This window comes from Streptomyces sp. APSN-46.1, assembly GCF_022815725.1.
GTDB lineage: Bacteria > Actinomycetota > Actinomycetes > Streptomycetales > Streptomycetaceae > Streptomyces.
Window position 1 is genome coordinate 114616 of the sequence record NZ_JALGRF010000014.1, and the last position, 57671, is coordinate 172286.

The 57671-nt window shown below is 73.0% G+C and carries 47 protein-coding genes (2 of these 47 only partly in view); 29 read left to right on the top strand and 18 right to left on the bottom strand.

What is annotated here, in order from left to right:
- The 4 genes from hisG to MTF65_RS27340 all read left to right on the top strand — a co-directional run.
- Positions 1-21: the 3' end of an ATP phosphoribosyltransferase gene (hisG, locus tag MTF65_RS27325; RefSeq protein ID WP_243631637.1), read on the top strand. It extends 828 nt beyond the left edge of the window; 21 of the gene's 849 nt are visible here — the last part of the coding sequence; its start codon lies off the left edge, out of view; the stop codon is at positions 19-21.
- Positions 22-104: 83 nt separating this feature from the next.
- Positions 105-569, top strand: coding sequence for a PH domain-containing protein (locus MTF65_RS27330; RefSeq protein WP_243631638.1), 465 nt, complete (start codon positions 105-107; stop codon positions 567-569).
- Between the two features lie 201 nt (positions 570-770).
- Entirely contained in the window at positions 771-2174 is a 1404-nt protein-coding gene (locus tag MTF65_RS27335; protein ID WP_243631639.1) for a hemolysin family protein, read from the top strand.
- Positions 2171-3214 carry a hemolysin family protein gene (locus MTF65_RS27340; protein ID WP_243631640.1) on the top strand — a complete coding sequence of 348 codons (1044 nt, stop codon included), beginning with the start codon at positions 2171-2173 and terminating at the stop codon, positions 3212-3214. The genes MTF65_RS27335 and MTF65_RS27340 overlap by 4 nt, the downstream gene beginning before the upstream one ends.
- Positions 3215-3424: 210 nt before the next feature.
- Here MTF65_RS27340 and MTF65_RS27345 read toward each other — a convergent pair whose 3' ends face one another.
- Together MTF65_RS27345 and MTF65_RS27350 are read right to left on the bottom strand one after the other, a co-directional pair.
- Positions 3425-5374, bottom strand: coding sequence for an AAA family ATPase (locus MTF65_RS27345; RefSeq protein WP_243631641.1), 1950 nt, complete (start codon positions 5372-5374; stop codon positions 3425-3427).
- A gap of 375 nt (positions 5375-5749) precedes the next feature.
- The gene (locus tag MTF65_RS27350) at positions 5750-6418 is read right to left on the bottom strand and encodes a uridine kinase (RefSeq protein WP_243631642.1); all 669 of its coding nucleotides are present in this window, start codon (positions 6416-6418) and stop codon (positions 5750-5752) included.
- A 149-nt stretch (positions 6419-6567) separates the two neighbouring features.
- On the opposite strand from MTF65_RS27350, the gene MTF65_RS27355 reads away from it, so the two are divergent.
- From MTF65_RS27355 to MTF65_RS27380, 6 genes are all read left to right on the top strand, one after another.
- Positions 6568-8001 (top strand): peptidase C39 family protein, encoded by a 1434-nt coding sequence (locus MTF65_RS27355; protein ID WP_243631643.1) that lies wholly within the window; start codon positions 6568-6570, stop codon positions 7999-8001.
- 94 nt (positions 8002-8095) lie between these two features.
- The gene (locus MTF65_RS27360) at positions 8096-8521 is read left to right on the top strand and encodes an SPW repeat protein (protein ID WP_243631644.1); all 426 of its coding nucleotides are present in this window, start codon (positions 8096-8098) and stop codon (positions 8519-8521) included.
- 153 nt (positions 8522-8674) lie between these two features.
- Complete coding sequence (locus tag MTF65_RS27365; RefSeq protein ID WP_243631645.1) at positions 8675-9403, top strand: TetR/AcrR family transcriptional regulator; 729 nt, start codon at positions 8675-8677, stop codon at positions 9401-9403.
- Positions 9404-9559: 156 nt separating this feature from the next.
- Positions 9560-10732 (top strand): acyl-CoA dehydrogenase family protein, encoded by a 1173-nt coding sequence (locus MTF65_RS27370; RefSeq protein ID WP_243631646.1) that lies wholly within the window; start codon positions 9560-9562, stop codon positions 10730-10732.
- Between the two features lie 289 nt (positions 10733-11021).
- Positions 11022-12626, top strand: a complete 1605-nt coding sequence (locus tag MTF65_RS27375) for an FAD-dependent oxidoreductase (protein ID WP_243631647.1) — start codon at positions 11022-11024, stop codon at positions 12624-12626.
- Positions 12627-12776: 150 nt separating this feature from the next.
- Positions 12777-15275, top strand: a complete 2499-nt coding sequence (locus MTF65_RS27380) for a DUF6185 family protein (RefSeq protein WP_243631648.1) — start codon at positions 12777-12779, stop codon at positions 15273-15275.
- Between the two features lie 10 nt (positions 15276-15285).
- Here MTF65_RS27380 and MTF65_RS27385 read toward each other — a convergent pair whose 3' ends face one another.
- On the bottom strand, positions 15286-15513 hold the full coding sequence (locus MTF65_RS27385; RefSeq protein WP_243631649.1) for a hypothetical protein: 228 nt from the start codon (positions 15511-15513) through the stop codon (positions 15286-15288).
- Positions 15514-15674: 161 nt separating this feature from the next.
- On the opposite strand from MTF65_RS27385, the gene MTF65_RS27390 reads away from it, so the two are divergent.
- The gene (locus MTF65_RS27390) at positions 15675-16808 is read left to right on the top strand and encodes a hypothetical protein (protein ID WP_243631650.1); all 1134 of its coding nucleotides are present in this window, start codon (positions 15675-15677) and stop codon (positions 16806-16808) included.
- A gap of 38 nt (positions 16809-16846) precedes the next feature.
- Complete coding sequence (locus MTF65_RS27395) at positions 16847-17983, top strand: phosphotransferase family protein (RefSeq protein ID WP_243631651.1); 1137 nt, start codon at positions 16847-16849, stop codon at positions 17981-17983.
- Between the two features lie 6 nt (positions 17984-17989).
- On the opposite strand, the gene MTF65_RS27400 is transcribed toward MTF65_RS27395, so the two are convergent.
- Positions 17990-18436 (bottom strand): hypothetical protein, encoded by a 447-nt coding sequence (locus tag MTF65_RS27400; protein ID WP_243631652.1) that lies wholly within the window; start codon positions 18434-18436, stop codon positions 17990-17992.
- Positions 18437-18654: 218 nt separating this feature from the next.
- On the opposite strand from MTF65_RS27400, the gene MTF65_RS27405 reads away from it, so the two are divergent.
- From MTF65_RS27405 to fxsA, 4 genes are all read left to right on the top strand, one after another.
- Entirely contained in the window at positions 18655-19095 is a 441-nt protein-coding gene (locus tag MTF65_RS27405; protein ID WP_030240692.1) for an Lrp/AsnC family transcriptional regulator, read from the top strand.
- Between the two features lie 137 nt (positions 19096-19232).
- Positions 19233-20861 carry an amidohydrolase gene (locus MTF65_RS27410; protein ID WP_243631653.1) on the top strand — a complete coding sequence of 543 codons (1629 nt, stop codon included), beginning with the start codon at positions 19233-19235 and terminating at the stop codon, positions 20859-20861.
- A 299-nt stretch (positions 20862-21160) separates the two neighbouring features.
- Positions 21161-21952 (top strand): polyprenol monophosphomannose synthase, encoded by a 792-nt coding sequence (locus MTF65_RS27415; protein WP_243631654.1) that lies wholly within the window; start codon positions 21161-21163, stop codon positions 21950-21952.
- A 72-nt stretch (positions 21953-22024) separates the two neighbouring features.
- A complete protein-coding gene (gene fxsA / locus MTF65_RS27420; protein ID WP_243631655.1) occupies positions 22025-22603 on the top strand; it encodes an FxsA family membrane protein in 579 nt (192 codons plus the stop codon).
- Between the two features lie 79 nt (positions 22604-22682).
- On the opposite strand, the gene MTF65_RS27425 is transcribed toward fxsA, so the two are convergent.
- The 3 genes from MTF65_RS27425 to MTF65_RS27435 form a co-directional block, all read right to left on the bottom strand.
- The gene (locus tag MTF65_RS27425; RefSeq protein WP_031146696.1) at positions 22683-23057 is read right to left on the bottom strand and encodes an RNA polymerase-binding protein RbpA; all 375 of its coding nucleotides are present in this window, start codon (positions 23055-23057) and stop codon (positions 22683-22685) included.
- 323 nt (positions 23058-23380) lie between these two features.
- Positions 23381-24754, bottom strand: coding sequence for an MFS transporter (locus MTF65_RS27430; RefSeq protein ID WP_243631656.1), 1374 nt, complete (start codon positions 24752-24754; stop codon positions 23381-23383).
- 66 nt (positions 24755-24820) lie between these two features.
- On the bottom strand, positions 24821-25591 hold the full coding sequence (locus tag MTF65_RS27435) for a glycerophosphodiester phosphodiesterase (RefSeq protein ID WP_243631657.1): 771 nt from the start codon (positions 25589-25591) through the stop codon (positions 24821-24823).
- A gap of 219 nt (positions 25592-25810) precedes the next feature.
- Between MTF65_RS27435 and MTF65_RS27440 the strand changes: the two genes are divergently transcribed.
- Positions 25811-27313, top strand: coding sequence for a PLP-dependent aminotransferase family protein (locus MTF65_RS27440; protein WP_243631658.1), 1503 nt, complete (start codon positions 25811-25813; stop codon positions 27311-27313).
- A 224-nt stretch (positions 27314-27537) separates the two neighbouring features.
- Here MTF65_RS27440 and MTF65_RS27445 read toward each other — a convergent pair whose 3' ends face one another.
- The gene (locus MTF65_RS27445) at positions 27538-29106 is read right to left on the bottom strand and encodes a hypothetical protein (protein WP_243631659.1); all 1569 of its coding nucleotides are present in this window, start codon (positions 29104-29106) and stop codon (positions 27538-27540) included.
- A 69-nt stretch (positions 29107-29175) separates the two neighbouring features.
- A complete protein-coding gene (locus MTF65_RS27450; RefSeq protein WP_030031218.1) occupies positions 29176-29370 on the bottom strand; it encodes a hypothetical protein in 195 nt (64 codons plus the stop codon).
- 303 nt (positions 29371-29673) lie between these two features.
- Here MTF65_RS27450 and MTF65_RS27455 point away from each other — a divergent pair, with 303 nt between their 5' ends.
- Positions 29674-30096, top strand: a complete 423-nt coding sequence (locus tag MTF65_RS27455; RefSeq protein WP_243631660.1) for an ankyrin repeat domain-containing protein — start codon at positions 29674-29676, stop codon at positions 30094-30096.
- A gap of 318 nt (positions 30097-30414) precedes the next feature.
- Positions 30415-31812: a HEAT repeat domain-containing protein gene (locus tag MTF65_RS27460; protein WP_243631661.1), complete on the top strand. Its 1398-nt coding sequence runs from the start codon at positions 30415-30417 to the stop codon at positions 31810-31812.
- 631 nt (positions 31813-32443) lie between these two features.
- Here MTF65_RS27460 and MTF65_RS27465 read toward each other — a convergent pair.
- The 3 genes from MTF65_RS27465 to MTF65_RS27475 all read right to left on the bottom strand — a co-directional run bounded on the left by MTF65_RS27465 (position 32444) and on the right by MTF65_RS27475 (position 34898).
- Positions 32444-33394, bottom strand: coding sequence for a biotin-dependent carboxyltransferase family protein (locus MTF65_RS27465; protein WP_243631662.1), 951 nt, complete (start codon positions 33392-33394; stop codon positions 32444-32446).
- A 77-nt stretch (positions 33395-33471) separates the two neighbouring features.
- Entirely contained in the window at positions 33472-34083 is a 612-nt protein-coding gene (locus MTF65_RS27470; protein WP_243631663.1) for an allophanate hydrolase subunit 1, read from the bottom strand.
- On the bottom strand, positions 34080-34898 hold the full coding sequence (locus MTF65_RS27475) for a LamB/YcsF family protein (RefSeq protein WP_243631684.1): 819 nt from the start codon (positions 34896-34898) through the stop codon (positions 34080-34082). Before MTF65_RS27475 ends, MTF65_RS27470 begins: the two co-directional genes overlap by 4 nt.
- A 158-nt stretch (positions 34899-35056) precedes the next feature.
- Between MTF65_RS27475 and MTF65_RS27480 the strand changes: the two genes are divergently transcribed.
- From MTF65_RS27480 to MTF65_RS27490, 3 genes are all read left to right on the top strand, one after another.
- Positions 35057-36562, top strand: a complete 1506-nt coding sequence (locus MTF65_RS27480) for a hypothetical protein (RefSeq protein ID WP_243631664.1) — start codon at positions 35057-35059, stop codon at positions 36560-36562.
- 793 nt (positions 36563-37355) lie between these two features.
- Positions 37356-38258 carry a hypothetical protein gene (locus MTF65_RS27485; RefSeq protein WP_243631665.1) on the top strand — a complete coding sequence of 301 codons (903 nt, stop codon included), beginning with the start codon at positions 37356-37358 and terminating at the stop codon, positions 38256-38258.
- A gap of 60 nt (positions 38259-38318) precedes the next feature.
- On the top strand, positions 38319-43169 hold the full coding sequence (locus tag MTF65_RS27490) for a hypothetical protein (protein WP_243631666.1): 4851 nt from the start codon (positions 38319-38321) through the stop codon (positions 43167-43169).
- Positions 43170-43283: 114 nt separating this feature from the next.
- On the opposite strand, the gene MTF65_RS27495 is transcribed toward MTF65_RS27490, so the two are convergent.
- On the bottom strand, positions 43284-43751 hold the full coding sequence (locus MTF65_RS27495) for a hypothetical protein (protein WP_374207309.1): 468 nt from the start codon (positions 43749-43751) through the stop codon (positions 43284-43286).
- A gap of 351 nt (positions 43752-44102) precedes the next feature.
- Between MTF65_RS27495 and MTF65_RS27500 the strand changes: the two genes are divergently transcribed.
- From MTF65_RS27500 to MTF65_RS27515, 4 genes are read left to right on the top strand one after another with little or no spacing between them, the layout of a single operon-like run.
- The gene (locus MTF65_RS27500; protein ID WP_243631667.1) at positions 44103-47045 is read left to right on the top strand and encodes a nitrate- and nitrite sensing domain-containing protein; all 2943 of its coding nucleotides are present in this window, start codon (positions 44103-44105) and stop codon (positions 47043-47045) included.
- A complete protein-coding gene (locus tag MTF65_RS27505) occupies positions 47042-47479 on the top strand; it encodes a roadblock/LC7 domain-containing protein (protein ID WP_243631668.1) in 438 nt (145 codons plus the stop codon). The genes MTF65_RS27500 and MTF65_RS27505 overlap by 4 nt, the downstream gene beginning before the upstream one ends.
- A 10-nt stretch (positions 47480-47489) precedes the next feature.
- Positions 47490-47927 (top strand): DUF742 domain-containing protein, encoded by a 438-nt coding sequence (locus MTF65_RS27510; protein ID WP_243631669.1) that lies wholly within the window; start codon positions 47490-47492, stop codon positions 47925-47927.
- Positions 47908-48534, top strand: a complete 627-nt coding sequence (locus MTF65_RS27515; RefSeq protein WP_243631670.1) for an ATP/GTP-binding protein — start codon at positions 47908-47910, stop codon at positions 48532-48534. Before MTF65_RS27510 ends, MTF65_RS27515 begins: the two co-directional genes overlap by 20 nt.
- 231 nt (positions 48535-48765) lie before the next feature.
- Here MTF65_RS27515 and MTF65_RS27520 read toward each other — a convergent pair whose 3' ends face one another.
- The 4 genes from MTF65_RS27520 to MTF65_RS27535 all read right to left on the bottom strand — a co-directional run bounded on the left by MTF65_RS27520 (position 48766) and on the right by MTF65_RS27535 (position 51538).
- A complete protein-coding gene (locus tag MTF65_RS27520) occupies positions 48766-49956 on the bottom strand; it encodes a lipid-transfer protein (protein WP_243631671.1) in 1191 nt (396 codons plus the stop codon).
- Positions 49953-50429 carry a Zn-ribbon domain-containing OB-fold protein gene (locus MTF65_RS27525; RefSeq protein ID WP_243631672.1) on the bottom strand — a complete coding sequence of 159 codons (477 nt, stop codon included), beginning with the start codon at positions 50427-50429 and terminating at the stop codon, positions 49953-49955. The genes MTF65_RS27520 and MTF65_RS27525 overlap by 4 nt, the downstream gene beginning before the upstream one ends.
- Positions 50430-50513: 84 nt before the next feature.
- Positions 50514-50852 (bottom strand): Mpo1-like protein, encoded by a 339-nt coding sequence (locus tag MTF65_RS27530; protein WP_374207310.1) that lies wholly within the window; start codon positions 50850-50852, stop codon positions 50514-50516.
- A 14-nt stretch (positions 50853-50866) separates the two neighbouring features.
- Positions 50867-51538, bottom strand: coding sequence for a M15 family metallopeptidase (locus tag MTF65_RS27535; protein ID WP_243631673.1), 672 nt, complete (start codon positions 51536-51538; stop codon positions 50867-50869).
- Between the two features lie 29 nt (positions 51539-51567).
- Here MTF65_RS27535 and MTF65_RS27540 point away from each other — a divergent pair, with 29 nt between their 5' ends.
- Positions 51568-52080: an NUDIX domain-containing protein gene (locus tag MTF65_RS27540; RefSeq protein ID WP_243631674.1), complete on the top strand. Its 513-nt coding sequence runs from the start codon at positions 51568-51570 to the stop codon at positions 52078-52080.
- 210 nt (positions 52081-52290) lie between these two features.
- Here MTF65_RS27540 and MTF65_RS27545 read toward each other — a convergent pair whose 3' ends face one another.
- Positions 52291-54642, bottom strand: a complete 2352-nt coding sequence (locus MTF65_RS27545) for a glycoside hydrolase family 31 protein (protein WP_243631675.1) — start codon at positions 54640-54642, stop codon at positions 52291-52293.
- Between the two features lie 211 nt (positions 54643-54853).
- Here MTF65_RS27545 and MTF65_RS27550 point away from each other — a divergent pair, with 211 nt between their 5' ends.
- Both MTF65_RS27550 and MTF65_RS27555 read left to right on the top strand, forming a co-directional pair.
- Positions 54854-56854, top strand: a complete 2001-nt coding sequence (locus MTF65_RS27550) for an acetoacetate--CoA ligase (protein ID WP_243631676.1) — start codon at positions 54854-54856, stop codon at positions 56852-56854.
- 64 nt (positions 56855-56918) lie between these two features.
- Positions 56919-57671 carry the 5' portion of a hypothetical protein gene (locus MTF65_RS27555; RefSeq protein WP_243631677.1) on the top strand. The gene runs 198 nt beyond the window's last position, so only the first 753 of its 951 coding nucleotides appear in the window; its start codon is at positions 56919-56921; the stop codon falls past the right edge of the window.

Sequence of the window (57671 nt, forward strand, 5' to 3'; positions counted from 1 at the left end):
ATCCACGCCTGCCGCCTCTGAGCGGTCTCGGGGACCGCTTGGGCCCCGCCCTGTCGGGGCAGCACGCCCCCTGACCCGTACGCCACCTCCAGAAGGCACGCACCATGGCCGAGTCCGCCGCCCAGCCCGCACCGCCCGCCCTGCCGGTCACCTTCCGGCCGACCCGCACCCGGGCGGTCCTGCTGGGCGTCGGCTCCGCCATGTTCGCCACCATCACGGCGATCGCCCTGCTCCTGGAGAACCTCAGCCCGGGCGAGCGGATCAGCTTCATCTTCACCGCCGTCCTGCTGACCTCCGTACTCGTCCTGCTCAGCCGCCCCAAGGTGGTCGCGGACGAGACCGGGATCACCGTCGTCAACCTGACGACCACCCGCCGCCTGGAGTGGGCGCAGATCCTGCGGGTCAATCTCCGCCCCGGCGACCCGTGGGTCTTCCTCGACCTCAGCGACGGCACCAGCCTGCCCGTCCTCGGCATCCAGCCGGGAGTGGCCAAGGCCCAGGCGATCGGCGACGCCCGCGCCCTGCGCGCCCTCGCCGAATCCCGGGGAACCGGGTCGAACGACCACTGAGCCCGCCCCACCCTCGTCGCTGCGTCCCATTGCGGCCGCGATCTCAATGACTACCCTGGTGGCGGGACGCAGCCGTGCGCCCTCCCACCGGCCCCGGGCCCCGTGGCCCCGTGGGTACCTGCTACTTGAGGAGTGACTCCTTCCAGCAATGGACGGATCGTCCGGTTATACCCGCGCCGCCCTCCCCACGGAGGCGGCGGCATGATCATCCCGCTACTCCTGCTCCTGGCGGCCTTCGCCCTGATCCTGGCCAACGGTTTCTTCGTGGCAGCCGAATTCGGCCTCGTCACCGTCGAGAGACCCGAGGCCGAACGCGCCGCAGCCGACGGTGACCGCCGTGCCCGTACGGTGGTCAAGGCCCTGCGGGAGCTGTCCTTCCAGCTCTCCGGCACCCAGCTCGGCATCACCATCACCTCCCTCGTGGTCGGCATGCTCGCCGAACCGGCCCTCGCCGGACTGCTGTCCGTGCCGCTCGCCGCGACCGGTCTCCCCCGGGGAGCCGTCTCCGGCGCGGCCGTCGTCATCGGCATGCTGCTCGCCTCCGCCCTCCAGATGGTCGTCGGGGAACTCGTCCCGAAGAACTGGGCTGTCTCCCGGCCGCTCCAGGTCGCCCGCTTCGTGGCCGGCCCGCAGAACGCCTTCTCCCGCGCCTTCCGCCCGGTCATCGCCGGCCTCAACGCCGTCGCCAACCGGCTCGTACGGGCGCTCGGCGTGGAGCCGACCGACGAGATGGCCTCCGCACGCACCCCCGGCGAACTGGTCTCCCTGGTCCGCCATTCGGCCCAGGCCGGCGCCCTGGAACAGGACACCGCCGACCTCTTCGTCCGGACCCTCTCGCTGGGCGAGCTCACGGCCCAGCACGTCATGACCCCCCGGGTGAAGGTCAGCGCCCTCCAGCACACGGCCACCGCGGCCGACGTGCTCAACCTGACCCGGGCCACCGGCCTGTCCCGCTTCCCCGTCTACCGCGACCGCATCGACGAGGTCACCGGCGTCGTCCACCTCAAGGACGCCCTCGCCGTGCCCGAGTCCGAGCGCGGCCGCACCACCGTGGCGCGGATCTGCGTCGCCCCGCTGCTGGTGCCCGGCTCCCTGCCGGTGCAGCCGCTGCTGGAGCGGCTGCGCAGCGAACAGCCGATGGCCGTGGTCGTCGACGAATACGGCGGCACCGCCGGCGTGGTCACCCTGGAGGACATCGTGGAGGAACTCGTCGGCGAGGTCCGCGACGAGCACGACCTCGCGGAGGACGACAGCCCCGAGCTGGCCGCCGTACCCGCCGAGGACGGCCGTCCCTCCTGGGAGGCCGACGGCAGCTGCCGCGTCCAGACCCTGCGCCGGATAGGCCTTGAGGTGCCCGAAGGCCCCTACGAGACGGTCGCCGGCCTCGTCGCCGACCTGCTCGGCCGGATCCCCGCCCCCGGGGACCGCGCCGAACTGCCCGGCTGGAAGCTGTCCGTCCGCCAGGTCGGCCGCTACCGCGCCGAACGGGTCCGGCTGGTCCGTACGGCGGCCGCCGACGCGGTGCCCGGCGACACGGTGCCCGCCGACGTCCTGCGCGCCGCCGCCGTGCCCGCGCCCGCCCAGCTGGAAGCGGTGGGCCGGTGAACGCCCTCCAGCTCCTCTTCGCCCTGCTCCTGGTCCTGGCCAACGGTTTCTTCGTCGGCGCCGAGTTCGCCCTCGTCTCCGTCCGCCGCAGCCAGATCGAGCCCCTCGCGGCCGGCTCCACGCGGGCCCGCCAGGTGCTGTACGGCCTGGAGAACCTGCCCCGGATGATGGCCGCCGCCCAGTTCGGCATCACCGTCTGCTCACTCACCCTGGGAGCCGTCGCCGAACCCACCGTGGCCCAGCTGCTGGAACCCGTCTTCCACGCCGTCCACGTGCCCGAGGGCCTGATCCACCCCCTCGGCTACGCCTTCGCGCTCGCCGCCGTGGTCTTCCTGCACCTGGTCATCGGCGAGATGGTCCCGAAGAACCTCGCCATGGCCGCCCCCGAGAAGACCGCCCTGTGGTTCAGCCCCGGCCTGGTCGCCTTCGCCCGTGTCTGCGGGCCGATCACGACCGCGCTCGGCGCCTGCGCCACCCTGGTGCTCCGCCTCTTCAAGGTCGAGCCCAAGGACGAGGTCGAGGCCGTCTACACCAGCGCCCAGCTCGGCCGGCTGCTCAAGGACTCCCGGCAGGCCGGGCTCCTGGAGCCGGTCGAGCAGGAGCGCCTGGAGGACGCCCTGGAACTGGGCAGCCGCCCGGTCACCGACGTCCTCCTCGCCCGGGACCGGCTGGTCACGGTCGGCCCCTCGGCCACCCCGCGCCAGATCGAGCAGCTCACCGTCCGCACCGGGTACTCCCGCTTCCCCGTCCGCTCCGACGGCGGCGCCTTCATGGGCTACCTGCACGTGAAGGACGTCCTGGACCTGGAGGACCGGGAGCGGGCCGTGCCCCAGCGGGTCTGGCGCCGCATGACCACCCTGTGCGCGACGCTCCCGCTGGACGACGCGCTGAGCGTCATGCGCCGGGACGCCACCCACCTGGCCCAGGTCGCCGACCCGGCTGGCCGGATCCTCGGCCTGGTGGCCATGGAGGACGTCCTGGAAATGCTGGTGGGCGAGGTCCGCGACCCCGCGCACCGCGTAACGGTGGGCCGCGTGTAGCCTGTCTGCGACGCCGCTGCCGGGGCTCCGCCCCGGACCCCGCGCCTCAAACGCCGGCGAGGCTGGATTGCCCTGCGGGCAATCCAGCCCGCCGAGCCCAGAGTTGCGCTTCGCGCACTTCGAAGCCTACGTCGGCCAAATCCAGCCCCGCCGGCGTTTGAGGCGCGGGTCCGGGCAGAGCCCGGGAGCCCCGCGCAGCGGGCCGGCAGGCTACGGCGGCGCCCCCGCGTCCGGCCGGTCCTGCGGCCCACGGCCCGACAGGACCTCCCCGTACGCCTGCATCAGGTCCGCCAGCCGCAGCGTCGCCAGGTCGTCCCGCGACGGATCCCCCGCGAACCCGGCCAGCCTGAGATCCCGGTACGCGCAGCTCTTCTCGTACAGCGTCCGCAGGAACCGGCCGTTGCCGAGCTCGTCGATCCAGCCCTGCTCGACGACGTGCCCGCTGATGCTGCGCAGCTCGTCCAGGGCCTCCTCGTCCCAGCGGTCCCCGTTCGCGTCCGCGAGCACGCCGCCGATCGCGGTCAGCTCCAGCGGCCGGTAGCTCGGGAAGTCCACCCGGGTGGTGAAGCGCGAGGACAGCCCCGGATTGGCGGCCAGCAGCCGGTCCATCCCGGCCGGGTAGCCCGCCAGGATCACCACCAGGTGGTCCCGGTTGTCCTCCGCCCGCTTCAGCAGCACCTGCAGGGCCTCGTCGCCGTACGCGTCGCCCTTGCTGTAGCCGGAGTTGGAGAGGCTGTACGCCTCGTCCACGAACAGCACCCCGCCGATCGCCGAATCGATCAGCTCATTGGCCTTCACGGCGGTCTGCCCGAGGAACTCCCCGACCAAGTCCGCGCGTTGGGCCTCCACCAGATGGTCCCCGCCGAGCAGCCCGAGCGCGTAGAAGACCCGCCCCAGGATCCGCGCCACCGTGGTCTTGCCCGTGCCGGAGGGCCCGGAGAACACGAAGTGGCGTTTCGGCGGCTGCACCGGCAGCCCCTGTCCGGCGCGCAGCCGGGCCATGTGCAGCTGCGCGGACAGCGCCTTCACCTGACGCTTGACGGGCTCCAGGCCCACCATCCGCTCCAGCTCCGCGAGCGCCTCGGCGAGGGCGTCCGGATCGGCCGGGCCCGCCGGCAGCCCCGGCGGGAAGGCCTGCGGCGGTACGGACGCCTTCCGCCGTACGCCCTCCAGCCGGTCCGCGCCGGTCGGCGGCGCGAAGCGCTGGTCGAGCGGGTCCGGACCCGACAGGGGGTCGCCGTCCAGCTGGCCGTCCGCCGCGACGTCCTGGGCGGGACCGCCGCCCCCGCCGCCGCCCAGCGCCACCGCCGCGAAGTCCCCGGCGAGCGGGGACAGGCCATGACCGGCGAGCCCCTCGGCGGAGTGCCCGCCGAAACCCGCGTAGCCCTCGAAGTCGTCGCTGTCGGCGATCGCCGTCAGCCGCGCCGCCGTGTCCATGAACGCCGGATCCACCCGGTGCACGGCCCGGTACAGCGGAAGCGCCGCCGCACTGCGCCCGGTGCCCTCATGGGCCCGGGCCAGCCAGTACCGCAGTTCCTTGCGCTGCGGCTGCTCGCTGCGGCAGCGCATCAGCGCCGTCGACAGCAGCGGCTCCGCCTGCCCGTACATCTCCAGCCGGACCCGGGCCATCCCGCCGAACAGGCCCGCCTCGATGCCGAGCAGCGGATCGTCCACCAGCGTTTCGGTGTGCCGGACCAGCTGCTCCCAGTCCTTGACCAGGTAGGCCCGGCAGGCGTGCAGGAACCGCACCTGCGGATCGGCGTCCACGGGCGGCAGGGCGGCCAGCGCCTGGTCCAGCTCCGGCACGTGGCGGCCGTCCAGCCAGTGCGAGGCGTGGGCCAGCAGCAGGTCCCGCCGGCTCTCCAACACCGGCTGCACCCACCAGCCGAGCCAGTACCAGGAGTTCAGCGTGCGCCGGTGGCGGGCCCGCTGTTCCCCGAACCGGTCCCGGTGGGCGTACATGCGCAATAAGGCGTTGGTGGTGTCCACCCGGAGCGCGTGCAGGCCCAGCCATGCGTCGGCCATCGCGGGATCGAGCCGTACGGCCGCCCGGAACTCCTCCTCGGCCTGCGGATAGGCGCCCATGGTGCAGGCGTCGACCCCGCGCAGCCAGGCGAGTTCGGCCGGGGCGTGTGTGCTGCCCGGAGTGCCGAAGTTCATCACGTCCCCCACAAGCCTGCCCCCGTGGTGCGCGGCAACCCCCGCGTCGCGCCCGCGAGTTGTTTCCTGCGCCGATGAAATCAGGGCTGCATCGTACCTGCGGTTACGCACCTTACGTAGGGTGCGGTGGTCGCGGTCGATCGGCCCGCCGAGGGCGGACGGTGACGCTGGGTGAAGATCCGGGGGGACCGACGCGTGTGGCAGTGGTGCCGAGGCGGGGTGAGGACAGAAGGAAGCCCCCGATCACGGGGGAACAATCGGGGGCTTCGCATCCGCTGCGGCCCTTGCGGACCGTGCATTGAGAACGTAAGGCTGTTGCGGGCCCCGGGTCAAGCGGGTCGGAGCAGGCCCGCGCGAGCGAACGGCCGAGCCGGTTCAGGCCTGGGGGAGCCCGTCACCCTCGGTGACGGAAGCGGAGGTTCCAGCCGTCGCACCCGCCCCGGAAGACCACTCGTATCCCGTACCGCTCTGGCGTACCAGCGTGTCGGCGAAGGGGCGCGAAGGGTCGTCCGAGAAGTGCGCGCGCTCCGCGCGCTCCCATCCGTCCCAGAAGTCGGAAAGTTCCCGCCCGTCCCGGTTTCGCCCACGCCCCCAGGACTTCGCGCGCGGCGTCTCCATCCACAGCAGCCGCGCCAGATACGGGCGCAGCGCCCGCCGCCCGGCTCCGACTCCCTCGACGAGCAGCACCGGCGCCGGCTCCAGCAGCCGCTCCGGACCGAAGCGGCGCTCCACCCAGTCGTACGGGGCCCAGCGCGCGGGCCGCCCGGCGGCGAGCGGCTCCAGCACCTGCGCGCGCAGCCGCTCCTGCCAGCCGAACAGCTCCTCATGGGTGGCCACGTCGTCGAGGTGCAGCACCGGCACCCCCGTCAGCAGGACGTCCCCGAGCGCCTCGGCCAGCCGTTCCGCGAACGTGCTCTTGCCGGAACCGGCGTGCCCGTCGATGCCGATCAGCCGGACGGGGCCGAGCGAGGGGGGCAGGGCGGCGATCTCGCGCGCCAGCCGCTCCAGAGACCGGCGAGGCTCAAGGGACTGCTGTGACTCCACCCGGCCAGCCTAGGGGGTGCCCGGTGGATCAGGGCCGGATAGGCGGCAGCGTCACCCCGACGCGGGCCCGTGGCTTCGGCGTCCGGCCGCCGGGAACTGAAAGGGTGGAGCAGCCGATCCACCGCACCGACCCCAGGGGGGCCAAGCCGATGACCGCAGCCACACCACGCCGGGCCCTGCTGGCCGTCGCACTCGCGGCCGCCACCGCGGCCACCGTTCCCGGCGGCAGGGCCTCGGCGGCCGGTGTCCCCGCCGCCACCGCCGCCCCCGACGCCGTGCCCGCAGTGCCCGCTGTGTCCGCCGAGCCCGCACCGGTACCGCCCGCCGCCGCCTCCGGTGCGACGGTGGACAACCGGTTCTGGTTCGCGCACCACCACTGGCAGGCCGGAACCCACGACGGCACCACCGCCTCCGGCGGCCCGCGCCCCGGCCTCGCGATCGGGACCCCGGCCGGCCGCACCGAGTACCAGGACCCGCACACCGGAAAGAAGAGCACCTGGGAGTACGCCGCCTGGACCTCGCCGGTGCACCGCTCCGCCGTGCCCGGCACCGAGGCCATCGCCTCCTGGAACGCCCGCACCCCGGCCGGCACCTGGATCCGGATCGAGCTGCGCGGCACCTACACCGACGGCACCGCCAGCCCCTGGTACGTGATGGGCCGCTGGGCCGCCGGAGACGAGGACATCCGCCGCACCTCCGTGAACGGCCAGTCCGACGGCAGGACCACCGTCTGGACCGACACGCTGGCCGTGGACAACCCCGCGAGCGGCCTCCGGATCAAGGACTGGCAGCTGCGCCTGACGCTCTACCGCAGGCCCGGCACCAACGGCGGTGCCAACGACGGCCCGGTGGTCTGGCTGGCCGGAGCCATGCTCTCCGACGTCCCGGACCGGTTCACCGTCCCCGCCTCCACGCCGTCCGGCCGCGCGGTGGAGCTCAACGTCCCGCGCTACTCGCAGGAGACCCACAAGGGCCAGTACCCCCAGTACGACAACGGCGGCGAGGCCTGGTGCAGCCCCACCTCCTCCCAGATGATCATCGAGTACTGGGGCGGGAAGCCCGACGGGAAGGCCCTGGCCTGGGTCGACCCCGCGTACCGGGACCCGCAGGTCTGCCACGCGGCCCGCTCCACTTACGACGCCGCCTACAAGGGCTGCGGCAACTGGCCCTTCAACGCCGCCTACGCCGCCACCTACCCCGGCCTGGCGGGCGTCGTCACCCGGCTCGGCTCACTCCGCGACCTGGAGACCCTGGTCCAGGCCGGCATCCCGGCCATCACCTCCCAGTCCTTCCGCCGCGAGGAGCTCACCGGCGCGGGCTACGGCACGGCCGGGCACCTGATGACCGTCATCGGCTTCACCGAGGCGGGCGACGTGATCGCCAACGACCCCAACTCGGCCGACAACCCCGCCGTACGCCGCGTCTACAAGCGCGCGGAGTGGGAGACCGTCTGGCTGCGCACCAAGCGCCTGGGCACCTCCGGCAAGGTCGTCTCGGGCAGCGGGGGCATCTGCTACCTCTACGCCCCGGCCCGCCCGAGCCTCACCCAGATCGGCGCGCTGAAGGCGGTCGGCGTGCTGTGAGGAGTGGGCCGAACCGGCGTTGACCGCACGGCATGCCGGATGGAATATGGGGCATAAGGGGCATATAAAGGTTCCTATGTGGAGGCGGCCCACCATGACCACTCACAGCATCGAGACCCACCCCGACCTCGCCGAAATGAGGTCGAGGTTCGAGCGGGTCACCATCACCCCCGCCGCGCAGGCCGTAGAGGCATTGGCTCTGATCACGGGCCTGTACCTGGCGGCCTCTCCGTGGATCGCGGGGTTCAGCGGCCTCAGCTCGCTGGCCATCAACAACCTGATCGCCGGCCTGGCGTACTGCGTGTGCATGAGCGGACTCGGCTCCGCGTACGAACGCACCCACGCGATGGCCTGGACGGCGGTCGGCCTCGGAGCCTGGACGATCGTGGCTCCGTGGGTCATCGCCGGCAACGTCGACACGACCCGTACGGTGGTCAGCAACGTCATCACCGGCGGTGTCGCCCTGCTGCTCGCCCTGGCCATGGCGGCCATGGCGGGCCGCGAAAGCCGCTCTCGCTGACACCGAGCGCGCCGGGCCCCGACCGCGAGACGGCCGGGGCCCGGCGGCGTGACGCGCGACGCGAGTGAGCATCGTCATCTACCGCGAAAGAGCTCGGTCCGCAGGTCTGCCATACTTCCGCCATCCTGTGGCAGTTCGAGGCTAGGGCCGAATTTGAATCATAGTCAACAGCGCGGTACGACCGGGCGTTCGCAGGTTCGCAGGGCCGAACTCATAGCGATCGGGCGGAAGCTGTTCGCCGACACCTCGTACGACGCGCTCTCCATGGACGACATCGCCAAGCAGGCCGGCGTCGCCAAGGGGCTGATCTACTACTACTTCAAGAGCAAGCGCGGCTACTACCTCGCCATCGTCGAGGACTCGGTCGCCGATCTCGTCGCCCGCGCCGGCGGGGACGCGGAGCTCCCCAACGCCGAGCGGGTCCGCCGCACCATCGATGGGTATCTCCAGTACGCCGAGCATCACCAGGCCGCGTACCGCACCATCGTCACCGGCGGCGTCGGCTGCGACGCCGAGGTCCTCGCCATCCGGGACGCCGTCCGCGAGGAGCTCCTCGCCACCATCGCCGAAGGCGCGTACGGGCGGCGCGTGATCCCGCCGGTCGCCCGGCTCGCGCTCGTGGGCTGGCTCTCCGCGGTCGAGGGCGTGACCCTGGAATGGATCGGAGCCCTCGCCGCCGCCGACGACGCGGAAGAAGCGGAAGAAGAGGAAGGGGCGGAGCGGCAGCCCGACCGGGGCCTGCTGGGGGCGCTGCTGGTACGCCAGCTGCGGACGACGCTGACGGTCATCGGGGAATTCGTACCGGAGTGTCCGCCTCCGCCCCTTGTCGCCCTTGTCGAAGAGCCATTCGATCAGCTCGGTGATCTTGCCCCGGTGACGTGAGGCCCCTGATCGGGCATACTCAAGCCGCCGCAGCCGCTGGTCAGCCCCTTTCGTGATCCGAAAGGGCAGCATCGGCTGTGACAGTACCGAGACCCGGCGTCGCGTCCCACACCTGACGCGCCGCCGCCGTGCCCGATCAGGGAGGAGAGCGCCGCCATGACCGACCGCGCCCCGCAGCCGGTGGACCGTCAGCTGCCCACCGAGGAGTCCCGGGACCTCCTCGCCCTCGTACGTGAGATCGCCCAGCGGGAAATCCGCCCCCGGGCCGCCGAGGAGGAGGACGCAGGACGCTTCCCCCGGGAGATCTTCACGCTGCTCTCGGAGGCCGGTCTGCTCGGCCTCCCGTACGCCGGGGAATTCGGCGGCGGTGAGCAGCCGTACGAGGTCTACCTCCAGGTCCTGGAGGAACTCGCGGCGGCCCGTCTGACCGTCGGGCTCGGCGTCAGCGTGCACTCGCTGTCCTGCCACGGCCTGGCCGGCTACGGCAGCAAGGAGCAGCAGGCCGCCCACCTGCCCGCGATGCTCGGCGGCGGCCTGCTCGGCGCGTACTGCCTGTCCGAGCCGGCCTCCGGCTCCGACGCGGCCTCGCTGACCACCAAGGCGGTGCGCGAGGGTGACGAATGGGTCATCACCGGCACCAAGGCCTGGATCACCCACGGCGGCGTCGCCGACTTCTACACCGTCCTGGCCCGCACCGGCGCGCAGGGTCCCAAGGGCATCACGGCCTTCCTGGTCCCCGGCGACGCGGAGGGGCTGTCGGCGGCCGTCCCCGAGAAGAAGATGGGCATGAAGGGCTCGCCCACCGCCCAGCTGCACTTCGACGGCGTCCGCGTCCCGGACTCGCGCCGCATCGGAGAGGAGGGCCAGGGCTTCACCATCGCCCTGGCCGCGCTGGACGCGGGCCGCCTCGGCATCGCGGCCTGCGCCGTCGGTGTCGCCCAGGCGGCACTGGACGAGGCGGTGACCTACGCGCTGGACCGCAAGCAGTTCGGCCACCCCATCGCGGACTTCCAGGGCCTGCGCTTCATGCTGGCCGACATGGCCACCAAGATCGAGGCGGGCCGCGCGCTGTACCTCGCGGCGGCGCGGCTGCGGGACGCGGGCAAGCCGTTCTCCCGGCAGGCGGCGATGGCGAAGCTGTTCTGCACCGACGCGGCGATGGCCGTCACCACGGACGCCGTCCAGATCCTCGGCGGCTACGGCTACACCGCGGACTTCCCGGTGGAGCGGCTGATGCGGGAGGCGAAGGTGCTCCAGATCGTGGAGGGCACCAACCAGATCCAGCGCATGGTCATCGCCCGCCACCTGGCCGGCCCGGAGACGCGCTGACCGAACCGGTCGCTCCGGAGATGAGCCCGGCCCCGACCGACTACGTCAACGCGGCGTGGACCGGGCTCACTCGGTCGGCTTCCGGATGCGCTCGGAAGGGTGACGTGCTGATGGGTCATCGGCATATGCCTCGCCCCTCGATAACTCTCTGTGATATCCCATCACCGTACGTAACTGGTGGGCGTCTGTGGAGGACAGATCGATGGAGCAGCCGGACGAGGGCACGTCACGCAGGAAGTTCCTGGGCATGGCAGGAGGTGCCGCCGCTTCGGCGTCACTGTTCCAAGTCATGACCGGAGCCGCACCGGCCTGGGCCGACACCGGGGGCCTGCCGAGGCCGAAGTCCGGGAGGCGGGGGCGCGTCGGCAAGAGCGTGGCCATTCTCGGTGCCGGCCCCGCGGGTCTGACGGCCGCGCTCAAGTTCACGCAGGCCGGGTATCAGGTGACCGTCCTGGAGGCATTGGACCGCGTGGGCGGCCGTACGCTCACCGCGCGCCCCGGCGACAAGGTCACCGAGGTCTGGCAGGACGGCTCGGTCCGCACCCAGACCTGCCGGTTCGATCAGGGCCTCTACCTGAATCTCGGCGCCGGCCGCATCCCCCATCACCACCAGCGGGTACTGAACCTGTGCCGCAAGCTCAGGGTTCCGCTGGAGCCGTACATCCACACGACCACGGCCAACCTCTACCAGACCGGCAGGGCATGGCAGGGAGCACCCCGTCCCAACCGGCACATCGCCAACGACACCCGCGGCTACGTCGCCGAGATCGCCGCGGCGGCGGTGCAGAAGGGAACCCAGGCCGGCGACGGGCTGAATCCCGTGCAGCGCGAGCAGTTCCTCCGGCTCCTGGTCGAATTCGGCAAGCTCGACCCGGCCACCCGCACGTACTTCGGTTCCACGCGGTCCGGTCTGGCCAAGCCGATCGACGTCCGGCAGATGGAGGAGCCGATCAATCCGCTGCTGCTCAAGGACCTGCTGACGAGTGAGTTCTGGAGAAACCGCTTCTACCAGGACAGCGATCTGCACTGGCAGAGCACAATGTTCCAGCCCGTCGGCGGTATGGACACGATCTGGCGCCTGGCCGCGGCGGCACTGCCGGCCGGCACGATCAAGTTCAACGCGCCGGTCTCCAGCGTCCAACTGGACGGCGAGGGCGTGCTGGTCGGCTGGACCGACCGGGGCGGCTCCAGCCATGTCGACCGGTACGACTACTGCTTGAGCAACATCCCGGCATCGGTGCTGCGCGAGAAGGTCGCCCTGCGGAACTTTCCCGGCGACTTCGTCACAGCCGTCAAGAACACTCCGTTCGCACCTTCGTGCAAGGTCGGCTGGCAGGCCAATCAGCGGTTCTGGGAATCGGAGCGGTACCAGATCTACGGTGGCATCAGCTGGGTCGACCACGAGATCAACCAGATCTGGTACCCGTCCAACGACTACCTCGCACCGGCCAACAAGGGCACCTTGACCGGCGCCTACGCCTCCTACGCCGACGGGACCACCCTCGGCGACCGCCCCCACGGGGAGCGGCTGAGCGTGGCCCGCGCGGCGGCCGCGAAGCTGCACTTCGAGTTCGCCAGCAACACCATCGTGCCGGACGAGTTGGGCATGTCGATCGCCTGGAACAAGATTCCCTATCAGCTCGGAGCCTGGGCCGACTGGCGGCCGGACAACCCCGACCACAAGAAGTGGTACTCGACGCTTCTCTACCCGCAGGGCCAGGGCAACTTCTTCGTCATCGGTGATCAGATCTCCGCCGTGCCCGGCTGGCAGGAGGGCGCCCTGATGTCCGCCGAGTGGGCATACGGCTGGATCGTCGAGGGCCGCCGAGCCGCCCCCGCGCCCGTTCACCAGGTGCCGAACTCGAAGGAGCTGACCACCGGCAGCGCGTTCTGACCCGCCGCCGGACACCCCCTGGGGCGGTCAGGCCGCTGCTCGTAGTGGTCTGCCGCCCCAGCCGGGCCGCTCGGCTGTCAGGGTGGACCTGAGCAGGCTCTGCCGTGCTGCCTTGAGCAGCGGGGGATCGATAAGGAGGATGCTGGGGCGGTGATCCGTCTCAGACGCTCCACGCTGCTCTTGCTGCACGCGCTTCTGTCGGCTCTCTTCGCCGCGCTGACGGGGATGGGCATCGCGCACGCGGCCGAGGCCCCTCAGGCCGACCCCTGCCGGCCCGATCAGCTCAGCGGAGCAAAGGTCACCGCATCGGCGAAATTCGACCACCGCGGCCGGGATTCCAGCAAGCTCACCAGCACGATGGAAATCAAGATTCCAGCTACGTGGGGGCGTGCCTCCGACCTGCTCCTGGACACGCACTCACGCCACTACCGCTTCGCGCTGCGCTGCCTGCTGGGAAAGGTCTCCGTAGACACATTCTATGACGATGAGTGGCGCTTGAAGCCGCTGACGGTGAACGCCGACGGAAAATGGATCACCGTTCACTACGAGGCTGTCGACTGGGTGCAGGTGCTCGGCACGTATCTCGTCGGGCCCTGGCAGCTGGAGGCGGGAAAGAGCGAGTGGAAAATCCAGTTGACGCCTCCCCGGAATCTGGCCGGCGCGACGTGGGATGACGTGCATGTCCGACTCGGCGGCCCTGGGGCTTTGTCAGCCGCCCCTCCGCCGACTTTCGGCGAAGAGGGCACCGTACTGAGATGGCAGCACAGGAAGCCCAGTGGTGTTTTCAAGATCGATTTCCGCCCGCCTGCACCGCAGCATTGGGCTGCCATTACCGTATCGCGCGGACAGTTCTGGGAAAATCTGGGTTCCTATAGTGCGTCGGGCGTGTTCTGGTACATCGCCACGAGCACCCTTCTGTTCATTTCTGTCAGGCGGATTCGGGGAGGTCTGGGGGAGAATCTGGGACCGAAGGAGGAAGAGTCGCTCAAGGTGATGAAATCGTGGGCGATCTTGCAGGTCATTCTCGGTCTGGTCGTCTACATGGGCGATAACGTCTATGATTTCCTGAATCACCGACTGTCGTGGAAGCGTGATTATACGCCAGCGGTCCTTCTGTTTTCCCTGATGCTCCTCGGGATCGTTCTCTGTTTCTTTGGAAAGGTAGGGAAACGTCTGCTCATCATCGTGTGCACGCTGACCTTCTGCCTGGCAGCCTCTTATTTCGTGGTCGAACTTTCCGAATCACCCCTGCTGCCCAACAGTGACACGCAAATTTCCTCTCCCGGTGCCTTGATTGCCGTACTCGCCTACTTTGTGGTCATTTTCGTGTGCTGCCTCGGAGTCGTTTCGGCTGGACAGCGGGTCCTGCTCATGGGGGACAGGGTCTTACCGCAATGGGTGACGGTGTCCGTGTCCTTCGTGGTATCGGCATCAACTCTCCTCTGGTCCTACCTCGCCTTTGAGCGCGACTGGGAGCGCACGAGCTGGCTCGCAGGCCCTGAGTGGCCGGAATACGGGATGCAATGGGCAGCCTCTTACGACGACTGGTGGTGGTCGTGGTTCGCCGTCAATACGCTTGAGGCAGTGTTGACCGGCGCCTCATTCTTGACCTCGATGGCCCTCGTGGGGGTGCTCCGCGTCTGCCGGGTCGAACGGCGCGAGGATGACTCATTTACCCCCAACCAGGCGGAGAAGTTCCTGCTCGTGGTCCTCTTCGCTGTTGCCGTCGTGCCCGGCTACGGCTGGTATTTCGGGTTCTCGGGTTACATTCTCACTTTGGTTCTCGGCCTTGTTGCGGCCTGGAGTGTCCTGGCCTTCGGGTACTCCAAGTCCGTACTGGAGCAGCCGTCTGCGGACAATGATCCACTCGGGAAGGTCATCTCGCGGACCGATCGATCGGACGTGCTGCGCCTGGCGCGCCACTTTCGAGAGCTCCAGTCCCAGCTCCAGCACCTCAGTGCGGGAAGCTCTTCCGATCGCACCCTGGCGCAGGAGTCAATCGAGCGTGAAATCGATCGGATGGACCGGTGCCTGCCGGCAGGGGTCCGGCCTGTTGATCTGCCGTTCGCGTGCGGCCCTATGGCCACATGGTGGGGCAACGCTTGCAGGAGCGCACTCATCGCCTGTTTCATCGGTCTCCCAGCCACCGCACTGATGTATTGGACTGAAACAGTTCACGGTGAATCATGGGTCTTTATCACATATAATGCCTCCGGCTTCCTCTCGATTATCCTTGATATTCTCTTCTGGCATGTCACCTGGGTGGCTGGAGGGTTCTTCCTGGGAGCGCTGTGGCGTGATCTACCCGGTCGTCACGGGCCAACCAAGGCGTTCTGCGTCGCGATCGCGTTCGCCATCCCGGTCGCGGTCCATCGGGTCATCGTTGAGACCATCGGACAGGGTGCGCAAGGCACGACCAGTGCCATTGCTGCCTTCGTTTCGGTGATGACATTCACCGGCTTCGTCATGGATGTACAGACATTCCAGAGCGAACGCCGTTATTGGCCGACCAACGCCAGCCTCGTCATGTACGTCTACCAGATGCGCCTCGCCTCGGTGGCGTTCTTCCTGGCGCAGCTCCTTGCGCTCGCCACGATCTGGAGAACGATTCGCGAGGGAGGCCCGACGGCACCTCCCCCGTCCCGATAGCTCGGCCCGGTCACCCCTCGAAGAGCGGGCCCGTCGGCCAGATGGGGGCCGTCGTGACCCGGGACCACTCCGGGTCGCGGCGTCCCGGCAGGGTGCGCCCGTCGGTGGCCCAGCGGGCCAGCAGCGCGCGGTAGATCGGCGGGTCGGGCTGCCGCTGCTGAACCGATTCTTCGTAACCGTGCGGCGTCGGGCGCCGGCGCCGTCCCGTTCTTGGCGCGGGGGTGTCGAGTGCGGTCATACCGCACCAACGCGCCGCGCGACCCGCGGGTAACCCCACCCGCCCTCCGGGGATCCGTTCGAGATGTCCCCGTCCCGGCACGACTGTGGTCGCGGCCAGCGTATCTGACGTACCGTCATATCTGCCCAGCCGTCCGCCACCGCGCCCCCAGGAGGTTTGCCATGCCCGCGGACCGCCCCATAGCCCTCGACGAGTACCCCATCCACCAGGCCCCCCTGTCGATGAAGCACGTCGTCAGCGGCGACCGGAACGCCTACGACCGCTGCATCTTCCACGTCTTCGACCACGCCGGCCGGGCCGTCCTCATCCTCGGCCTCGGCGTCTACCCCAACGCCGGGGTCATCGACGCCTACGCCACCCTCCGGATCGGTGACGAACTCCTCGCCGTCCGCGCCTCCGACGCCCTCGCGGACGACCGCATGAACCTGTCCGTCGGCCCGCTCCGCGTCATCGTCGACACCCCGCTGAGGCGGATCACCCTCCAGTGCGACGCCGACCCCGCCGACCCCGACGGGCTCTCGTACGACCTCACCTGGACCGCCGAGTTCCCGGCCGTCTGGGAGCCCCACCACGTCCAGCGCCGCGGCGACCGCCTCATGCTCGAAGGCCGCCGCTTCGTCCAGGCCGGCAACGTCACCGGCACCATCCGGGCCAAGGGCGAGGAGCACACCCTCACCCCGCACGAGTGGACCGGCACCCGCGACCGCAGCTGGGGCGTGCGCCCCATCCCCGGCGAGGACGGCGGGCGGGCCGCCGAGGAGTACCGGCCCGAGGGATTCCACTGGCTCTGGATCCCCGTCCGCTTCGAGGACCGCTTCCTCATGGTCATCGCCCAGGAGGACGCCGACGGCCACCGCACCCTCAACGAGGCCGTCCAGGTCTTCCCCGAGGGCAGCGGCCGAGGCGACGTCCAGCTCGGCTGGCCCCACACCGAGATCCGCTACCTCCCCGGCACCCGCCACCCCGAGAGCGCCGTCGTCCACCTCGCCGACCCGTCCCGCAAGCCCCTCGAACTCGGCGTGGAGATCCTGGCCTCCTCCCCGCTCGCCGTCGGCGCCGGCTACCCGCCCGCCGCCGACTGGCAACACGGCACCTGGCAGGGCCGCGGCTGGACCGACCGCCGTGTCTACGACCTCTCCGACGCGGCCGCCCACCCCATGGCCGCCTTCGGAGTCACCGACCACTCGGCCCGCTTCACCCTCGACGGCCGCATCGGCCACGGCATCTTCGAGCACGGCAGCTTCGGCCGCCACGACCCCAGTGGCTTCGCCGACTACAGCTCCGTCGCCCGATGACTCCCGCCGCGACACCGCCGCAGGAAAGGGGAAACCACATGGCGGCATCGGCACCACGTCCGCGCACCTCCACCCGCGACCCCGAGGAACTCGGCCGCCGCCTCACGGCCTGGCTCGACACCAGGCTCCCCGGCGCCAAGGCCACCCGCCCCACGGTCCCCGGCTCCAACGGCATGTCCAGCGAGACCCTGCTCTTCGACATCGAGCACCCCGACGCCCCGGTCCGCGCCTGCGCCCTGCGCCTCGCCGCCGACCCGGCCGCCTACACCGTGTTCCCCACCTACGACATGCCCCGCCAGCACCGCGTGATGAGCCTGGTCGCCGAGCACACCGACCTGCCCGTCCCACGCGTGCTGTGGCTGGAAGAAGACCCCCGCCCGCTCGGCGCGCCGTTCTTCGTCATGGCCCGCGCCGAGGGCAGGGTCCCGCCCGATGTCATGCCCTACACCTACGAGGGCAACTGGCTGCACGCCGCGACCGACACCGAACGCGCCGCACTGCAAGAGGCGAGCATCTCCCTGCTCGCCCGCCTGCACGACCAGTTCCCTGCCAAGGAAGCCGAGTTCCTCCTCCCGGACGGCCAGGACGGCCAGAAGGGAAGGGGCGGCCAGGGCGGCCAGGGCAGCCCGCTGCGCCGCCACGTCGACGCCCAACGCGCCTACTACGCCTGGGTGGTCGCCGGACTCGCCCCGTCCCCCCTGCTGGAGCGGGCGTTCGACCGGCTGGAGGAACTCTGGCCGGCCGACGAGGGACCGGCCGTCCTCAACTGGGGCGACGCCCGGATCGGCAACGTCGTCTACGAGGCCGACGGCTTCGCCCCGGTCGCCGTCCTCGACTGGGAGATGGCGGCCCTCGCCCCGCGCGAGGTGGACCTCGGCTGGACCGTCTACCTGCACCGCTTCTTCCAGGACCTGACGGTGAGTTTCGGCCAGCCCGGCCTGCCGGACTTCCTGCGCCGCGAGGACCTGGAACGCCGCTACGCCGAGCTCACCGGGCACACCCCGCGGGACATGGAGTTCCACACCCTGTACGCCGCCCTGCGGCACGGGATCGTGATGCTGCGCATCGCCTACCGGCAAGCGCACTTCGGCGAGGTCGAGATCCCGGCCGACCCGGACGGGCTGATCCTGCACCACGCCACTCTCGCCGCCATGGTGCAGGGCACGTACTGGTAAACCGGATCAGGCGGCCTGCGCGTGCTGCCGCATCTGCGGCGGCAGCGCCGGCTCCGGCACGCGCACGGGACGGGAACCCGGACCGCCGACGTGCGAGAAGGGCTGCGTCCGCCAGTCCAGCCCCTGCGGCAGGGCCAGGAGTACGACGGGTTCCAGCTCCTGGGGACCTTCGGCCTGGAGGGTTCCCACGGTCGGCAGCGCGTCCGAGACCGGCCGGCCCGTACCCGCGCACACCGTGAGCCCGAACGGGTTCCACGGGGTCAGGCACAGCGCGTGCTGCGGGAGGTTCTCCTCGTCGGCGACGAGCGCGATCGACTGGCCGCAGTCGGGGCAGACCGCGTGGTGGATCTCGAAGCCGTCGGCGTCTTCGAGATAGTCCGCGTCGTCGGAGTCGCCTTCGAGGAGTTCGAGGGGCTCCGGTTCGGTGCGACCGGCGCGCTTGGTGTTCAGCATGGATGTACTCCCCCTTGGGTGGGCCGGGCGGGCTGGTTCTTCGGCCACGGCCAAAGCAAGCACTTCCCGCCGCGCGGCACGAGTAACCAACAACGGACCGGCCCGCGCCCTCATATGCCTGTGGCCTTGGTCACATGCCCGGCGCAGGTGCCGTTTCATCCGTGGACACCGCTGGGCGTGGAGCCGTGTTGGCCGTAGGTTGTGCGGCTATGAGCGCAATGGAGGAGCTGGACCGCCAGATCGTTGATCTGCTCGTGCGGGACGGGCGGATGAGCTACACGGATCTGGGCAAGGCCACGGGACTGTCCACGTCGGCGGTCCATCAGCGGGTACGCCGCCTGGAGCAGCGCGGAGTGATCCGGGGATACGCGGCCGTGGTCGACCCCGAGGCCGTCGGGCTGCCCCTGACCGCCTTCATCTCCGTCAAGCCGTTCGACCCGAGCGCCCCGGACGACATCGCCGAGCGCCTCGCCGGCGTCCCGGAGATCGAGGCCTGCCACAGCGTCGCCGGCGACGAGAACTACATCCTCAAGGTCCGCGTGGCCACCCCGCTGGAACTCGAAGACCTCCTGGGCCGGCTGCGCGCCCTCGCCCACGTCTCCACCCGTACCACGGTGGTCCTCTCCACCCCGTACGAAGCCCGCCCGCCCCGCGTTTGAGTCCTTCACGCCCCGCTCGCGCCGCTCGCCCCGCTCGCGCGGTCCGCGCCGGCGGGCGGGGTGGGGGAGCCGCCCGCCGGGCTCCCGGACCGCACCCGCGTCCGGCCGCGCCCGGCGGAGGAGCGAAACTTGTCCGCATGACCGAGCACGCGATCCCCGCCCCCAGCGACCCCACCCGCACCGTCCTCCTGCGCGGCGGCGAAGTGCACAGCCCCGCCGACCCCTTCGCCACCGCGATGGTCGTCGAGCGCGGCCACATCGCCTGGGTCGGCTCCGAAGGCGCCGCCGACGCCTTCGCACAGGGCGTCGACGAGGTCGTCGACCTCGAAGGAGCGCTCGTCACCCCCGCCTTCACCGACGCCCACGTCCACACCACCTCCGCCGGCCTGGCCCTGACCGGGCTCGACCTCTCCGGGGCCCGCTCCCTCGCCGAAGCCCTCGACCGGGTGCGCGCGTACGCCGACAGCCGCCCCGCCGACCGGGTGCTCCTCGGGCACGGCTGGGACGCCGCCCGCTGGCCCGAGCGGCGCGCCCCGCACCGCGAGGAACTCGACCGGGCCACCGGGGGCCGCCCGCTCTACCTGAGCCGCATCGACGTGCACTCCGCCGTCGTGACCACCGCCCTGCTGGACCTCGTCCCCGAGGTCTCCGATGTCTCCGCGCGCGGCGACGAACCGCTGACCCGCGACGACCACCACGCCGTACGGGCCGCCGCGCTCGCCGCCCTCACCCCGGCCCAGCGCGCCGAGGCCCAGCGGGCCGCCCTGGACCGGGCCGCTTCCCTCGGCATCGGCTCCGTGCACGAGTGCGGCGGCCCCGGCATCTCCTCCGCCGAGGACTTCACCGCCCTCCTCGACCTGGCCGCGCGGCGCCCCGGGCCGCGCGTCTTCGGCTACTGGGCCGACCGGGACCTCGACCAGGCCAAGGCCCTCGGCGCGATCGGCGCCGCCGGCGACCTCTTCGTGGACGGCGCCCTCGGCTCGCACACCGCCTGCCTGCACGCCCCGTACGCCGACGCCGGCCACACCGGCACCGGATACCTCGACGCCCACGCCGTCGCGGAACACATCGCCGCCTGCACCGAGGCGGGACTCCAGGCCGGCTTCCACGCCATCGGCGACGCCGCGATCACCGCCGTCGTCGAAGGGGCCCGCGCGGCCGCCGCGACGGTGGGACTGGACCGCGTCCGCGCCGCCCGCCACCGAGTCGAGCACGCCGAGATGATGACCCCGGCCACCATCGCCGCCTTCGCGGAACTCGGCCTGACCGCCTCCGTGCAGCCCGCCTTCGACGCGGCCTGGGGCGGCGAGGACGGCATGTACGCGGACCGGCTCGGAGCCGAGCGCGCCCGTACCCTCAACCCCTTCGCCGCCCTCCTCAAGGCCGGCGTGCCCCTCGCGTTCGGCTCCGACGCGCCCGTGACCCCGCTCGACCCGTGGGGCACCGTACGCGCGGCCGCCTTCCACCGGACCCCCGAGCACCGGATCTCCGTACGGGCCGCCTTCACCGCCCACACCCGGGGCGGCTGGCGTGCCCTGGGCCGGGACGACGCCGGGGTCCTCGTCCCCGGCGCCCCGGCCGACTACGCCGTCTGGCAGACCGGGGAACTGGTGGTCCAGGCCCCCGACGACCGGGTCGCCCGCTGGTCCACGGACCCCCGCTCCGGCACGCCCGGACTGCCCGACCTGAGCCCCGGCCGGGAGCTGCCGGTGTGCCTCGCCACCGTCGTCGGTGGCCGGGAGGCATTCGTACGGCCACAGGGGTGATCCGGCGGGCCTCGGTTCGGTACGGGCGGCCGGACCCGGATAGGTTCGGCCGGGCCCACCATCAGGACGTCCGTTCCGGAGGATCCGATAGCTCAGCGCACCCGCGCCTCGGGGGCGAGGGAAGGTTTCGCCGGGCGGCGGTGGCCCCGGATCGGAGCCCGGCGGTCCAGTAGACAACGGTCCCGGGGGCCCGCAGCCAGCGGGAACCGGACCGGCCCGAAGGACCCCGGGCTCCGATCGCTGTTCTAAAATCATCCTGCTGTGACTGGACGACGTACGAGAACACACAAGGGGACCCAGTGAGCGACGGCGGACAGCGGAGCTACGGACCACTCGGCACAGCCTTGGTGATCATCCCGACCTACAACGAGGCGGAGAACATCGGGCTGATCGTCGGGCGCGTCCGCGCGGCGGTCCCCGCCGCCCACGTCCTGGTCGCCGACGACAACAGCCCGGACGGCACCGGCAAGCTCGCCGACGAACTGGCTGCCGCCGACGACCACGTCCACGTCCTGCACCGCAAGGGCAAGGAAGGCCTCGGCGCCGCCTACCTCGCGGGCTTCTCGTGGGCCCTGGAGCGCGACTACGGCGTCATCGTGGAGATGGACGCCGACGGCTCCCACCAGCCGGAGGAACTGCCCAGGCTGCTCACCGCCCTCGCCGGAGCCGACCTCGTCCTCGGCTCCCGCTGGGTGCCGGGCGGCCGGGTCGTCAACTGGCCCAAGAGCCGCGAGGTCCTCTCGCGCGGCGGCTCCACCTACTCCCGGCTGCTGCTGGACGTGCCGATCCGCGATGTGACCGGCGGCTACCGCGCCTTCCGCCGCGAGACCCTGGAGGGCCTGGGCCTGGAGGACGTGGCCTCCGCCGGCTACTGCTTCCAGGTGGACCTGGCCCGCAGGGCGGTACGGAAGGGCTTCCACGTGGTGGAGGTGCCCATCACCTTCGTCGAGCGTGAGTTCGGCGACAGCAAGATGAGCAAGGATATCGTCGTCGAGGCCCTGTGGCGGGTCACCCAGTGGGGCCTCAAGGCGCGCACGGCTAAGCTGACGGACCTCGCCACCGGCAAGACCGACCACAAGCCCGCCCCTTAGAGGATCCCTTAAGGGGTGTCCCGTACCTCCGGCTGAGGCCGTTTTTACGGCGGCCCAGGCACACTGGACCCTATGACGACCGGTATTTCCGCGGCGCCCCGGCGGCGCTCGCTCGCCCGCAGGTTCCTCCCCCTGGCGGTGGCCGCCTGGGCGATCCTGGAGCTCTGGCTGCTCAGCCTGGTCGCCGACGCGGCCGGCGGGCTGACCGTCGCCGCGCTGCTCGCGGGCGGGATGGCGCTGGGCGTGGTCGTCATCAAGCGGGCGGGGCGCCGTGCCTTCAAGAACCTGACGGACACCTTTCAGCAGGCTCAGCAGGGCGTGCGGCCCACCCCGCAGCAGCAGGGCTCCGGCAACGGCCTCACCATGCTGGCCGGCCTGCTCCTGATCCTGCCGGGCCTGCTCTCCGACCTCGCGGGCCTGCTCTGCCTGCTTCCGCCCGTCCGCGCGTGGATCGGCCGCCGGGCCGCCCGTTCGCTGGAGCGCAAGATGGCCGCCGCGCCCGCGGGCTCCTTCGGGGACGCCTTCCAGCAGGCCCGCATCCACTACCCGGACGGCAAGGTCGTCCAGGGCGAGGTCGTCCGCGACGACCGGCCACAAGAGCCCGGCCCGTCCGGCCCCGACACCGGGTACCGGCCACCGCTGGCGCCCTGACCCATCTGAAGAGAACAAGCCGAGGGCCCCGCCACATGGGATGTGGTGGGGCCCTCGGCTTGTGTGCTCAGTCCGGCTGTCAGGCGGACTTGCGGCTGTCCCGCGGATGCACGGCAATGTTCATGGCGCCGGAACGCAGGACCGCCAGCCTCTCGGCCAGCACCTCCTCGAGCTCCTCGCGGGTGCGCCGCTCCATGAGCATGTCCCAGTGCGTTCGCGCAGGCTTGCCCTTCTTCTCTTCGGGCCCGTCCCCGTCCACCAGGAGTGCCATGGCGCCGCACGCCTTGCACTCCCACTCCGGCGGAATGTCTGCCTCAACCGAGAACGGCATCTCAAATCGATGTCCGTTCTGGCATGCGTACTCCACCGCCTGGCGCGGGGCCAGATCGATGCCGCGGTCCGTCTCGTAGCTGGTAACCACGAGCCGCGTACCGCGGAGAGCTCGCTCACTCATGAATCGTGCCTCCCGGGCTTGTCGCCCACAGGACAGGTGTCGCTGTCGTCGTCATCCGGTCAACGTCCGGTCGGCGGTATAGATTCCCGCTCCGGGTCATGCGTCGCCCGTCGTGCCGCCCCTTGTTGTACCCACCAATGCCCGTTTTGTCACATCTGGCAGCAGATGTCACCCAACGTCTTCACTTCCGCGGCACGCAGTAACGCTCCGCCTGGCAGGCCAAAGGCGTACACTACCGGCCCTTCGCTTCAACGTCGAAATCCGTTCGGAATTCGACAGGGAATTCGGTCGGGGCCCGGCCTCCGCGTACCGTCGGACCGGTCTCAGATCCGCTCGGGAACAGGATTGCCCGCCGCCTCCACCGCGCGCCGCACCGGCACCCTGGCGAGCAGCACGAAACCCAGTGCGAAGAAGACCACCAACGAGATGATCGCGTCCCGGTAGCTCCCCGTGAGCTGGTAGGTCAGGCCGAACACGAGCGGCCCCACCCAGCTCAGCCCGCGGTCGCTCATCTCGTACGCGGAAAAGTACTCGGCCTCCTTGCCCGCCGGCACCAGATGCGAGAACAGCGAACGCGACAGCGCCTGGCTCCCGCCCAGCACCAGCCCGATCATCGCCGCGAGCGCGAAGAACCACACCGGAGTCCGGGCCGGCAGGAAGTACCCCGCCGCCAGCGTCAGGCCCCACGCGGCCAGCGAGCCGAGAATCGTCCGCTTGGCTCCGTACGAGCGTGCCAGCCGCCCCATCCCCAGCGCCCCGGCCACCGCCAGGACCTGCACCAGCAGCACCGCCACGATCAGCGTGGACTGCTCCAGCTCCAGCTCCTCCGAGCCGTAGATCGAGGCCTGCGAGATCACCGTCTGGACCCCGTCGTTGTAGATCAGGTACGCCAGCAGGAACGACAGCGTCAGCGGATAGCGCCGCATGTCCCTCAGCGTCGCGACGAGCTGCCTCCAGCCGCTGACGGCCGGCGCCGCCCCCGGCTCCCGCACCACCCGCCGGTCCCGCAGCCGGCGCAGCGGGATCAGCGCGAATGCCCCCCACCACAGCCCGGCCGAGGCCAGGCAGATCCGTACCGCCGCGCCCTCCGAGAGGCCGAAGGAGTCGTGCCCCTGGAAGAGGACGAGATTCAGTACGAGCACCAGCGCGCCCGAGGTGTACCCGAAGGCCCAGCCCCGCGAGGAGACGGTGTCCCGCTCGTCGGGCGTCGCGATCTGCGGCAGGAACGCGTTGTAGAGGACCATCGAGACCGCCAGCGACGCGTTCGCGACGATCAGCAGCAGCCCGCCCAGCAGATAGCGCTCGCCGCCGAGGAAGAACATCCCGGCCGTCGCCGCCGCACCCGTGTACGCCGCGACCGCCAGCAGCGGCTTCTTGCGCCCGGTCCGGTCCGCGACCGCACCCGCCAGCGGCATGATCAGCACGGCCACGATCACCGAGACCGACACCGAGTACGCGAAGAAGGAACCGGCCCGCACCGGGATGCCCAGCGGGTGGACATAGCCCTCGGCGTCCGCGGCGGCCTTCGCCACCGCGGTCAGGTACGGCCCGAGGAACACCGTGAGCACGCTCGACGAGTAGACCGAGCAGGCGAAGTCGTAGAAGTACCAACCGTGCTGCTCGCGCTTGCGCGCGGCGGCCCCGGCTCTGCCGTCCTCGGCGCCGGGCTCCGATTCTTCCGTCGTCTGCGCGCTCACCTGGTGTCTCCTCGCTGGTCCCCGTACCGCCGCGGTGCCGGGGCCCGCGCGGCGGCCGCGGGCGCGTCAGGCCCAGGCCCCGCGCCGGTCCAGCACCGTGCGCAAGATGTCGATCCGGTCGGTCATGATGCCATCGACACCCAGGTCGAGCAGCGTCTCCATACGTTCCGGTTCGTTCACGGTCCACACGTGCACCTGAAGACCCCGCGCGTGCGCCGTCCGTACGAAGCGCCGGTCGACCACCCGGATACCGCCCTGGAACTCCGGAACCTGCGCCGCCACCGCGCCCACCCGCAGCGCGAACGGGATCGCGAACGAGCGCAGCCGCAGCCCCAGCACCCCGCGCACCCCGTACGAGGTCGCCAGCCGGGGGCCGGCGATCCTCTGCGCCCGGGTCACCCGGCTCTCCGAGAACGAGCCCACGCACACCCGGTCCCAGAGACCGGCCCGCGCGATCAGGTTCACCAGCGGATGCACCGCCGACTCGTCCTTGATGTCGATGTTCCAGCGGGCGTCCGGGAACTCCTCCAGGAGTTCTTCCAGCAGCGGCAGCGGCTCGCTGCCGCCCACCCTGGCCTCGCGCACCCGGCTCCAGGGCAGCTGGCGGATCCGGCCCCGCGCGTCGGTGACCCGGTCGAGGGTGGGGTCGTGGAACGCGACGAGCTTGCCGTCGAGCGTGGCGTGCACATCGGTCTCGAAATACCGGTAGCCCGCGTCGGTGGCCCGGCGGAACGCGGCGGTGGTGTTCTCCAGCCCGTCGGCGGCCCCGCCGCGGTGCGCGAAGGGGATCGGACCCGGGTGGTCCAGATATGGGTGGCGGGTGCGTAGGTGCGTCACGGCGGCAGTATGCCCGCTCGATGCCGCGCCGGCAGAACGGCAGACCGGCGCGGGCCGAGCGACGGGCCGACAGGCAGACCGGCCCCCGGCCCGGGTCCGGTGGCGGGCCCCCTGGCCCGGACGGACCCACGCGTGACACTCTGAGGCAACGGAAGCAATCCAATACCGGTCGCGCCTCCGGCCGGTCAGGGCCAATTCGATGAAGGTGGACCCGACAGCATGGCTCAGTGGACCTCGGCGGTCGGTGCCGCACAGCTCGCCCGCCTCATCACCTCCCAGCAGCGCCCGCCCGCCGTGCCCGGCGCCCGCAAGGCCCCCGCGTACCGCACCCTCGCCGACGGCATCCGGCTGCTGGTCCTGGAGGGCCGCGTCCCCGTGGCCGCCCGGCTGCCCGCCGAGCGGGAGCTGGCCGTCTCCCTCTCCCTCAGCCGCACCACCGTCGCCGCCGCCTACGAGGCGCTGCGCGGCGAGGGGTTCCTGGAGTCCCGCCGGGGCGCCGGCAGCTGGACCTCCGTACCCGCCGGGAACCCGCTGCCCGCGCGCGGCCTGGAACCCCTGCCGCCCGAGTCCCTCGGCTCCATGATCGACCTCGGCTGCGCCGCGCTCCCGGCCCCCGAACCCTGGCTCACCAAGGCCGTCCAGGGCGCGCTGGAGGAACTCCCGCCGTACGCGCACACGCACGGCGACTACCCGGCCGGGCTGCCCGCGCTGCGCCGGATGCTCGCCGACCGCTACACCGAGCGCGGCATCCCGACCATGCCCGAGCAGATCATGGTCACCACCGGGGCGATGGGCGCCATCGACGCCATCTGCAGCCTCTTCGCCGGACGCGGGGAGCGGATCGCCGTCGAGTCCCCCTCCTACGCCAACATCCTCCAGCTCATGCGGGCCGCCGGCGTGCGGCTCGTGCCGGTCGCGATGGGCCACGGCCTGACCGGCTGGGACATGGACGTGTGGCGGCAGGTGCTGCGCGACTCCGCCCCCCGCCTCGCGTACGTCGTCGCCGACTTCCACAACCCGACCGGAGCCCTGGCCTCCGACGAGCAGCGCCGCGCCATGGTGGAGGCCGCCCGTTCGGCCGGCACCGTCCTGATCGCCGACGAGACCATGGCCGAGCTCCAGCTGGACCCGGAGCTGGCCATGCCGCGCCCGGTGTGCTCCTTCGACCCGGCCGGCTCCACCGTGATCACCGTCGGCTCCGCCAGCAAGGCCTTCTGGGCCGGGATGCGGATCGGCTGGGTCCGCGCCGCCCCGGATGTCATCCGGAGCCTGGTCGCGGCGCGCGCGTACGCCGACCTGGGCACTCCGGTGCTGGAGCAGCTCGCGGTGAACTGGCTGATGCGGACCGGGGGCTGGGAGGAGGCCGTCGGGATCCGCCGCGACCAGGCCCGTGACAACCGGGACGCGCTGGTCGGGGCCGTGCGCAGGGAACTGCCCGACTGGGAGTTCGAGGTGCCGCGGGGCGGGCTGACCCTGTGGGCCCGCGCGGGCGGGCTGTCCGGCTCGCGGCTGGCCGAGGTGGGGGAGCGGGTCGGCGTACGGGTCCCCTCGGGTCCGCGGTTCGGCGTGGACGGGGCGTTCGAGGGCTACGTCCGGCTGCCGTTCACCGTCGGCGGCCCGGTGGCCGACGAGGCCGCGGCCCGGCTTGCGTCGGCGGCCCGCCTGGTCGGCACGGGCGCGGGCGGCAGCGGCGCGGAGCCGCCGCGTACGTTCGTCGCGTAGCGCGCCCTGCGGGACCCTGCGGGGCGGGGGACCGGGGCGGGGGCGCGGGGGGCGGCGCCGGCGCCGGGGCCGGGCCGGGGTGCCGTCCGGGACTGCATGATTTTTGGCGCCCTGTCGGGGTTCCCTGGCGCGGCCTGCGGCCGCGCCACACATCACGTTTTACGTCCCGGACGACACCCCGGCCCGTCCCCGTCACCGGCACCGCTCGGGGTCGGCCCGGTCGGTTACCCGTCCCGTTTCGCCGGCAGGATTCCGGCTTGGAGGGTCATGTCGCCGGCGCCCGGCTGTCGGCGGGCGGGCAGGAGTTCCAGGACCGCCTGGCGGTGGGCCGGGTGCGTGGCCTCGTCGTACGGGTCCGGAGTGGCGGGCACCTGGAGCCGGTGCACCGGACCCGAGCCGAGCCGCGCGTACCCGCGGCCGGGCGGCACCTGCGCGGTCGGGGTGGTGTGCGGCGGCAGGCCCAGTACATCGGCGATCTGCTGGATCGCGGCGGGGCCGAGCACCACGCGCGCGCGGGTGTGCTGCCAGACGGCGTCGTGCAGCAGCTCCAGGTGGTCGAACTGCTCGGCCACCACCACGGTGACGTGCGCCGCGCGGCCGTGCCGCAGCGGAACCTGGAGCTGGGTGAGCGGGTCGGGGTGTCCCTCGGCGACGGCGAGATGGGCCAGGACGCTGGGCCGGTCCAGCAGGATCCACAGCGGGCGCCGGGTTTCCTCGGGCGCCGGACTGCCGGACTCGCGGGCCCGGTGGGTGGCGATCAGACGCCGCTCCGTCTCGTGCGCGGCCCACTCCAGCGTGGCCAGCGCCCCCGTGGGGCCGCATTCCACGGCCAGGACGCCCTTGCGGCCGGTGAGGCAGGCGTACTCGCCGGTGCCGCCGCCCTCGACGATCAGTACGTCGCCCGCGTGCTGGAGGGCCTGCAAGGCGATCGAGCGCAGCAGGGTGGAGGTGCCGCTGCCGGGCTGGCCGACGGCCAGCAGGTGCGGCTCGGTGGAACGGGATCCGGTACGCCAGATCACCGGCGGCATGTCGCGCGGCTCGTCGCCCTCCAGGACGGGCAGGGTGCGCTGCACTCTGCCGGCGTCGGTGAAGCCGAGCACGGTCTCACCGGGCGAGGTGACGAAAGGCTGGGCGGCGATGCCCGTCGGCAGCGCCGCCAGCACGCTCAGGTCGAGCTGGTTGCCCTCCTCGTCCCAGTTGAAGAGATACTCCCGTCCGCGCCCGGACTTGGCGTGGAGCAGTGCCTCGATCCGGGCCCGCGAGGCGGCCTCACCGTCGGTGAAGTAGGCCGGGTAGCGGATGTGCAGCCGGGTGACGCGGCCCGCCTCGTCGAACTCGTAGCCGCTGAAGGCCTGATCCCAGTCCCCGCCGTGGGCGAAGAGCGGGTTCGGGTCCTCCGGGATGGAGAAGTACGGCACGAGGGCTTCGTAGAGGGAGCCGAGCCGCTCGGTCTCGGCATCGCTGGGCCCGGTCTTCGCCGGGGTGCGGTCGCGTCCCTGCCAGGCTGCCGCGGCCATGAGGGTGATCAGGGCGAGCAGCGGACCGTAGGGGACGAGCGCGACCACGAGGACGCAGGCGGCTCCCAGGAACAGCGCGGGACCACGCTTTTCCTTGGGGGTCTCGGCCCATTTGCGCCGCCCGGCCGAAGCCAGGACGCGCAGGCCGCGTCCGATGGTGAGGAGCGGATGGAGAACGTCCGTGGCGCTGTCGGCAGCCGTGCGAGCGATGTCGCGGCCCCGGGCCAGCGACAGGGCGTCGCTGCTGAGCATGCGGGGAAGTGGGCGCCGGGCCACGGGCGTCTCCTGGAGTTGTGTGTGGCGGTACTTCGGGTGCGGCTGGGTGTATCACTCGCTCGGCGGGGCCTAGAGCTTGATCCCGCCGAGCAGGCTCGCGAGGCTCGCGGTGCTCGCCGTGATGCTGGGGGCGATGGCGGAGCCGGCGAGGAAGAAGCCGAAGAGCGAGCAGACGAACGCGTGCGTCAGCTTCATCCCGTCTTTCTTGAAGAACAGGAAGCAGATGATGCCGAGCAGGACGACACCTGAGATGGACAGGACCATGAGCGGTTCTCCTGGTGGGTGGGGACAGTCACCATCAGTTGTTCCAGGCTCACAGGAAGTATCAATGCGACAAAAGGTGCATCCGGGTGAATCCTGTCGTTTTTCACTTGACCGGCCCTCCCCGGCTGGCGCGTCCGGGGCGAAGGGGGTCAAGGGGGATCTTTGCCTCGGCCTGCCCCCGGCATGTGCGCATTCGGGCGCTACCCTGGCGATTCACCCGTACGGACGTTGTTCCGTACATCCCCCTGCCCGCCCGGCCCGGGGAACCATCACGCGATCAGCGAGTGAAAGGCGGTACGGACGATGAGCGAGCACATCCCGGACGGCTCCGGATCCCAGGACGTCCCCGACGAGGACGTCGTCGAACTGGCCACCAAGATCTTCGACCTCGCCCGCCAGGGTGAGACCGAGACGCTCACCGCGTACCTCGACGCCGGAGTCCCCGCGAACCTCACCAACGACCGCGGCGACACCCTCGTCATGCTGGCCGCCTACCACGGCCACGCCGCCACCGTCACGGCCCTGCTGGCCCGCGGTGCCGAGCCCGACCGCGCCAACGACCGCGGCCAGACCCCGCTCGCCGGCGCCGTCTTCAAGGGGGAGGAGGCCGTCATCCGCGCCCTGCTCGCCGCGGGCGCCGACCCGACCGCCGGAACCCCCTCCGCCGTGGACACCGCCCGCATGTTCGCCAAGGCCGACCTGCTGGAACTCTTCGGAGCCAAGTAGTCCGCTTTTTGGCGCCGCCTGGGCGTTAGTTGACCGGCGCGGACCTTACGGGTTGGTCACGGCAGCCGTAAATGTGGTCGCGGCGCACAAACCGCCTGGGTCATCATGGCGTCGGATTCGATTCGCGAACATGACGGACGGGCAGGAGCGGGCTGGACACGCCGCACCGGCCGCCATGGCGGCGAAGCACCGACGAGAGTGAGAAGGCAATGGTCTACATCGAGCGGAACATGACGGCGGACGTCCTCACATGCTGTTACGCGGCCCTGTGAATCCCGATTCCCGGTTGCGTCCCCAGCTTGATTTGAGGCCATTCCCATGTTCGAACCAGTCATAGCGCCAAGCGGCACCCTGCTCGGGCTCCTCCAGCGGGGCCGCGGCGACGGCACGCTGCACGCCTTGGCAGCGCCCCGGGCGGAGGCCCTCGCGGCGCTCAACCAGTGCGTGCTCCGCGACCCGCGCCAGGACTGGCAGGTCGAGAACCGCTCCCTGTACTACGCCAGGCTGTACCTGGACCTCGACGGCCCCCTCGGCGAGATCGAGACGCACCTGTTCAGCGCCGACGACCTCCTCGACGAGGACGACCACAGGACCGGCCTCGCCCTGTCCGTACTGGGCCACCTCGCCTCGTACGGCCGCGACGACGCGCTGATGCTGCTGCGCCGCTACGCCGCCTCCGGCGCCAACTGGGCCTGGGCCCTCGACGAACTCGCCCTGCGCGACGACGACGGGGGACTGCGGAGCCTCGCCAGGCCGATCCTCGCGAGATTCCCGGCCACGGCCGAGGGCGAGGCGCGGCTGGCCGCCGCCGTCCGCGACGCGTACGAGCCCCGGCCCTGGCGTCTGTGGGAAGAGACGCCCGCGTTCGGCGAGCGGTTGCGGGCCGCACGCCAGCAGGGCTCCTTCGACCGCTGGCAGCGCCAGATGACCCCCAGCGGGCCCCGGCCCGGCTGGGGAGTCCAGGCCGTCTTCGACTGGGCCGCCGACGGGCTGCGCCGCGGCACCCCGCTGCACGTACCCGCCGCACGCTGCCTCGCCGCCGTGGCCCAGCCCGATGACCGCTCCGCGATCCTCGCGGCCGCCGCCGGAGCCTGCGGCGAGGCCGCCCGGGCCACCGCCCTGCACCACCTGGTCCTCGCCGAACCGGAGAACCCCGCCGTCCTGGACCTCATCGAAGCCGCCGGGGACGAGCCCGCCGTGGCCGCCTACGAGCGCATGAACAGCCCCACGGCCATCGACCGGGCCCGCCTCTGGGCCCACCGCCCCGACGCCCTCGGAGCGGCCGCCGCCGCCCTCCTCGCCGCCCGCGGCGGAGCCGAGGACACCGGACTGGTCCTGGCCACCCTCCGCTCCACCGTCCGCGGCTCGGGCCCGGACAGCCTGCGGCTCTTCCCCCTGGTGGACGGAGCCGGCCGGCTCTCCATCGGCTGCGCCGCGCCGGTGCTGCGCCACATCTACCGCGAGACGGCCTCGTCCCACCTGCGCGGCCGCGCCGCGCGCGCCCTGGCCAGCACGGATCCGTCCTTCGCGGCGGGCTTCGCCGTCGAATGCCTCTGGGACTGCGAGGAGACCACCCGCGAGGTGGCGGCCCACCACGCGGAAACAGCCGACGCCCGCGTGACCCCACGGCTCCGCCGCCTGGCGACGGACCCGGCGGAGGAAGAGGACGTGCAGTCGGCGGTACGGAGCCGGATAGCCCCGGAGTCGGCGGTGTAGGTAGTGGGGGGCCCAACCCCAGACGGGCGACGGACGCCAAACCGCGAGGACGCGAAGCGATCGATGGCGTCTTATGCCCAGCCCCAGACGGCCCGCAGCCGCCCTCGGCGAGGAGCGCGTAGCGATCGGTGGCGGCTTATGCCCGGCCCCAGACGGGCCGCAGCCGCCCTCGGCGAGGAGCGCGTAGCGATCGGTGGCGGCTTATGTCCGGCCACAGACGGGCGGCGGACGCCAAGCCGTGAGGAGCGTGTAGCGATCTGACGCGCCTTGCCGCTGCTTTGGGTGTTCTGGACGCTGTTCGGGGCAGGTTCCGGGGGCTTTTCGCCCGAAGGGCGGGGATACCGGGCGGCCGGGCGTCCGCCCGGGAGGTTGGCCCCCGCTCGGTGGGAATGGTTCCCCCCTGACCGTTCCTTCGGGGGTTTCCCGACAGTCTTTGTCTTTCCGGGGCGGGCCGGTCGGTCAAGGGTGGCCGAAGGCCATCGCGAAGCGACGCGAACGCAGTGAGCGCCCTTGAGGGACCGGCCCGACACGGAAGGACAGTGAGACTGACGGGAAGCCCCCAGCACCGTCCAACCCCGCCCGACGAGCCCCCGCTCCTGGAACCCCGGCTCGCCCTCACCCGGCGACCCCCCTACCCCGCCACCCCCACGAACCTGACTCCCACCCCCGGGCGGGCCTGGGCCGCCGCGTCGAGGGAGGGGCCGGGCGGGACCACGCCGATCACCGGGTAGCCCCCCGTTACCGGGTGGTCGGCCAGGAACACCACCGGCAGGCCGTCCGGAGGGACCTGTACCGCGCCCAGGACCATTCCCTCGCTCGGCAGTTCACCGCCCCGCGCCCGGATCAGCGGTGGGCCCGCCTCCGTGCGCAGCCCGATGCGGTTGGACATCGCCGACACCCGGTACCGCGACCGCCACAGCCCGGCGATCGAATCCCGCGTGAACCAGTCCTCCCTCGGCCCCAGCCGCAAGGGCAGCACCAGCTCCGCCGACGGCCCCGGCACCCCCTCCGCCCCCGCGGCCCCCGGCACCCCCTCCGCCCCCGCGGTCCCCGCGGCCCCCGGCACCCCCGGCACCCGCAGTGCGTCCGCCCCGCGGACCGGATCCGGCCCCGGCGGGCCCACCGGCAGCACGGCCCCCGCCGACAGCACCGGGGGCCCCAGCCCCGACAGCAGGTCCGTCGCCCGGCTGCCCAGGACCGCCGTCACACCGAAGCCGCCCCGCACCGCGACGTAGCTGCGCACCCCCCACACCGCCTGGCCCACCTCCAGCACGGCCCCGGCCGGCAGCCACACCGGGGCACCCCACGCCACCGGGCGCCCTGCCGCCCGTACCGCGCACGGCGCACCCGTGACCGCCACCGTCCCCGGGGTCAGCGCCCGCAGCGCGACCCCGTCCAGCGTGGTCTCCAGCGTCGCCGCGTCCGGGGCGTTGCCCACCAGCCGGTTGGCCAGGGCGTGCGCCCCCGCGTCCAGCGCGCCCGACCGGGGCACCCCGAGATGGGCGTATCCCGGACGTCCGAGGTCCTGCACGGTGGTCAGCGCCCCCGGCCGGACCACCTCCAGGCCGCTCGGCCCGCTCAAGCCCCCGCCTCCTCTCGCCCCGCTCATGCCCCCGCCCCCTTTCGCCCCGCTCATCCCTCCGCCCCCTTTCGGCCCGCTCATCCCCCCGCCTCCTCGAACCGCACCCGTACCCCCGGCGCGAACAGCGCCGCCGGTTCCCGCTCCGGGTCCCACAGCACCGCGTCCGTGGTCCCGATCAGCTGCCAGCCGCCGGGGGAGGAGCGCGGGTACACCCCCGCGTACTCCCCGGCCAGCGCCAGCGAGCCGGCCGGGACGGCGGTCCGGGGCGTGGCCCGGCGCGGCACGTGCAGGCGTTCGGGGAGCCCCGTCAGGTACCCGAAGCCGGGGGCGAACCCGCAGAACGCCACCCGGAACACGAGGGAGCCGACGACCCCCGCCACGTCCCGCGCTCCGACCCCCCAGAGGCCGGCCACCTCCGCCAGGTCCGGCCCGTCGTACCGCACCGGGACGGTGATCAGCGGCCCCTCGGTCTCCGCCAGCGGCGGCACCTCCCACCGGGCGATCCGCTCGGCCAGCGCGCGCGGCTCCCGCACGCCGTCCAGCAGCACCGTCCGCGCCGCCGGCACGATGTCGCGTATGGGCCCGAGTTCCTCCCGCCTGCGCAGCAGCTCGGCGTGCAGCGCGGCCACCTCCGCCGCGGAGTCCACTTCGAGCAGCAGCCCCTCCGAGCCCGCCACGAGGGCCCTCACGCGAACGCCTCCACCCGGACCCCGGCCGCGCGCAGCGCCCCCCGCACCCGCAGCGCGAGCCCGGCCGCCCCAGGGGTGTCCCCGTGCAGGCACAGCGAGCGCGCGGCCACCGGCACCGGGAGCCCGTCGGCCGAGACCACGGAGCCCTCGGCGGCCATCCGTACCGCCCGGGCGACCACCACGTCCGGATCGTGCAGCACGGCCCCCGGCTCCCCGCGCGGCACCAGCGTCCCGGCCGCCGTGTAGGCCCGGTCGGCGAAGGCCTCCGGTACCGCGGTCAGCCCGGCCTCGGCGGCGGCCACGAGCAGCAGCGACCCGGGCAGCCCCAGTACGGGCAGCCCCGCCGCCCCCTTCGCCCCCTTCGCCCCCTTCGCCCCCTCCGCTCCCGCTGCCAGCCGGACGCCGGCGACCACGGCGGCGGCCTGGCCCGCGTCGTGGACGGTGCGGTTGTAGAGCGCGCCGTGCGGTTTCACGTACGACACCTTCGATCCGGCGGCCCGCGCGAACACCTCCAGCGCCCCGATCTGGTACGCCACCTCGTCCGCGAGCTCGTCCGGCGGCACGTCCATGGAGCGCCGGCCGAAGCCCGCCAGGTCCCGGTACGAGACCTGCGCGCCGATCCGTACCCCGCGCTCCGCCGCGAGCCCGCAGACCCGCCGCATGATGGACGGGTCCCCGGCGTGGAAGCCGCACGCCACGTTGGCGGACGTGACGACGGACAGCAGCGCCTCGTCGTCGGTCAGCGTCCACCGCCCGAAGCCCTCGCCCAGGTCGGCGTTGAGATCGATGACCGGCGTGACCGCGGGGGCGGCCATGGGTGTGATCATGGAAGCCATACGGTGAGCGTAGAACAGGGACCGTCCGCGTCGAGGCCGTCGGTGCCGTCGGGCCTGTCGTCCCCGCAGACCCCGGACCGATCCGGCCGAACCATGCCGTTTGGGATGTTGTCGGTGTCAGCGCCTAGTCTTTGCCCGTGACTCTCCCCGCCCAGGCGAAGCCCTTCTCGTCCCCGGCGCCGGGCCCGGCCGCCGACGAGGGCCTGGCCCGGCGGCTGCGCGCCCTTGCCTGCACCGCCCCGCTGCACGACCTCGACGTACGCAAGGCCAATCTGGCCGGCGAGTACGGGGTCTACGCGATGGCGGAGGTCGCGCTCGCCGCGATCGACCTGGTCACACTCAACATGGACTTCGACACCGGCGCCGATCACGAGCAGATAGTGGCCCGGCTGCTGCCCCGCGTCGCCGCCCAGGCCCCCGGCCGCCCGGCCGCCGAGCACGAGCGGGTGGCCCGCTGGGTGCTGGAGAACCTGATCAACGTCGGCAGCGTCGACCGCGGCTTCCGCGCGATCTACGGCACCTTCGGCCCGGACGGCGTCTACGTACGCCGTGACTACGACTTCAAACTCATCGAGGAAGTCCCGGGGTACGGCGGCGCGGTCTACCTGCGCACCACCGACGAGGCCGTCAACGTCCTGGTCGGCGCGCTCGACACGGACGTCACCAGCGCGCAGATCGCCGCCGAGGTCAAGCTGGAGGTGCTGATCAGCCGGGGCCGCCTCGCCGACGCGCAGCTCGCCGCCGAGCAGGCCCGCTACCGCACCGTCCAGTACGCGGAGACCCTGCGCCGCACCCTCGACGCGACGCGGCGGAACGTGCGCGCGGTGGACTGGCTCCAAGCCGTCCCCGACATGATCGCCGAGGCCCTCGAACACGTCGCCGACCGGTACCGGCACGAGAACGCGATCCTGACGAACATCCGCAAGGCCCGCGACGAGGCGGGAGAGCCGGACAACAAGCGGCGCGCCGCCGAGCTGGTGGACATCGTCAAGGACTGCATCCGCCGCCATACGCAGCTCCAGTCCCGACTCCTGGACGCCGGCCCGCTGTTCCGCGCCGAGCAGGACCGGCAGGCCTTCGCCGCCCCCGCGCCCCGTTCGGGCATCGACCTGTACGGGCAGCTCGTGGCCCCCGTCCTGCCGCTCCCGCTGGAGCGGGCCACCCGGGTTACCGACGCCTTCTTCGCGGCCGGCACCGGCCTGCGCACCCCCGTCTCCGTGCGCGTCGCCGACCTGGTCGAGATACTGCTGACCCCGCCCGTGGAGCGGGAGCACCTCGGCGTGGAGATGCCGGAGCCCGACCTCATCGCGACCCCGGACGACAGCCGCTTCAGCGAGGGTCAGCTCGCCTCGGCCATGGAGCTCCTGGACCTGCCGCACGACGCCCCGCGCCGCCTCTCCGGGCTGCTCGCGGAGGCCCGCTGCGGCGATCCGGACCTGCCGTACCTGGTGGCCCTGCTCGCCGTCCACGCGGCGAGCCCGGCGGTCGGCACCGCGTACCGCCAGGGCGAGGAGCGGCTGCTCTTCGCCGTGGACGACGGCACCGAGCTGGACGACCCGGAATTCGGCGGCGCCGACCTGATCGTCGGCACCGCCCTCCTCGACGCCGCCGGCATGGCGGCAGCCCGCTCGGAGGCCTCATGACCCCCGCCGCTGCCCTGGCCGGGCGGAAACCGGGATCTACGCCCTGCGCCCGGGCCGATCTCGCCGCTGCCCTGGCCGGGCGGAGGCGGGGATCTGCGGCCTGCGCGCGGGCCTTGCTTGCCGCGCCCACCGGGCTGGGAGCCCATCCGCTTCCTACCGCCCCGACGACCCCGGCCCAGGCCGCCGGGCCGGGTGCCCCGGCGGGTGCCGGTGCCCTGGCCGGGCGGAGAAGGGGATCTGCCGCCCGCGCGCGGAGCGGGTTCGCCGCTGCCCTGGTCGGGCGGAACCGGGGATCTGCGGCCTGCGCACGGGCCTTGCTCGCCGTGCCCGCCGGGCCGGGAGCCCATCCGCTTTCCACCGCCCCGACGACCCCGGGCCGGGCCGATGGGCCGGGTGCCGTTGTCCTGGCCGGGCGGAGGCGGGGACCTGTTGCCTGCGCACGGGCCTTGCTCGCCGCGCCCAGCGGGCCCGGAGAGCACCACCACCCCACCGGCCCGACGCCCCGGGCCGCCGGGCCGGGTGCCCCGGCGGGTGCCGTCGCGCTGGCCGGGCGGAGGCGGGGGTCTGCGGACTGCGCGCGGGCCGGGGGTGCTGCGGCCGCTGGGCCGGCCGAGCAGTGCCTGGCCGCCGGCCCGGCGGAGGGCGTTTCCGTACTGGCTGACGTGCCGGGCCCGGACGGGGACCGCCGTGCCGCCGTGCCGCCGTCGGCCACCGGGGTGCGGTCCCGGGGCCCAGGCCGCCGGACCGCATCCACCGCACAGACAAACCACCGCACCGCCGAGGAGACCCGCCCGTGAGCGACCACCACGCCGAGCACCCCGCGTGGAGCGAGCCCGACACCCCGTCGGCTCCCGTCGCGACCGCCCCCGCCGGGGCGGTGACCCCCGCCGACGCCGCAGACGCGGCCCGGCTCGTCGCCTTCGGGCTCCAGCCCAAGCTGCTCCCCGCCCGCGACGCCGAGTACGCCGAGCTGCTGCGCCGCTACCGCGAGGACCCCGCCTTCGGACGCCTCGCCGACGCCGTCGCCACCGGCCTCGGCCTCGTCGTCCTGGAGGTGTCCCCGCGCGCCGGCATGGCGGTCGCCGCCGGCGAGGACTCCGTCTTCGCCGTCCGCATGGGCGACTACGCCCGCCGTACCACCGCCGACTCCGCCGACCGGTTCCTGCACGGCCTCGCCCACCTCGCCGTCGCCGCCCTCGCCTTCCCCCGCCCCGAGGACCTCGCCGACGACGGCTACATCGGCCGTATCACCGTCAACGGCGTCGACGCCTTCGTCCGGCAGACCTGCCGCCGCCTGGAGGAGCGCGCCGAGGAGCTCGGCGAGAACACCGACCCGGCCTCCGACGCCCCCGGCCTGGAGGCCGCCTGGCGGGTCTACGCCCGCCGCAGCGCGACCGGAGCCACCAAGGACGCCCGCCGCCTCGCCGGATCCACCACCGGCATCGTCGGCAAGGCCGCCGCCTTCCTCACCGACTCCGGGTTCCTCCAGCGCACCGGCGACGACGCCGGAGGCACCTACCGCACCACCCCCCGCTACCAGCTCCAGGTCCGCGACATGGCGGGCAGTTCGGCCATGGCCGAACTCCTGGAACTCGGCGTGGTCCCCGTCAGCGACGGCTCCGCCACCCTCCTGCCGCCGCCCGAGGGCGACGACCTGGAGCTCGCGGCCGACGCCGGCCTGCCGTTCCACGCCTGAGCCACCCGCCTCCGTACCTCTGTACCGAGAACCACCGAGAAACAACGAGAGTCCGCCGCCATGTACGAGCTGTCCCGGATCCGCCTCTACTCCATCGGGCCCGCCGGCGCGCGCTACGCCGACACCGTGCTCGACCTGCGCGGAGTCGGTGAGCCGGTGCCCCACCCGGCGCCCACCCAGGCGGAGTTCTTCGAGGACGAGCCCACCGGCCCGCCGCGCCGCCCCGCGCCCGCCGGCGTGCTGTTCCTGGAGAACGGCGGCGGCAAGTCCGTCCTGCTCAAGCTGATCTTCTCGGTGATGCTCCCCGGCCACCGCAACACCCTCGGCGGCGCCAGCTCCGGCGTCCTGCGCAAGTTCCTGCTCGCCGACGACTGCGGCCACGTGGCCCTGGAGTGGCAGCACACCCAGACCGGCGAGTGCGTGGTCGTCGGCAAGGTCAGCGAATGGCGCGGCCGCCAGGTCTCCAACGACCCGCGCAAGTTCGCCGAGGCCTGGTACTCCTTCCGCCCCGGCCCGGGCCTGAGCCTCGACAACCTCCCCGTCGCCGAGGCCACCGCCGTCCGCCCGCACGTCGAAGGCGCCTCCGGCGCCCAGGGCCGCCGCCGCACCATGAAGGGCTTCCGCGACGCGATCACCGAGGCCGGCAAGGCGTACCCGCACCTGGAGGTGTACTGGGAGGAGATCCACGACCGGTGGAACGAGCACCTCACCGAACTCGGCCTCGACCCCGAACTCTTCCGCTACCAGCGCGAGATGAACGCCGACGAGGGTGAGGCCGCCGGCCTCTTCGCGGTCAAGAAGGACTCCGACTTCACCGACCTCCTGCTGCGCGCCGTCACCGACACCCGGGACACCGACGGCCTCGCCGACCTGGTCCACGGCTTCGGCAACAAACTCGGCCGCCGCGCCGAGTTGATGGCCGAACGGGACTTCACCGCCGGCTCGGTGGACCTGCTCACCCGCATCGTCGAAGCCGTCGGGACCCGCTCCCGGCTGCGCGACGTCCACGCGGGCGCCGAACGCCGGACCCGCATCCTGGCGCGGCGGCTCTCCGCGCGCGCCGCCGAGGAGCGCGGCCGCGCCGCCGACCTCGCCCAGCGGGTCACCGGCGCCGCGCACGAGGTGACCGCCGCCGAGTCCGCGCGCGACCGCAGCGCCGCCATCTCCGCCGAACTCGCCTACCGGCACGCCTCGCTGGCGCTGACCGTCGCCGACAAGGCGGCCGCTGCCCAGCGCCGCGAGCTCCTCGAAGCCCGCACCCTGCACTCCGCCTGGCAGGCCGCCGAGACCGTGCTGCGCCACCGCGCCGCCGCCGACCGCTCCACGCGGGTCGCCGCCGCGATCCTGGAGGCCGAGCGGGACGCCGCCCCGGCGCTCGCCGCGCGCGCCACGGCTGCCGCCGAGCTCGTACGGGCCCTGCACACCGCCGCCGAGCAGGGCGAACGGCTCGCCAACGAGGAGGAGGAGCGTTCCGCCGTCCTCCAGGCCGGTGGTGAGGCCGCCCACCGCGACGCCACCGCGGCCGCCACGGCCGCCCAGCGGGCCCGCAGCGAGGCCGAACACCTCCGGGCCCGCCTGGCCGAGGTCCAGCAGGAGACCGCCGAGGCCGTCCGGGCCGGCTGGCTCGACGACACCGCCCCCGACGCCGACCCGGCCCGCGCCGCCCTGGCCGCCACCGATGCCGAGAAGACCGCCGTGGCCGCCTGGGACGAGTCCCGCGACGCCGCCCGCGCCACCGCCGAAGCGGCCCGCGAGGCCGCCGCCGCGGAATCCCGCGCCGAACTCACCGCCGCCCGCGCGGCGGACGCCGCCGACGCGGCCGAGGCCGCCCACGACGCGGAGGCCCGCGCCGCCGCCTCGCTCGCCGCCTCACCCCGCCTGGCCGCCCTCCTGGGCCTCCCTTCCGCCCCGGCCGCCCCCCTCCCGAACCCCCGCCCGGCCGCCGCCGGTGACCGCGCCTCCGCCGGGCCCGGCACCGTCACGCCGACCACCGCCGCCAGTCCCGTCGCCCCACCCCTGCGCCCTGCGGACGCCGCGTCCGCTGCCGCCGGCTCCGCGGGGGCCGGGGGCACCCCGGGCACGTCCGCCGGAGGCGTCGGCACCGGCACGTCCGGCGGTCACGGCGGCCCGCAGGGCAATGCCTCGGGCGGAGCGCACGCCGCGCCGGCCACCGTCGTCGGAGGGCTGACCGTCGAGGACCTCGACCGGAATGCCGACGACCTGCGCACCCTGCTCACCGACGGAGTCTCGGCGGCCGAGCGTCAGCTGTTCGAGCTGCGCACCGCCGCCGCCGACGACGCCCGGATCCTCGGCGCGCTCGGCGACGGCGGCCTGCTGCCGCCCGGCCCCGACGTCCTGGCCACCGTCGAGTACCTCGGCGAGCACGGCATCCCCGCCCTGCCCGGTTGGCGCTACCTCGCCCAATCCCTGGACCCCGCCGACCACGCCGCCGTCCTCGCCGCCCGTCCCGAACTCGTCGACGGCGTCGTCATCACCGACCCCGACACCCACTCCCGGGCCCGCGAGGTCCTCGCCGGTGCCGCCCTGCTGCCCCGCTCCACCGTGGCCGTCGGCACCGCCGCCGCACTGCTGGCGCCCGTGCCCCCGGCCGACGCCGACACGGCCGTCTTTCTCGTGCCGCCGAACCCGGCCATGCACGACGAGCACGCCGCCGACGAGGAGCGCCAGGCGCTGCGCACCCGCGCCACCGCCCGCGACACCGAGATCCGCGAGCTCGCCGCCCGCCTCTCGGGCGACCGCGAGCTCGCCGCCCGGCTGGCCTCCTGGCGCACCGGCTGCCCGCCCGGCCGCCTCGCCGAGCTCGCGCAGCAGGCCGCGGCCGCCCGTACCTTCGCCGAGGAGGCCGACGCCGAGCTCGCGGAGGCCCGTACCGTACGCGCCGAGGCCGACGAGGCCGCCGCCGACGCCGCCCGGGTGCGCGACGAGCGCCAGGACGCCGCCCAGCGCGCCCGCCGCGCCGCCGACGCCCTGGCCGGGCTCGCCTTCCGGCTGCGCGAGCGCGCCGGCTGGCAGGCCAGGCTCCGCGAACTCGCCGACGAGGCCGCCGAGTCCGAGGCGCGCGCCGAGGTCTGCCTGGACCGGGCCCGCGCCGCCGACGAGGACCGCCGCGCCGCGCAGCGCGCCGCCGACGACGCCCGCCGCACCGCCCGCGCGCTGCGCGCCGAGCGCGCAGAGATCGCCGGCGCCCCCGAGGCGCTCCCCGAGGACGGTGACATCCCCGTCGGGCACCGGCTCCCACTGCCCGACCTCCGCGAGGCCTACCGCGCCGCCTCCCAGCTCTACGAGAAGGTCGGCGTCGGCGCCGACCTGCGCGCCGAACAGGCCCGCGCCGAAGGCGACGAGAGCGCCGCCCTCGCCGAACTCGACCGCCTCACCAACAAGGTCCGTACCCGCGCCGCCCAACTCCTCGAAGGCACCGACGGCGCCGACGGCCCCTCCCGGCAGGCCGCGGCCGCCCGCGCGGAGTCCCTCGTCCAGATGCTGGAGTCCCGCGCGTCCACCGCGAGCGAGCAGCTCGGCCGGCTGCGCGGCGACGCCGAACGGCTCGCTCCCGCCGACGGCGAGGCGCACACCGAGCTCCCCGAGGAGATGGTCCCCGGGGATGTCGAACAGGCGCAGGGCATGCTGCGCACCGCCACCGCCCAACTCGCCGCCCACACCGCCGCGGTGGAGAGCGCCCGGGCCGCCCACGCCGACCTCCTGCGCGCCCAACGCACCGCCGAGGACGGCGCCGGCGGCTTCGACGAGACCGCGGCGCTGCTGCGGGACCTGCTGCGCGACCACGGCCACGACGAGGACGAACAGTCCCCGGCAGCCCACCCGGGCACCCTGGAGGAGGCCCGCCAGTCCGCCGCCGAGGCCCGCCGCTCCCTGCGCGGCTGCGCGGCCGATCTCTCGGCCGCCGAGTCGGCGCTGCGCGAGGCGAGCGACATCCTCGTCCGGCACGCCAACGCCAACCGCTACGAGCAGGTACGCACCCCCGCGCGCCAGCAGATCCGCGAACTCCCCGCCTCCGCCCTGCCCGAGCACGCGGCGGCCTGGGCGGCGGCCTTCGCCCCCCGGCTGCGGGTCCTCACCGACGAGCTGGCGCAGCTGGAGCGCAACCGCGACAGCATCGTGGACCGGCTCCGCGGGCTGGTGGAGTCCGCCCTGGCCACCCTGCGCTCCGCTCAGCGGCTCTCCCAGCTCCCCGAGGGCCTGGGAGAGTGGTCGGGCCAGGAGTTCCTGCGGATCCGCTTCGAGGAGCCCGACCAGGCCACGCTCACCGAGCGGCTCGGCGAGGTCATCGACGAGGCGACCCGCGCCGCCGTCAAGAAGAACAGCACCGCCTCCTTCGGCGAGGGACGCCGCGACGGGATGTCGCTGCTGCTGCGCGGAGTCCAGGCGGCTCTGGAGCCCAAGGGCATCTCCGTCGAGATCCTGAAGCCGGACGCGGTGCTGCGCGCCGAACGGGTCCCGGTCGGCCAGATGGGCGACGTCTTCTCCGGCGGCCAGCTGCTGACCGCCGCGATCGCGCTGTACTGCACGATGGCGGCGCTGCGCAGCAACGACCGGGGCCGCGACAAGCACCGCCACGCGGGCACGCTGTTCCTCGACAACCCGATCGGGCGCGCGAACGCCACGTACCTGCTGGAGCTCCAGCGGGCCGTCTCCGACGCGCTCGGCGTCCAGCTGCTCTACACGACGGGCCTGTTCGACACCACGGCCCTCGCCGAGTTCCCGCTGGTCATCCGGCTGCGCAACGACGCGGACCTGCGCGCGGGCCTGAAGTACATCAGCGTCGAGGAGCACCTGCGTCCGGGCCTGCCCCAGCAGTCCCCGGAGGAGGAGACGATCCACGGCGAGATCACGGCGACGCGGATGTTCCGCCGCTCGACGGTCGGCGCCTGACCCCGAGCCGCCCCAGGCAGCCCTGAGCGGCCCGAGCCGCCACAGGCGGCCCCGAGCGGCCCAGGGAGGCCGGCCTCCCTCCGAATCAGCCCCGCAGGGAGGCCGGCCTCCGGGTCAGCCCCGCCCGGCTCCGGCCTGGTACCGCCGGTCCCCGGCCGGCGCCTGCCAGGCGGCGGCCCGGCCGACGGGCCCGCCCTGCGGCGGCCGTATTCGGCCGCCCTGGCCGGGCGGCCCCGAGCGGGCCTCCCGGCGCCGGGCCCGCGCCGTACTGTTCGGCTGCGACACCACCCCGTACCGCTGGTTCCACATCTGCCGGGTGATCAGCACGTCGAGCACCCCCCAGGTGGCGACGACGGTCCCGGCTATCCCGCCGAGCGCCATCGGGAAGGCCAGCCAGGATCCGGTGAGCATGAGGAAGAAGGCGATCGTCGCCTCGGTCAGCGTGACCGCCACGATCAGTACCGCCCGCACCGCTGAGGTCCGCACCGGATCCGGCAGCCTGCGGCGCGCGGCCTCCTCCTCCACCCACAGCGACCGTCCCGGTGCTCCGGAACCCACCCTTTCGTCCTCGTACATCCGCATGGTCCGCTCCCTCCCCTCCACGCGGCCGCCCATAACCAGGTAGACGTTCGGGAGGTCCGAGAGATTCCCGCATCGCGGACGGCTTCGCGGCATCCGATCAACACGGAACGAAGAATTCCAGCCATCCATCTCGTAGCGGGAACTGATACCTCATCAGGTGTCATCTCTCACATATCGGGCTGCTGGTGACGGGAATTACCGGACAACTCGTGATCTTCGATCCCCGGCTCGGCCGAAAACGTCCGGACACTTCTTCGAAGGCGCCGCGTGGCAGTAGTAGGCTCACGCCGTTTAAATGACGGAACACCGACCCCCGCCAACGGGGTTGAGCTGGGGGAGGCTGGGGAGGCCATGCGCTTTCGCGGGAAGTCCATCCGCCGGAAGATCGTGGCGTTGCTCCTTGTGCCGCTCGTCTCCCTGACCGCCCTCTGGGGCTTCGCCACGGTCATCACCGGCCGACAGGCGGTCCAACTCCTCGACGTCGCCTACGTCATCGACAAGGTCGGCTATCCCATCGAGGACGTCGTCCGCGTCATCCAGAAGGAACGCCGCCAGACCCTCGTCGTCATCGGCGACCCCCGCTCCTCCGCCGCCACCGCCGAACTCGCCAAGAGCCGCGCCGCCACCGACGCCGCCGTCGAGAGCATCAGCGCCAACGCCAAGGACCCCGAGGTCCTCGACGAGCTCAGCCCCAGCGCCGCCCAGCGGCTGAACTCCATCCTCGAAGCCCTCCGCGGCGTCTCCGCGCTGCGCCACTCCGTCGACCAGAGCAGCCTCGACCCCAGCCAGGCCCTGGAGCTCTACAGCCGGCTCGTCGATCCCTGCTACGAGTTCCTCATGAACCTCCACGCGCTCGAAAGCGTGGAGATGGACAAGCAGGGCCGCGCCCTCGTCGGCATCACCCGCGCCCGCGAGACGCTCTCCCGCGAGGACGCCGTCATCGCCTCGGCCCTCGCCGCCCGCAACGTCAGCGCCGCCGACATCCGGCACGTCTCCGACTTCGTCGCCAACCGCCGCCTGCTGTACGAGTTCAACCTCGCGATCCTGCCGAGCGAGGACCGCGAACGCTTCGAGTCGTACTGGAGAAGCCCCCAGACCACCCCGCTGCGCGAAGCGGAGGAACGATTCATCGCCGCCGGCGCGACCAAGACCCCGCGCGCCGTCACCGCCGCCCAGTGGGACGAGGTCGCGACCAAGGTCCTCGACGACCTCGCCACCATGGGCACCGGCGCCGGCGACGCCTACCAAAAGCGCGTCGAGCCCGTCGCCATGGACGTCCTGATCCAGGCCGCCATCGCCGGCATCCTCGGCTTCATCGCCCTCATCGTCTCCCTCGTCCTCTCCGTGCGCATCGGCCGCGACCTCGTCCGCGACCTGTCCCGGCTCCGCAAGGACGCCCACGAGGCCTCCGGCGTCCGGCTGCCCGGCGTCATGCGCCGCCTCGCCGCCGGCGAGCACGTCGACGTCGAAACCGAGGCGCCCCGCCTGGAGTTCGAGAAGGACGAGGTCGGCCAGGTCGGCCAGGCCCTCAACACCCTCCAGCGCGCCGCCGTCGAGGCCGCCGTCAAGCAAGCCGAGCTGCGGCGCGGTGTTTCTGACGTATTCGTCAACCTGGCGCGCCGCAACCAGGTGCTCCTGCACCGCCAGCTCACCCTGCTCGACACCATGGAACGGCGCACCGAGGACACCGAGGAGCTCGCCGACCTGTTCCGCCTCGACCACATGACCACGCGCATGCGCCGCCACGCCGAGGGCCTGGTGATCCTCTCCGGCGCCGCGCCCTCCCGCCAGTGGCGCAAGCCCGTCCAGCTGATGGACGTCGTACGGGCCGCCGTCGCCGAGGTCGAGGACTACGAGCGCATCGAGGTACGCCGCCTCCCGCGCCTGGGCATCGAGGGCCCGGCCGTGGCCGACGTCACCCACCTCGTCGCCGAACTCCTGGAGAACGCCACCGTGTTCTCCCCGCCGCACACCGCGGTCCACGTACACGGCGAGCGCGTGGCCAACGGCTTCACCCTGGAGATCCACGACCGCGGCCTCGGCATGAACCCCGAGGCGCTGCTCGACGCGAACCTCCGGCTCGCCGAGACCCCCGAGTTCGAGCTCTCCGACACCGACCGGCTGGGCCTGTTCGTGGTCAGCCGCCTCGCCCAGCGCCACGGCGTCAAGGTCGTGCTCCAGCCCAGCCCCTACGGAGGCACCACCGCGGTGGTCTTCCTCCCGGCCGATCTGCTCACCGAGGCCCCCGAAACCAACGGCACCGGCATCCGGCTGGGCGACGGCAAGCGCGCCGCGCGGCCCGCGCGGGCCGCCGTCGAGCGCGCCCCGGCCGGCCGCCCGCTGCCCGCCGGGGCGCCGCGCGGCCCGGTGGAGCTGGAAGCCCCGCTCAGTCTGCTCGGGCTGGACGGCATCGACCGCACCGACGCCCCCGCCGACGTCGCGGACCTCGACGCCCTCGAAGAGGCCACCGGCGGAATCGTCGGCCTCACCGGCGTCGGCGGCCGCCCGCCCATGGCCACCCTCGACGACGAGACCCCACCGAACGGCACCCCGCGCAGCGCCCTGCTGGGGCTGCGCCCGGCGGACCGGACGCACGCCGAGCGGCACGCGCAGCGCGGCGGCGGCTGGAAGAGCGACCGCAACGGAGCCGACCGCGGCGGCGCTGATCGCAACGGCACCGACCGCGGTGGCGCCGATCGCAACGGAGCCGATCGTTTCGGCGACCGCGAGCGGGAGCCGCTGCCCCCCACCGGCCCGGTCCGGCTGGACCACGCCCGGGTGGAAACCGTCCGCCCCGACGGCCCCCGCGCCCCGGGAGCCGTACCGCTCCCGCGCCGCAGGCCGACCCCGACCCTGGTCGCCGAACACGGCCGGCGCGTGGAGCCCCGCCCGGGGTCCGTGGTCCGCCGGCCCACGGCGGCGCAGGCCGCATCCGACCCCGGGACCGGCAAGGCCGAGCCCGCCCAGGGCCCCGGCGGGCTGCCGCGCCGGGTCCGCCAGGCCAACCTGGCCCCGCAGCTCAGGAACGCCCCGGCCGCCGCGCCCGCCGAAGCGGCCGCCGAGCGGCCGGAGGAGCGCGACGCGGAGGACGTGCGTACCCGTATGTCGGCGCTCCAGCGCGGCTGGACGGCGGGACGCCACCAGCACGCACAGCAGCAGCACGCACAGCAGCAGCACGCACAGCAGCAGAAGGCCCAGCAGCAGAAGGCACCACAGCAGTCAGAGGCCGAAGCCGGCATTCCCGCCGCCACCGGTCGCGCGACCGAGAACGAGAACGAGGGGGACGGTCGATGACCGCACCGCAGACCGGCAACGACACCAGGGGCCGCGGCTCCGGCCCGCTCAACTGGCTCCTCGACGAACTCGTCGACAAGGTCGGCAGCATCCGCAAGGCGGTGGTCCTCTCCGGCGACGGCCTGCCCACCGGCAGCTCCAAGGACCTGACCCGCGAGGACAGCGAGCACCTGGCCGCCGTGGCGTCCGGCTTCCACAGCCTGGCCAAGGGCGTCGGCCGCCACTTCGAGTCCGGCCGGGTCCGCCAGACCGTCGTCGAACTCGACGAGGCGTTCCTCTTCGTCATGGCGGCCGGCGACGGCAGCTGCCTGGCCGTGCTCTCCGACGCCGACTCCGACGTCGGCCAGGTCGCGTACGAGATGACCTTGATGGTCAAGCGCGTGGGCGACCACCTGGCCACCGCCCCGCGTACCGGGCTGCCAGCCGGAGGGTGAGTCGGACGGCATGAGCCAATCAGGCCAGGACCACCCCACCACCCCTGGCGGAACCTCCGCCGCGGCGCCCGCGCACCCGCACTGGTTCGACGACGAGGCGGGCCCCGTCGTCCGCCCGTACGCGATGACCCGCGGCCGGACCAGCCACGCGGGCCAGCACCGCCTCGACCTGATCGCGCTCGTCGTCGCCGAATCGGCGGCCGACGATCCGATCTGGGACTCGACCCTGTCCCCGGAACACGCCCACATCCTCGGGCTGTGCCGGGAACGCCCGCAGTCGGTCGCGGAACTCGCGGCCGAACTCGACCTCGCGATCGGGGTGGTCCGCGTCCTGATCGGGGACCTCGTCGACGAGGAACTGGTCCACGTGACCCGGCCGGTACCGCCGGCCGAACTGCCCGATGAATCCATTCTGCGTGAGGTGATCGATGGCCTTCGGGCGCTCTAGCCGCACCGGCGCGATGCATGCCGTGTCGCCGGTCGAACCGCTGACCCTGAAGATCCTGGTCGCGGGCGGCTTCGGGGTGGGCAAAACCACCCTGGTCAGTGCGGTGAGTGAGATCAGACCGCTGCGGACCGAGGAACTGCTCTCGGAACCGGGTGTCGGAATCGACGACACCGGGGGAGTGGAGGGCAAGAACACCACGACCGTGGCCATGGACTTCGGGCGCATCACGCTGCGCGAGGACCTGGTGCTGTACCTGTTCGGCACGCCCGGCCAGGACCGGTTCTGGTTCCTGTGGGACGAGCTGGCCCAGGGCTCGCTCGGCGCCGTCGTCCTCGCCGACACCCGCCGCCTCGCCGACTGCTTCGCCGCCATCGACTACTTCGAACGGCGGGGGATCCCGTTCCTGGTCGCCGTCAACTGCTTCGACGGCGCCGACCGCCATCCGGTGGTGACCGTACGGGAGGCGCTGGACCTCGACCCCGAGGTGCCGGTGCTGCTGTGCGACGCGCGGGACCGGGAGTCCGTCAAGGACGTACTGGTGGGGGTCGTGGAGCACGCGATGTCGCTGGCCCGGGCCCGCAGGCAGAGCCTGACGGCGGGTGCCTGAGCCCGCGAGGCTTCCGCGACGGAGAGGTGGAGGCGGCCCGTACCCCCGCCGACTGGGGTACGGGCCGCGGCTCTCGTGGGGACGGGGGCCTCGCCCGCGGCGCGAGACTGTGCAGAGAGTGTGAACCCACCACCAGGGGCCGTCAAGCGTTCGCACAGCACCGCGCGTCCTGGCGTGCGGGGCGCCCACACGCCAGGACGCCGTTTAGGCCCTAACAGGCCCTAACAGGCCCTAGCGGACGGCGATGACGGCCGATCCGTGCCCGAACAGCCCCTGGTTCGCGGTGATCCCGGCCCGCGCCCCCGGAACCTGCCGCTCCGCGGCCGTGCCGCGCAACTGCCAGGTCAGCTCGCACACCTGGGCGATGGCCTGCGCCGGCACCGCCTCCCCGAAGGAGGCCAGCCCGCCGCTGGTGTTGACCGGCACCCGCCCGCCGAGCGCGGTCGCCCCTTCCCGTACGAGCTTGGCACCCTCGCCTTCACCGCAGAGGCCGATGTCCTCGTACCACTCCAGCTCCAGCGCCGTGGACAGGTCGTACACCTCGGCGAGCGACAGGTCGTCCGGACCGAGACCGGCCTCCTCGTAGGCGGCGCGGGCGATCGACGCCCGGAAGGAACCCGGCGCCGGCCGCACCGCCGTCATCGAATCGGTGGCGATGTCCGGCAGGTCCAGCACCGTCCGCGGATAGGTCGGCGTGACGGTGGACACCGCCCGGATCCGGACGGGATCGGTGATCCCGCGCGAGCGCGCGAAGTCCATACTGGCCAGCACCAGCGCCGCGCCCCCGTCGGAGGTGGCGCAGATGTCCAGCAGCCGGAGCGGGTCGGCGACGACGGCCGAGGCCGCCACCTCCCGCGCCGTCACCGTCTTGCGGTAGCGGGCGTTCGGGTTGAGCGCTCCGGCCGCCGCGTTCTTCACCTTCACCCGGGCGAAGTCCTCGACGGTGTCCCCGTACACGGCCATCCGCCGCCGGGCGTACAGCGCGAAGTACGCCGGGTTGGTCGCCCCCAGGACACGGAACCGCAGCCAGTCCGGATCGTCGGGCCGGTCCCCGCCCGCCGGGGCGAAGAACCCCTTCGGCGCCGCGTCCGCGCCCACCACCAGGACGACGTCGGCCAGCCCGCCCAGGATCTGGGCCCGCGCCGCTCCGATGGCCTGGGCGCCCGAGGCGCAGGCCGCGTACACGCTCGTCACCCGCGCGCCCTGCCAGCCGAGCGCCTGGGCGAAGGTCGCGCCGGCGACGTAGCCGGGGTAGCCCGAGCGCACGGTGTCGGCGCCGACGATGGATCCGACGTCGGTCCAGTCGAGTCCGGCGTCGGCGAGCGCGGCCCGGGCGGCGGCCCGCCCGTAGGTCACGAAGCCGCGGCCCCACTTCCCCCAGGGGTGCATTCCGGCTCCGAGCACGGCGACGTCGGCGGTCACGGCCGCACCTCCCCGCCGGCCACGGGGCGGAACCGCCAGGTGGTCCAGGTCGTCTCGGCGGTCTCGTCCAGCACACCGGCCACCACCTCGACCTCCATCCCGACCGCCAGATCGACGACGCCCACCCCGGGCGCGGCCTGCCCGAGCACCACCATCCCCTCGGCCTCCAGCTCCACCGCGACCAAGGTGTACGGCTCCCAGGGCGCGCCGGGATCGGACACGTACGGGGCAGGCGGCCGGTAGCGCCCGTCGGTGAACGACCAGACCCGCCCGCGCGGCGACAGCGGAACCTCGGCGAGCTCGCCGTCGCCGGCACAGCGCGGATTGCGGCAGTACGCGTCCTCGCGCGGGAAGAACACCGCGGCGCAGGCCGAGCAACGGGTGCCGAGCAGCCGGAATCCGCCCTCCGCGCCGGTATCGGTGAACCACCCGTCCACGACGGGTGTGCGTGTACGGGTACGTGTGCGTTCCAAGACCCCTCCCGAAGGCAGCGCGAACCAAGGCGACCTGGCTGACCTGACGAACCGTCAGAAGTCTGCCACGGGAGGCCTCGCGGGTCACCGGTTCTCGGCGAGCCACTTCTGCGCGATCTCGGCCAGCTCCGCGTCCCGCCCGGCCAGCATCATCCGGATCATCCGCGCGTCCCCGCGCAGCGACCACCCCGGATGTCCGAAGGTGGCGGGGTTGTTCCCCTCGATCAGGAAGTGCGCGGGCCAAGCGGTCCCGTACCCGATGAGGGGCAGGGCGGCGAGGTAGCGCCTGCGGCCGCGCGCCAGCCCGTAGGCGGTCACGGCGAGCCCGGTCAGCGTGCCCGTGAGGTGGACCCAGCGGGTGGCGGAGCGGGAGTGCATGGCGACGTAGTACGGCCAGAATTCCTCGTACGAACGGAAAGTCATGCCGGGCAGGCTACTCAGGGGCGGACGGCCCCGACAGAGACCGGGAAGTCGAAGGAGCGGTCGGGGAACGCCTCGGGCCGGTGGGTGAAGTGCCACCATTCCTCGGGGAGGTTCACGAACCCCTGCCGCCCCAGCACCTCCTTCAGCCACCGCCGGTTGCGTCCCGCCGCCTCACCGACCCGCGGGTCGTCCGTGTGCGACAGAGGATCGAAGAAGTCGAACGGGGTCCCCATGTCGGCCTCCCGCCGCCCCGGCAGCCGTACGAGCGTCACGTCGAGGGTGCTGCCGCGGCTGTGCCCGGACGTCTCGGCGATGTACCCCTCGGGGATCAGCCGGTTCTTCTCCACCCCCGGATAGAACTCCGCCTTCGTCGACTGATCGGCCTCGTCGCGGGCCCACCGTACGAAACGCTCCACCGCGCGCCGCGGCCGGTAGCAGTCGTACACCTTCAGGGAGTACCCGCTCCGGAGCACCTCCCGCTGCGCCCGCCGCAACGCCTCGGCGGCGGGCCGGGCCAGCAGGCAGACCGGCTCCTCGTAGCCGTCCACGACCCCGCCGGTGAAATTGTGAACGCCCGCGTACCGCATGTCCTGCCCGATGCTGGGATCCACCTCCGCCAGGGCCACGAAACCGGGCGCCGCCGACCCACCGGCGAGCCCCGTCAACAGGGTCACAACAGCCAGCATCCTCATACCCCTTGGCTTACCATCGCGGGATGCCGGCACAGCTGAGGGACTCGCACTGCACCACCTGCGGAACACTGTTCGACACGTCCGCCTGGCCCCGCACCTGCTCCGCGTGCGGCGCCACCGCCTACCGCAACCCGCTCCCGGTGGCCGTCGCCCTGCTCCCCGTCCAGGACGCGGACGGCACCGGCCTCGTGGTCATCACCCGCACCATCGAACCGGCCCTCGGCGGCATCGCCCTGCCCGGCGGATTCATCGACTTCGACGAGGACTGGCGCGAGGCCGTGGTCCGCGAGCTGCGCGAGGAGACCGGAATCGAGGCACCGGCCGCCGAGGTCACCCTCGCCGACGCCATGAGCTCCCCGGCCGGCCACCTGCTGCTCTTCGGCCTCCTGCCGCCGCGCCCGGCCGCCGCCCTCCCGCCGTCGGCCGCCACGGACGAGACGACGGGCTGGCACATCCTGCGCAGCCCGGCGGAACTGGCGTTCCCGCTCCACACCCGGGCCGCGGCGACGTGGTTCGCGGGGCAGTACGCGACCTGAGCCCGACCGCACCCGCACCCGGCAGGGCAGCCGGGGAGGGCCGGTGACAGCAGTCCGGGCTTGACCCCGTCCGGGGCCACCGGCCGGCGAATGCCCCGCCAGACACTGGCGGAATGGCCGTGGGCGAAGCCCCGGGCAATGGGCCCGACTGCAAAGGCCCCTGCCATGCCCCGGCCGGGGCCGCCGTAGAACGCCCGGCCAGGGCCACCGTCAGAGGCCCCGGACCGACACGCCCTCCACCGGGTCGCCCGACTCCGTCTCCACCACCACGGCGTCCCCCGCCCACCGCACGGTGTACCGCTCGACCTCACCCGCCTCGAACCCCGGCCCCGGGTCCCGGATCACCAGCCCGCCGCCCGTGCGCCCCCGCGCCGGGGCCCACACCTCCAAGTCCACCGCGCCGTCCCGGCACCGCACCGGCAGTACCGACCCCGCCCGCGCCAGCACCGGGATCCGCCCCTGCGGCGCGTCCAGCAGCACCTGCCCCGGCCCCTCGTACACCGCCTCCGTCACGGTGTCGTACCACCGCCCCCGCGGCAGCCGGATCGCCCGCCGGTCCGCCCCGCACTCCAGCACCGGCGCCACCAGCAAGGCGTCCCCCAGGAGGAACGCGTCCTCGCAGTCCCGCAGCCCCCGGTCCTCCGGCGCGCCCCACCACAGCGGCCGCACGTACGGGGCCCCGGTCCGCCGCGCCAGATGCGCCAGCGTCACGAAATACGGCCGCAGCCGCTCCCGCTCCGCCAGCACCGCCCGCGCGTGCCCCTCCACCTCCGGGCCGAACTCCCACGGCTCCCGCCGCCCCGCCCAGATCGCCGAGTGGGTCCGGAACAGCGGCAGGTACGACCCCAGCTGGAGCCACCGCAGATACAGCTCCGGCGACGGAGACCCGCCGAAGCCCCCGACGTCCGGCCCCGAGTACGGCACCCCGCACAGGCCGAGCCCCAACACCAGCGCGAGCGACGCCCGCAGCCCCTCCCAGCCCGTCCGGACATCCCCCGACCAGGTGCCCCCGTACCTCTGCATCCCCGCCCACCCCGACCGCGAGAACAGGAACGGCCGCTCGGCGGGCCGCAGCCGGACCAGCCCCTCCCAGCCCGCCCGCGCCATCCCGAGCGCGTACACGTTGTGCGCGGCCCGGTGGTCCCCGCCGGCCCCGTCGAGGTCGTGCCGCGCCGAACGGGGCAGCGTCGGATCCCCGAACGGGGCGAAGGACACCGGCTCGTTCATGTCGTGCCACACCCCGGAGAACCCCCGCGCGAGCCGCTCCCCGTACAGACCGCCCCACCACTCCCGTACCGCCGGATCCGTGAAGTCCGGATACGCGCACTCACCGGGCCACACCTCACCCCTGACCTCCTGCCCCCGCGCGTCCCGTACGAACGCCCCCCGCGGGCCGACCTCCAGCCCCGACGCGTGCACCGGGTCGCCCGCCCTCACCGCCGGGTCCACGATCGAGACGAGACGCACCCCCTGGCACCGCAACTCCTCCGCCAGGCCCGGAAGATCCGGGAACCGGTCCTCGTCCACCGTGAACACCCGGTGCGCGTCGTAGTGGTCGATGTCCAGGTGTACGGCCGCCAGCGGGAGCCCGCGCTCCGCGTACCCGGACACCACCCGGCGGACCTCCGCCGCGCTCCCGAACCCCCACCGCGCGTGCTGGTAGCCCAGCGCCCACTCCGGCGGCACGGCGGCCGCGCCCGTCAGCCCCGACCAGCCCCGCAGCACGCGCGCCGGCGTCCCCACCAGCACCCAGCACCGCAAGGGGCCGCCCTCCAAGCGGAGTTCACTCGTCCCCGGCCGGTCCGGACCCGAGCCGGCGCCCTCCTCGCCCTCGCGCAGCACCACCCGCCCGTCCCACGTGTTGTCGTGGAACACCAGATGGGTCCCCGCGTCCGCGACCACCATCTGCACCGGCATCGTGATGTACAGCGGATCGTCACCCGGCCCGAACCCGCCCTTGGGGTCCGTGTTCCACAGCCGGTACGCCCCGTCCCGCAGCCGCGGCCCCGCCGCCCGCCCGCCCAGCCCGAAGAACCGGGCGTCCGCCGGAACCTCGGCCCGCGTCAGCCACCGGGCGCCGCCCGGGTCCGGGTCCCCGTCCACCGGTTCCCACCAGCGCGGCGGCAGCTCCCGGCGCAGCACCGTCCCGCCCGGAGTCCGCACCTCCACCGCCCCGTGCCGGGACACCGCCACCGTCACCCGCTCCGACACCACCCGCCAGCCGCCCCCGGTGTCCGCCTCCAGCACCGCGCGCGGATCGGGCTCCGGTCCGCCGCCCGCCACGGCGTACGAGGGCGTCGGCTCCGCCCCGTCCCAGCTCCAGAACACCGCGCCGCCCGCCGTGACCCGTACCAGCAGCTCGGAGCGGGCGAACCGCAGCACACCCCCGCCCGGGCGCGGCTCCGTACCGGTCAGTAGTCCCGGCACCCGCGCCCGCTCCGGGCCCCGGCGCGGGAGCCCCACCGCGTCCGCCCGCCGATGGCGCCAGGCCGAGCGCCACGCGCGCCGCCCCTGCGCCGTACCGAGCTCCGTCACCGCACGCACCAGATCACGACCGTCCATGCCGCTCACCCTGCCACCGGGCCCCCGCCGAGCGGGCCGCGTTCAACTTCCGTTCACCGATAAATGGATCACGCCCGCCCGCCCATGACAGCTCTGGTGCGGATCTCGATCACGTGGCATGGTCCCTGTGAGCCGCCGCGCACACACCCGCAGCGTGGTGGCACCGTACGCACACGAAGCGCGAGCCGCAGACTTGACCGGGAGCCGACCCATGACCTCAGCCAGCACGCCGGAAGCCCTCTGGTCCCCCAGCCCCGAGCGGATCGCCCAGGCCCGGATCACGGCCTTCCAGACCTGGGCCGCCGAACGCTTCGACGCCCCCGCGGACGGCGGCTACCCGGCCCTGCACAGCTGGTCCGTCGACGAACTGGACACCTTCTGGCAGGCCGTCGCCGAGTGGTTCGACGTCCGCTTCACCACCCCGTACGAGTCCGTCCTCGCCGAGCGCACCATGCCGGGCGCCCGCTGGTTCACGGGAGCCACCCTCAACTACGCCGAGCACGCCCTGCGCGCCGCCGAGGACCCCGCCCGCGCCGACGACGCCGCCCTCCTCGCCGTGGACGAGACCCACGAGCCCGTCCCCGTCACCTGGGGCGAGCTCCGCCGCCAGGTCGGCGCGCTCGCCGCCGAGCTGCGCGCCCTCGGCGTACGCCCGGGCGACCGGGTCAGCGGCTACCTCCCCAACATCCCCGAGGCCGTCACCGCCCTCCTCGCCACCGCCGCGGTCGGCGCGGTCTGGACCTCCTGCGCCCCCGACTTCGGCGCCCGCAGCGTCCTCGACCGCTTCCAGCAGGTCGAGCCGGTCGTCCTGTTCACCGTCGACGGCTACCGCTACGGCGGCAAGGAGCACGACCGCCGCGAGACCGTCGCCGAGCTGCGCGCCGAGCTCCCCTCGCTGCGCGCCGTCGTCCACATCCCGCTGCTGGGCACGGAGGCCCCCGAATCCGCCCTGACCTGGGCGGACGTGACCTCGGGCGACGCCGAACCCGTCTTCGAGGCGGTTCCCTTCGACCACCCCCTCTGGGTCCTCTACTCCTCCGGCACGACCGGCCTCCCCAAGGCCATCGTCCAGTCCCAGGGCGGCATCCTCCTCGAACACCTCAAGCAGCTCGGCCTGCACTGCGACCTCGGCCCCGAGGACCGGTTCTTCTGGTACACCTCCACCGGCTGGATGATGTGGAACTTCCTCGTCTCCGGCCTGCTCACCGGCACCACGGTCGTCCTCTACGACGGCAGCCCCGGCTACCCCGACACCGGCGCCCAGTGGCGCATCGCCGAGCGGACCGGAGCCACCCTCTACGGCACCTCCGCCGCCTACGTCATGGCCTGCCGCAAGGCCGAGGTCCACCCGGGCCGGGACTTCGACCTCTCCGCCGTGAAGTGCGTCGCGACCACCGGCTCACCGCTCCCGCCCGACGGCTTCCGCTGGCTGCACGACGAGGTGGCCGAGGACCTCTGGATCGCCTCCGTCAGCGGCGGCACCGACGTCTGCAGCTGCTTCGCCGGCGCCGTCCCCACCCTCCCGGTCCACATCGGCGAGCTCCAGGCCCCTTGCCTCGGTACCGACCTCCAGGCCTGGGACCCGTCGGGCAAGCCGGTCGTCGGCGAGGTCGGCGAACTCGTCGTCACCAACCCCATGCCGTCCATGCCGATCCACTTCTGGAACGACCCCGACGGCAGCCGCTACCGCGACAGCTACTTCGAGATGTTCCCCGGCGTCTGGAGGCACGGGGACTGGATCACCCTCACCGACCACGGCTCGGTGATCATCCACGGCCGCTCCGACTCGACCCTGAACCGACAGGGCGTCCGGATGGGCTCCGCCGACATCTACGAGGCCGTCGAGCGGCTCCCCGAGATCAAGGAATCCCTGGTCATCGGCCTGGAGGAGCCGAACGGCGGCTACTGGATGCCACTCTTCGTGCACCTCGCCCCCGGCGCCACCCTCGACGAGGGCCTCCGCGCCCGCATCAAGGCGACCATCCGCGAGCAGCTCTCCCCGCGCCACGTCCCCGACGAGATCATCGAGGTCCCGGGCATTCCGCACACCCTCACCGGCAAGCGGATCGAGGTTCCGGTCAAGCGCCTCCTCCAGGGCACCCCCATGGCCAAGGCCGTCAACCCCGGCTCGGTCGACAACCTGGAGCTGCTCCCCTTCTACGAGGAGCTGGCCCGCACCCGCACGGGCGCGGGCACCGGCACCCAGGGCTGAAGGTCACTGTCAGTGGTCATGGCTACTCTGAGTGAGCAAGTAAGTGCATCACTCAGGGGGAGCCATGCCACCGACGGACAAGACCACGCCGCAGGCCACGCACCGAGCCACACACAAGACCGCAGCCAGTAGCACCAGCCGGCGCCGCCGCACCCTGCGCCGCGAAGTCCCGAGCACGGTCGGCCTCCTGGCCGACGCGGAGGACTTCGCGGCCATGTGCGGCTACCGCAGCTTCACCTTCGACCACCACGCCGAGTACCCCGACTACCTCCGCCACGTGGACGGACTGCTCCGTTCCCTCGCGGCCCAGGGCATCCACACCACCGTCGCCCTCTTCGACCCCGAGGAGTACGCCGTGTTCTGCGAGGAACACGGCCTCGACCCGGACACCGCCGAGACACGCACCCGCTTCACGGCCGAGCTCGCCGGCTGCGGCGGGGCGCTGCCCTACACCGGCCAGCCGATCGGGGAACTGCTCCCGCTCCTCGTCGACGAAGCCGTTCGCCAGGCCACCTGGGAGTACGCCACCACGCTCCTGGCCGAGGTCGGCAGCTGCGCGGACTGCGGGGAGGACATCGGCCGCGCCTCCTTCGAGCGCGCGGCCGACGCACTCAAACGCCTGGTCGAGGGAGCCGGCCCCGGCCACCACCACCTGGTCTGCAGCGTCCCGACCGAGGAGGACCAACTCGTCGCCGTGCTCCACGCCGACGCCACCGGCGACCCGGACGCACCACCGCGCGTCGAGGGCCGCGACGGCCTCGACTTCGTGACGGTCCTCGCCGCGGGCATCGCCCTCGGCGGCCCCGGAGGCCTGGTG

Excerpts from the sequence above, each read along its gene's own strand:
- MTF65_RS27390 (WP_243631650.1), top strand. The coding sequence starts at position 15,675 with ATGCCCGCGGACCGCCCCATAGCCCTCGACGAGTACCCCATCCACCAG.
- MTF65_RS27515 (WP_243631670.1), top strand. The coding sequence starts at position 47,908 with ATGGCCTTCGGGCGCTCTAGCCGCACCGGCGCGATGCATGCCGTGTCG.
- MTF65_RS27410 (WP_243631653.1), top strand. The coding sequence starts at position 19,233 with ATGACCGAGCACGCGATCCCCGCCCCCAGCGACCCCACCCGCACCGTC.
- fxsA (WP_243631655.1), top strand. The coding sequence starts at position 22,025 with ATGACGACCGGTATTTCCGCGGCGCCCCGGCGGCGCTCGCTCGCCCGC.
- MTF65_RS27505 (WP_243631668.1), top strand. The coding sequence starts at position 47,042 with ATGACCGCACCGCAGACCGGCAACGACACCAGGGGCCGCGGCTCCGGC.
- MTF65_RS27400 (WP_243631652.1), bottom strand. The coding sequence starts at position 18,436 with ATGCTGAACACCAAGCGCGCCGGTCGCACCGAACCGGAGCCCCTCGAA.
- MTF65_RS27510 (WP_243631669.1), top strand. The coding sequence starts at position 47,490 with ATGAGCCAATCAGGCCAGGACCACCCCACCACCCCTGGCGGAACCTCC.
- MTF65_RS27460 (WP_243631661.1), top strand. The coding sequence starts at position 30,415 with ATGTTCGAACCAGTCATAGCGCCAAGCGGCACCCTGCTCGGGCTCCTC.
- MTF65_RS27535 (WP_243631673.1), bottom strand. The coding sequence starts at position 51,538 with ATGCTGGCTGTTGTGACCCTGTTGACGGGGCTCGCCGGTGGGTCGGCG.
- MTF65_RS27405 (WP_030240692.1), top strand. The coding sequence starts at position 18,655 with ATGGAGGAGCTGGACCGCCAGATCGTTGATCTGCTCGTGCGGGACGGG.
- MTF65_RS27370 (WP_243631646.1), top strand. The coding sequence starts at position 9,560 with ATGACCGACCGCGCCCCGCAGCCGGTGGACCGTCAGCTGCCCACCGAG.
- MTF65_RS27495 (WP_374207309.1), bottom strand. The coding sequence starts at position 43,751 with ATGCGGATGTACGAGGACGAAAGGGTGGGTTCCGGAGCACCGGGACGG.
- MTF65_RS27475 (WP_243631684.1), bottom strand. The coding sequence starts at position 34,898 with ATGGCCGCCCCCGCGGTCACGCCGGTCATCGATCTCAACGCCGACCTG.
- MTF65_RS27490 (WP_243631666.1), top strand. The coding sequence starts at position 38,319 with ATGTACGAGCTGTCCCGGATCCGCCTCTACTCCATCGGGCCCGCCGGC.
- MTF65_RS27455 (WP_243631660.1), top strand. The coding sequence starts at position 29,674 with ATGAGCGAGCACATCCCGGACGGCTCCGGATCCCAGGACGTCCCCGAC.
- MTF65_RS27450 (WP_030031218.1), bottom strand. The coding sequence starts at position 29,370 with ATGGTCCTGTCCATCTCAGGTGTCGTCCTGCTCGGCATCATCTGCTTC.
- MTF65_RS27335 (WP_243631639.1), top strand. The coding sequence starts at position 771 with ATGATCATCCCGCTACTCCTGCTCCTGGCGGCCTTCGCCCTGATCCTG.
- MTF65_RS27395 (WP_243631651.1), top strand. The coding sequence starts at position 16,847 with ATGGCGGCATCGGCACCACGTCCGCGCACCTCCACCCGCGACCCCGAG.
- MTF65_RS27355 (WP_243631643.1), top strand. The coding sequence starts at position 6,568 with ATGACCGCAGCCACACCACGCCGGGCCCTGCTGGCCGTCGCACTCGCG.
- MTF65_RS27550 (WP_243631676.1), top strand. The coding sequence starts at position 54,854 with ATGACCTCAGCCAGCACGCCGGAAGCCCTCTGGTCCCCCAGCCCCGAG.
- MTF65_RS27530 (WP_374207310.1), bottom strand. The coding sequence starts at position 50,852 with ATGACTTTCCGTTCGTACGAGGAATTCTGGCCGTACTACGTCGCCATG.
- MTF65_RS27375 (WP_243631647.1), top strand. The coding sequence starts at position 11,022 with ATGACCGGAGCCGCACCGGCCTGGGCCGACACCGGGGGCCTGCCGAGG.
- MTF65_RS27385 (WP_243631649.1), bottom strand. The coding sequence starts at position 15,513 with ATGACCGCACTCGACACCCCCGCGCCAAGAACGGGACGGCGCCGGCGC.
- MTF65_RS27345 (WP_243631641.1), bottom strand. The coding sequence starts at position 5,374 with ATGAACTTCGGCACTCCGGGCAGCACACACGCCCCGGCCGAACTCGCC.
- MTF65_RS27440 (WP_243631658.1), top strand. The coding sequence starts at position 25,811 with ATGGCTCAGTGGACCTCGGCGGTCGGTGCCGCACAGCTCGCCCGCCTC.
- MTF65_RS27330 (WP_243631638.1), top strand. The coding sequence starts at position 105 with ATGGCCGAGTCCGCCGCCCAGCCCGCACCGCCCGCCCTGCCGGTCACC.
- MTF65_RS27545 (WP_243631675.1), bottom strand. The coding sequence starts at position 54,642 with ATGGACGGTCGTGATCTGGTGCGTGCGGTGACGGAGCTCGGTACGGCG.
- MTF65_RS27540 (WP_243631674.1), top strand. The coding sequence starts at position 51,568 with ATGCCGGCACAGCTGAGGGACTCGCACTGCACCACCTGCGGAACACTG.
- MTF65_RS27360 (WP_243631644.1), top strand. The coding sequence starts at position 8,096 with ATGACCACTCACAGCATCGAGACCCACCCCGACCTCGCCGAAATGAGG.
- MTF65_RS27425 (WP_031146696.1), bottom strand. The coding sequence starts at position 23,057 with ATGAGTGAGCGAGCTCTCCGCGGTACGCGGCTCGTGGTTACCAGCTAC.
- MTF65_RS27500 (WP_243631667.1), top strand. The coding sequence starts at position 44,103 with ATGCGCTTTCGCGGGAAGTCCATCCGCCGGAAGATCGTGGCGTTGCTC.